The following is a 56,505-nucleotide window of genomic DNA, read 5'->3' as shown; positions in this document are numbered from 1 at the left end:
TTTATGACTGGATAAAACATGAAGATGGTGAAGCTTACATTATTGATGATAAAGGCAATAAAACCAGTTTGATCCCCGCTGTTTGCCCCGAGGGTAACAAATATGTTAAAACTGTTTACGACGAATCGAAACCCGACTACCTGCTGGGCCTGCCGGAATGTGCCTGAAAAGTTGCTACCAGTTTTTAAAAGGATGAGTGCTTAACCTGGCATTGTAATACCGATCATCGCCGGTTACCTCGGTTGTTACCCATGGCGGCAGTTCAAATTCTTCATCCTCACTACTAAGCTCAATCTCGGCCATCAGCAGACCCTGGTTATCGCCTAAAAATTCATCAACGTCCCAAAGTTTACCGGCATAGGTGATGCGGCAGCGGTATTTTTCCAGTTCGGAAGCAGCAAAGTTATCAAGCAACTGGATGCCATCGGCTGCCGGAATGGTATATTCAAATTCGCTCCGGCTAAAACCTCGGGTGCTGCCTTTTATAGTGATATATGCTTCGGTATCAGTAACCCGCACCCTGATGGTTTTCTTTTCATCGCTAAAAATGTACCCCTGCCTGAAATGAATTGCCTTTGGCTTTGCTATCTGCTGCCATTTCTGCTGATCTACTAAAAATTTACGTTCTATTTCAACTGCCATCAGATTATATCGGGTTTACTCTCAACCTGCAATTTTAGCATTATTTAACATTTGACTGTCGGTAAATATTATATATTTATAATATATCGAACCTATATGCTAATTGCTAAACCTGTTACAAAATTAACCTGCATTGTATTGACTTTGTTTTGCCTTGGCTGTAAACAACGCAACATTGTTAAACACAATGGCGAAAAAGACCTGATCTCCTTTAAGCCAGTTTTTGGCATCGGTTATACCGAAATAGCCCGGCGCTCGCAGAATGGGCTTTCATTCAACAGTTTCGGATACCAGATGGAGCCGCAATGGAAAATGAAATTTGTTTCCAACGATTCAGCAAGCATTTACAGCCCTACAAAAAAGCAATTCATTAATTTTCCGCTTACCCGTGGTTATGACTCTATTTTTAATACAGCCCGCACCTGGCTTAAAGTTAAAACTATGACTAAGGACAGCATGATCATCGAACTACTCAAAGCCTATGGTGATTCTGTTGATACGCGCGGTGCCAAGGTTTACATGGTTTTTTATGCTGATAATTTCATTAATAATGTACTTCATGGCGATATAAGCAAATGCAAAAGCCCGAGCAAAAAAGACAGCATGTACATACAATGGTTAACCGACGCCGCAAATAAAGACTTTACTAAAGCGTTTGCCGCCCGGCAGCCTGTTGAGCTTAAAAGCAAAAGCGCACGAATTACATTTAGCAAACGCCATGCAGAGCCGACCATGCTTAATAACTTCGATACTTCTTACGATTATATGAACCCCGAGTTTGATATTACCATCGATAAAGCCTACAGCAATTTTTACTATTCATTTTCGATATTTGTTGACCCGGACGGCCAAATGCACTACGGCAAACCGCTTACCGCATTTTTGGAGGAAAGCCGTAAAGCTGTTTATATTCATCTTTCAAAAGCGGTAATGGATAGTTATCTTAAATATTACCTGAACTTTATTCCAGGAAGAACACTTGGTATAGTGCATACCAGCGAGATAGCCGTGCATGTTAAAGGGAACAGAGGTGTGCGGATTTAAGTCATGAGATCGCTTAAACGGCTCATTTAGCGTTAATAATAAGTCATATATTTAACAAATGCCTATATGATAACCAACAAACCTATAGCAAGATCAACCTGCATTGTATTGGCTTTGCTTTGCATGGGCTGCAAACAACGTAACATCGTTAAACATAATGGCGAAAAAGACCTGATCTCGTTTAAGCCTGTATCGGGTATCAGCTATACGGAAATAGCACGCAGATCAGCTAATGGACTGTCATTTAATAACTCCGGTTATCAATTAGAGCCGCAATGGAAAATGCAATTCGTTTCCAATGATTCGGCCAGTATTTACAGTCCGACTAAAAAACAATTCATCAATTTTCCGCTTACCCGCGGATATGATTCCATTTTTAATACCGCCCGCACCTGGTTAAAAGTTAAAACCATGACTAAGGATAGCATGATCATCGAAATGCTTAAAGCCGATGGCGATTCGGTTGATACCCGCGGAGCGAAGGTTTTTATGGTTTTTTATGCCGATAATTACATTAACGATGTACTTCATGGCAATTTAAGCAAATACAAAAGCCCCAGCCGTAAAGACAGTCTGTACATAAAATCATTAACCGATATTGCCAATAAAGATTATAATGAAGCATTTGCCGCCCGGCAACCCGTTGAGCTTAAAAGCAGAAGCGCGTTAGTTACGGTTACCAGGCGCCATTCTGAACCAACCATGCTTAATAAATTTAACACCTCTGATGATTATATGCGCCCCGAGTTTGACATCACAGTTAACAAGGCTTATACCTATTTTAATTATTCGTTTTCGATAATTGTTGACACAGCCGGACAACTACATTATGGCAAGCCAATTATCTTTTTTTTAGAAAAAGAACGTATACCAGCGTATAACCATTATTCAACAGCGGTGATGAACAGCTACCTTAGATATTACCTGAACTTTATTCCTGGCAAAACGCTTGGTATTGCGCATAGCAGCGAGATAGCAGTTCATGTTAAAGGGAGAACCGGGGTGTAGGTTTAAATTAAGAAATTATATAAATTCCATTACAAAGCAGCCATTTTTTAGCCGTTTATTGAATTATCTATATCTTTAGCGGCAATGCTATTCATCAATCTAAAAACATTAAAAACAGCAGCATTCGGGCTGCTCATCATCATATCTGCCATTATTTCAGGTTGCGGCAGCGGCCCTTCGGGCAAAAAGAAAAGAGAGTTGATCTCCTTTAAACCTTACAATGGCATCAACTACTCCGAAGTATCCCGGCGTCAAAAAAACGGTCTGTCGTTTAACGAATATGGTTATCAACTGGAGCCGCAATGGAAGCTAAAATTTGTCTCAGACGATTCGGTAAGTATTTTCAGTCCTACTAAAAACGCGTTTATTAATTTCCCGCTTACGCGCGGATACGATTCTATATTTAATGCCGCCCGTTCATGGTTAAAAATCAGGAAGATCAATAAAGATAGCATCACCATGGAGATCCTGATTCAAAAAGGAGACTCACTTGATGTTAAAGGCACCAAAGTATTCATGCGGTTCTTTGCTGATAACTATATTAAAAACGTTTTACACACTGATACAACTACACTAAGAAGGCCAAGCCGTGCCGATACGCTGTTCATTCGTTCATTAGCCGTAAAAGCAAAGGCAGATTACACCAAGGCTTTTGCAGCGAGGCAGCCGGCCGATATAAGCAGCAAAAGCCCGCTGGTAACAGTATCGCGCCGCACTACTAAACCCGATATTCTCAACAATTTCGATAACTCTGATGATTACCTTGACCCTACTTATGACATCGTGATCAAAAACGCATACAAAGATTTTTACTATTCCTTCACTATGTATATTGACGATAAAGGCCGGTTGTTTTATGGGATTCCCCTTGTTGGATTCAATGGAGAAAAAGAAATTGAAGCCGACTACATTCACGCTTCAAAAGCAGTTATGGAAAGCTACTTTAATTTTTACCTTAACGTAAAACCGGGTACAACATTGGGCATAATCCACTCGAGCATGGTGTCGGTACATGTTGAAGGCAAGGCAAAAGCTAAAACTGCAGCTAAGTAACAATTGTGATATTTTGTATAAGTGTATAGCTTTTGGCGTTTAACTTTCACCGATTGGCCAAAGCGGCATTTGTAAAAAAGTGTTAAATAAACCGCCGCTAAAAATGCAATACGGCTAAATGTTTATATTAGCCCCTGTTACTTCTATAATTTATATTGATGATCATACGTCGATTTTTACTCCTATTATGCCTGTTACCTGCCTTTGGCGCATCTGTTTTTGCCCAGCAGGATAGCATCCCCTTAACTACCATAATTGAAAAAACCAGCAAGTTTAACAGCAGCTACCCTATTGAAAAAGTTTACCTGCATACAGATAAACCTTACTATGCTGTTGGCGATACCATTTGGTTTAAGGCTTATGTAACCATTGAAAAGCATCAGCCATCGGCATTGAGCCGCATCGTTTATGTCGACCTGATCAACAACCGGGATTCGGTGGTTGAAAGCCAGCGTATTGCGGTTACCAATGGCTTTGCAAGCGGTAATATTGTGCTTAACGGCGATACCTACAAACAAGGAGCTTACCGCCTGCGCAGCTACACCAACTGGATGCGTAATTTTGACCCGGATTATTTTTATGACCATACTTTTAATGTTGGCAACGCCATTGATAACCAGGTGCGCACCAACATCACCTATAAAAGCTCAAGCAAAAGAACAGGCGTTAAAGTTGATGCTACTATCCTTTACAAAGGATCGGATAACAGTCCGTATGCCAACAAAAAAGTAAGCTGGCAGCTTATGAAAAACGGCGACCCTGTAAGCAAAGGCCATGGTACTACAGACGATAAAGGCGTATTGCAGGTTGACCTGCCCGAGAGCCAGGCCGATGTAATTACCGGCGGTATCCTGGTTACTTCCATCGACGTTGGCGACCGTAAAACCATCAGCAGCAGCTTTTCCATGCGTACTGCAGTTAAAGGTTATGATGTGCAATTTTTTCCTGAAGGCGGGCAGTTAACCAATGGGGTCCGTACCAAAATTGCTTTTAAGGCTATAGCCTCAAGCGGACTGGGCGTAGATATCAAAGGAACTATTGTTGATGATAAAGGCGCAGAAGTTGCCCAGATCAGCAGTGCACATTTAGGGATGGGGATCTTCGCAATTGCTCCTGATATCGAAAGATCATACAAAGCAAACATTACTTTTCCGGATGGTTCACAGGCTTCTTATAACCTGCCGCGCGTACAATCAATGGGAATAAATATTGCCGTTTACAACAATGACCCTGCTAATCTTACTGTAAAAATATCGGCTAACGATTTATTTTTTCAGCGTAAACAAAACAAAAGCTTTTACCTGGTAGCGCAAAGCGGCGGTGTTATTTATTATGCCGCGCAAACTGTACTACAAAGCACGGTTTATTCGGCCAATATTCCTAAAAGCAAATTCCCAACGGGTATAGTGCAGGTAACGCTGTTTTCATCGGGCGGATATGCTTTATGCGAGCGGATAGTGTTTATTCAGCATAACGACCAGATGAACCTGGCCCTTAAAACGGACAAACCATCGTACAGTACAAGGGGGAATGTTAAGATTACCATATCGGCAAAAAACAATACAACCCCGGCCGAAGGCAGCTTTTCGGTAGCTGTTGTTGATGATGGCACGGTACCATCAAATGAAGATGCAGAATCAACCATATTAAGTAATATGCTGCTAACGTCTGATTTGAAAGGCTATATTGAAAAACCGAACTATTACTTCAACAAACCCGATGATGAAAAACTGGCCAACCTGGATATTTTGATGCTTACCCAGGGATATCGTCGTTTTGATTATGAAGATATATTGGCTGATAAAAACCCGCCTGTTTACCTGTTACCGGAACAAGGCATTGATGTAACAGGAACCTTGAGGACCAATACAGGCCTCCCGGTAGCCAAAGGCAGCTTAAGGTTGCTAATCCCTGATAAAAACTTTTCGGCCGAAACAATTACCGATATGTCGGGCAATTTTAAATTCTCAAACGTGAATGTGCCGGATACATCAAAAATTACCCTGAGCGCCCGTAACAACCCTAACGGACGCAACCTTGTAATATCCATTAATGGCGAAGCTTATCAAAAATTGAGTAAAAACAATAACATCCCCGATGAGATCCTGAACATCGACAGTACTTTTCGTCCTTATTTACAAAACAGCTATAAGCAATATCAAAGTTCACGTACCATAAAGGAAGTTGTTGTAAAATCAACCAAGATCGTAAAAAAAGCCAGCCACGCCGATTATGGCACTTTCTCAGGTTTACCTATGCAGGCCGACCATGAAGTATCGGCACAGCAATTACAGGGCTGCCCTTTGCTTTTAAACTGCTTATCAACCATGGCAATGGGCCTTACCTATATTGACAACAATTTTTACGTTACCCGCGATTACAATGCCGGCGGCCGCACCCCGGTACAGGTATATGTGGGCAGCCTGCCTGTTGATGCCAACTTTTTATCAAGCATACAGTCAAGCGAGGTTGAATCTGTGGAGATCTTTTTAAATGATGGCGTAAGCGGCATTAACCGTAATACCCAAACCAAGGGTGTACTGGTGATTAACAAAAAGGTTGTTAAAAAACAAAAGATAACGCTTGCACAATTGCAGGAACTTATCCCCAAGCAAAATGTGATCACGTTTGCAGTACAAGGCTATACCAAAGCCAAAGAGTTTTACTCGCCTAAATATGATGTAACCAAAGCAGGCACGCTTGGCGGCGACTTGCGCAATACCATTTACTGGAAACCTAACGTAATTACCGATAAAGCAACCGGCACTGCAACTATCAGCTTTTTTAACAGCGATCAGCGCGGCTCATACCGTGCTATAATTGAGGGAATTGACGCCGAAGGCAATATAGGCCGCAGTGTGATCCACTACAATGTAAAATAGTATAAAGCAAATTCATTACTAAATAAAAAGCCCTGATTGCTGTTAAAGTAACCGGGGCTTTTTTATTCCCCACTGCCCTATCTGTACTAATTAAAAGCGTCGCAACTGTACAGCGCCTGTTAATCGGTTTTCCATAAAGCTTTGAGTTTTGTGCATTCGGCTTTTAGCTTTTATTAATTATATTAGTACAACCAATTTAATTTAAACATTATCATCATGAATTTTCAACTCATCAACTGGCTGGCCGTTGTGGTTGCAGCATTATCTGCGTTTTTAGTTGGCGGTATCTGGTACTCACCTGCCCTGTTTGCTAATGCCTGGATGGCGGATAATAAACTGAGCAGTGCCGAGCTTCAGGCATCCAGTAAAGGGAGGGCCTTTGGCTTTACAGCTTTCTTTTCTATTATTATGGCGGTAAACCTCGCCATGTTTTTAGCTGATGCCAAAACAGATCTTGCCTGGGGGGCAACGGCAGGTTTCCTTGCCGGCATCTGGACATTCTGCGCGATAGCTATTCACAGCCTGTTTGAGCTCAAAAGCTGGCGGCTGATATTTATAAACGGTGGTTACAGCGTGGTATCCCTAACCCTGATGGGCTTGATATTGGGCGCCTGGAGATAAGATAATTAATTAGGCACTAACAGCAAACGAATTTATGCGAATTACACGAATAGCCATCGCGCTTTAATTCGTGTAATTCGTGCACATCCCTTAGTGCGATTAGTGTAGATTCAAAATGACATTTGTGTTATACATTCCATAAACAATCGTGATGTTTTTTAGTTGAACTTTACAGGAGTTAACACAAAATACATTACCATGGCAAGCACAACAAGTTCAATTGAAAAAACATTCACCATTGGTGGCGACATTACTATTAATCGTTTGGGTTATGGTGCAATGCGTATTACCGGTACCGGGATCTGGGGACCGCCAAAAGATAAAGAAGAAAGCATCCGTGTGTTAAAACGCGCTGTTGAGCTGGGCGTTAACTTTATTGATACAGCCGATAGTTACGGGCCAAGTGTATCAGAAGAGTTAATTGCCAAAGCCTTGCACCCATACCCTACCGACCTCCTGATAGGTACCAAAGGCGGCTTGTTACGTACCGGCCCCAATGAATGGCCCGTAGATGCTTCGCCGGAGCATTTGAAGGAAGCTCTTGAAGGTAGCCTGAAACGCCTCCAGGTTGATCGTATAGATCTGTACCAGCTACACCGCATTGACCCTAAAGTTCCTGCCGAAAAATCATTTGAGTTTTTGCAAAAAGCACAGCAGGAGGGTAAAATCAGGCATATAGGCTTATCTGAAGTGAGCGTTGAGGATATCAAACTTGCCCAGCAATACTTTGAGGTGGTATCGGTACAAAACATGTACAGCGTTGACAACCGCAAATGGGAAGCCGAGCTGGAATACACCCGCGACCATAACATCGCATTCATTCCATGGTTCCCGCTTGGTGGCGGCAATGTACAGGGCGAAGACATATTGAGCCGTATTGCCGCCAAACATGATGCTACCATTCACCAGGTGGCGTTAAGCTGGTTATTGCATCATTCGCCAAACATCCTGCTTATCCCGGGCACATCAAGTGTTAAACATTTGGAGGAAAATATGAGAACCGCCGATATTCAGCTGTCAGACGATGATATAGATGTGTTGAACAGCCTGTCTGAAGCGTAAATAAAACGTTTGATAGCTTAAAATTAAAAGGATGTCATTAATTTGGCATCCTTTTAATTTTGAATCAAATTGTAAGGATGAATATCGGCAGATATTAAGAAACATTAATCCTGAATGAAAAGTAAAGAAGAAATACTAAACAGCTATAACACTACAGGCAAGGACGGCCTGCCGGAAATATCGGCCGAAGACCTGCTCAACGCCATGGAAGCCTACAAACAACAATGGGCCGAAGCAGCTTTTAACGCAGCAAGAAAACAGCGTAATGAAGCTTACGAGTTTGAAACATTTAATGATTTTGTGGAGAGCACCCAGGCTAAGGAACAGGTGCAGGATGACTTTGGCGCCACGATAACCGCAGTAGCTGATAATGTAGTCGCTAATTTTTTGCCAGATGACAGTTCGATAAACCAGTTTGATTTTAATTTTACGATGCAGGGCAAGGGTTATACTGCTTTTTATGCTAAAGATGCCCGGGGATACTGGCAAATGAGCAGGTGGGCGGAGCAGTAGAGCAGTGGTAGGTTTTGAGTTAGCAGTTTGCAGTGAACATCTCTTTGACATTCTGTAATATTCGCTGTCCGAAGTCTCTTACTTCGGATGAATATGCCTGTAGTCTCCGGACTACAGTAAAGCTTACATTTCCAGTACTTCTTGTATGCCCGTAGTTACAAACTACAGGCATATCATATTCGAAGTCAGAGACTTCGAACAGCGGAGAATTCCCCCTCTCAAGCAAAGTGAAAACTAAAAACTGCAAACCGGCTTAAACGTCTGCAACTTTAAAGGGCTTTACATCAACACTTTCCCATACTTTTTGGGTAATGTACGGATCGTTTTGCTTCCAGGCTTCCATCTCTTCGTCGGTTTCAAACTGTACTATCATGGTTGAGCCTATCATCTTGCCTTCTTCATTCAGTATAGCTCCTCCTAACACAAAATTACCATTGGCTTTTAATGCCCTGGCACCGTCAAGATGATGAGGACGGGCGCCTAAACGGCGTTGTAATGCTTCAGCATCGGTATAATCATAGGCGGTAACGAGGTATTGTTTCATGTGTATCTATTTTAATTGGTATTTAAATAACATGCCGTGGCTTTTTGTGCCTGCACGTTTTATCGAGCCCGAATATCTGCAAAACTATCTCATTAAAATAAATTAAAAATTAAATTAAATTTATAACTGTAAAGTTGACAATTTTTACAATATTTGTTTCCCGAAAAACCAACCTGAATAATGAAGAATAATTTGCACCAGGAATTTATTAAGATCTTTAACAAAGAAGCAGACAACGCGTACTTTTCGCCCGGTCGTGTAAACCTTATTGGCGAACATATTGATTATAACGGAGGTTTGGTTATGCCATGCGCCATTACTTTTGGTACTTATTTACTAACCTCTCCTAATGAGGATGGCGTTTTCCGCTTCAGGAGTTTAAATTTTAGTGAGCAAAAAGATATCCCGCTGCAACTTCATTATGAAAAAACCGGCGAAAACTGGTTTAACTTTCCAATTGGTGTTATTGACCGTTTTATTAAGGATGGGCATCCGTTAAAAGGCCTGGATATGTTGTTTTACGGCGATATCCCAATTGGCTCGGGCTTGTCATCATCAGCTTCTATCGAGGTGGTTACTTCATATGCGCTTAACGACTTGTTTAACAGCGGCTACAGCAAGCTCGACCTGGTTAAACTGTCAAAACATGTAGAAAACAATTTCATTGGCGTTAACTGCGGTATCATGGACCAGTTTGCAGTTGCCTTTGGCGAAAAGAACAAAGCCCTGATGCTTAACTGCGATACCCTGGATTACCAGGCGGTTGACAGCAATCTTGGCGAATATGTACTTGCCATAATCAACACTAATAAACCCCGCAAACTGGCCGAATCGAAATACAACGAACGTGTAGAGGAGTGCCAGGCGGCCTTGATGGCCTTGCAACAGCAACTGGATATTAAACATCTTTGCGAGATCAATAGCACTACTTTTGAGCAATACAAACACCTGATAACCGATCCTGTTGTTTTGAAACGCGCCAAACACGTAATTGAAGAGAACGACCGTGTAAAACTGGCCGCAACAGCCCTTGCAAATAACAACCTGGCCGAATTTGGCAGGCTGATGTACGCCTCACATGATTCCCTGCGCGATTTATACGAGGTAAGCGGTGTTGAACTGGACGCTGTTGTCGAGTACAGCAAAACCAATCCTGACGTTGCGGGTGCCCGTATGACGGGGGCAGGTTTTGGCGGTTGTGCCATTGCCCTGGTAAAAGGTGATGCGTTTGATAATTTCAGCAAAGAGATAACCGAATACTACACGCAAAAAATAGGATACGCTCCCTCTGTTTACAGCTCGCTAATTGGCGACGGTGTAGGTGTACTGGCCTCAGTGCTTAACTAACGGCTTTTTTTAATATTTTTGCATTTGGTTCATAGTTGATAGTTCATGGTTCATAGTCTGTTATCAAACACATATTGGCTATGAACTATGGTCTGTGAACCGTGAACTAAAGAGTATGCGCAAATTAAAATTGGATGAGCTGAACCGGGCTACGGTTGATGAATTTAAAGCACAGGATAAATTGCCGGTAGCCGTGGTGCTTGATAATGTGCGGAGCATGCACAACATCGGCTCTATTTTCCGCACTTCGGATGGGTTTGCCGTTGAACAGATCTGCCTTTGCGGCATCACCGCCCAGCCCCCCCATCGCGAAATTGAAAAAACAGCCCTCGGCGCAACCCAATCCATTAACTGGACCTATTACGAAACCCCCTTACAAGCTGTTGAGCAATTAAGAAAAGATGGTTACCAGATCATAGCCATTGAGCAGGCCGAAAACAGCACCATGCTGCACGAGTTTAAACCTACCGAAGACGGCAAATATGCGTTCATTTTTGGCAACGAGGTAAACGGCGTGAGCGATGAGGTGATGCAGGTTACTGATGCCTGCATCGAAATCCCCCAGTTTGGCACCAAGCATTCGTTCAATATTGTAGTATCGGCAGGGATCGTGCTTTGGGACTTTTTTGCTAAGATGGCGATATAACCTCTTCCAAACCCTCTCCAAAGGAGAGGGCTTAAAAATAGTTTCTTAAAGTCTCCCCTTCGGGGGGAGATTTAGAGGGGGCTCCTTCCTCAACACATAAAATGACATTTCCTTCCTGGTTACAAAACCAATCTTCTCATACACTTTAATAGCCCTTTCATTTTCGGATTTTACATGCAAAAAGGGAATCTCCCCGGCTTCTTTAATTCGCTTTACCTGGTTCAGCAATAGCTTACCTGCATAACCACGACCAAGATAATCAGGATGAGTGCAAACAGCACTGACCTCTGCGTAAGGTGTAGGGTTTAAGCGCTGACCGGCCATGGCAACCAGTTTATCGCCATCAAAAACACCCCGATAATGTCCAAACTCAATAGTTCGCTCTATAAACGGGCCAGGATTGGTTAGTTTAGTAAGTTCAAGCATTTGTGGTACCTGTTGCTCAGTAAGCAACACCAGATCTTCGTCCGAAACATCAGCAGGCACTTCTCCCTCAAAAACCATTTGCAGGCATTTCAGGTAATGCACTATTCTCCACTGTTCAGGAATTTCAATATCGTGTGGGGCAATAAAAATAAAATGACTTTCAAAAGGAATAATATTGTAAAGCAGGTTAAAATTATCTGTCGATAGTTCAGCTGTAGCAACAAAGGGAGAAACCTCCTTCGGGAAATATTTTGCTATATCATTACCTCCTGAAAACGCCTCATTACCGGTAATAAGCGCGTTCCAGGCAGGGTTATCAAGTATATGTTTCATTAAAATTTGGTGATGGTGGTAACGGCAAAGCTATTAAAAATACCCCGCTGTGAGGATCCCGGCTTGTCATTCAATTTTAATTTAATGCTTACATTAGCTTTATCCATTATCAAAAGTTTACAATGAACGCTCTTGCTAAAAAATTACTGATCAAACCCAATTCGCGCTGGCTGCTGCAAAATGCGCCCGCAAATTATTTAGAGAGCCTTAGTCCACTGCCCGACGGTGCGGAGGCTATTTTTAATACCGATGGCGGGTTTGATGGCATCCAGCTATTTGTAACCAACAGTACAGAACTGGCATCGGAGCTTAAGGTGATCACACCTATGCTTAAAGCCGATACCATTTTCTGGATCATTTACCCCAAAAAGAGTTCGGGCATCCAAACCGACCTGGAGATGATGAGCACTTGGGATGCTCCCGCGCAATATGGGTTGCGCCCGGTAGCCTCTGCGGCGGTTAACGAGGTATGGACGGCCTTGCGTTTCCGCCCTATTGAAGCTGTAAAGGTTTCAGCAGGGCGTAATGAGGCTGTACGGAATAATGAATACGGCGATTATATCGACGTAGATAATAAGATAGTAATTCTTCCTGATTACGTAAAAGAAACATTGGAGCAACACCCGGGAGCGCTTGACTATTTTCAATCACTTGCTTACAGCCATAAAAAAGAATATGTGCTTTGGATCCTCACGGCCAAGCAGGAAAAAACCCGGCATGACCGTTTAACTAAAATGGTAGAAATGCTGCAAAATAAAAAGAAAAACCCTTCGGAAAAATAAAAGTATAGAGAATTATGGGTTACGGATTTTATGATATTACGCTTTACCATCACTCTGAAAACAGTAACAGTAAAGATTTGACTATTCGAAACAATCTGATCTCCGACTTATACATTGACTTCCTTAACGGTTACAAACCGACAGGCACTACAAGAATTTCCGTTGACATTGGAAATGAAGATTACATAAGAGGACATTTTGGAAGTATACTACACGTTGAAGCTATTTTTAACGAAAAGGAATATTGGCTAAGCTCACCCGAAAATCAGAATAAGATTATTCTGGACACCATACATAGGATAGCTATTTTCTGTGCTGAAAAATACGCATGGGATAAAGTTATTTTTGAACAGGCTTATAAGAAAGTCAAAGAAAGCGGATTTATTTATAAAAAGGAACTAAGGAAAAAGCTTTCACAAGACAAAAAGCATCAAGCTTGTTTACTGCTGGAAAAAAACGGCAATTTCACTACAATTTCAGTCAATTTTTATACCCCGAACGGAGACTTTTTAAAATCGATAGGATTGCTTAAATGTTTTCGCGATCCTATGTTAGATCGGCAAATAACAACTAATAATAAATGGTTTAATGCTCTCGAATTTGGAATCTATCTCAAAAACCATGAAACTGTTATTAAAGCATCTCTTGAAAAACCGGATTCTGAAACGGTGATAAGCCCTGTCACCAATTCGTTTGAAGAGCTGGAAGGTTATTTAAGACGAATAACTTACCGGGAATTTGCTGATAAACCTGATTTTGTTAAATGGGCAAATCAATAATCACTTTGCATTCCGTTACCAAACAAAAGCGCCCTGCATTTTCAACAAATACAGGGCATTTTTATGTTTAATTCTATTTACCAGCCAGAGCCTTTTTTAGCATTACCATTTTTGATATGCTCTTCGGCAGTTGCTTTGCCCATGATGGCAGCCATCTTGTTACCTTCACTGTCAGTTCCTGTTGCAATGTATCTGCCCGATTTTACGTCGATAACGGGATTGATCATCGGTACATTTTTAGTTTTTGTTTTCACTGAATAAGCGGTGATACCACTTCCTTTTTCTGTTGCCATGATAAGTTTCTTTTGTTTTTTAATGTTAACCCCATTTAAACTGAATTGTTTTCAGCACAGGTATAATTGGTTTCTATGCGTAAACATGCATCATTTTTTTTTAATTAAAAATAGCTGGCATAAATAATTTGTTAACAGATTTAAGTTTGTGTTAATAACGAATAAACCATCGTATCCTCAAAACGACCGTTATACAAATGATCTTCCTTAAAATATGCCTCCTGAACAAAATTATTTTTGAGCAATAATTTAATTGAAGCGAAATTTCCCGGACTTACATAGGCCCCTATAGAGTGCAGTTTGATCACATTAAAACCATAGTCGATAGCGGCTGTTATTGCCTCCTGCATGAGCCCCTGCCCCTGGTATACCGGGTTTAAAAGATACCCGATCTCCGCACGGTGACTATCTTTCTCTATCCGCCAAAAACCTATGCTCCCAATATATTTATCATTGTTTTTCAGGCAGATACACCAGGTAATACCATCATTTTTGCCAAGCAGGTCTTCTATCACATCTATCAGCGCAACGGCGTCGTCAATGGTTTTATTGATTGGCCGGTGAATGTACTGCATTACGGTTTGGTTTGATCGCATTTCAAACAGACTGGCAGCGTCATCACGGGTAAAACGCCTTAATATAAGGCGCTCAGTTATTAAAACAGGGAACGGATTAAAGTTGGGGCTAAGCATAAATAAACAATGTTGATAAGCGGATGCAACAGCGGCATTTTAAATAAAACTGTCTGCCTCGCGATATGCTTTAATTAATGCAAGTTCACCTTCTTTTCCTGTTCCGGCAGTACCATGCTCCATACCCATTACGCCTTTATAGCCTTTGCTATAAATGTGCTTGAATATGTTTTTATAGTTTACCTCGCCTGTACCGGGTTCTTTACGGCCCGGGTTATCCCCTATCTGGTAATAGCCTATCTCATCGTATACCCAGTCAAGGGTTGGAATAATATTACCCTGGTTACGCTGAACATGGTACATATCATACAGAATTTTGCATGAGGGGCTCCCTACGGCCTTGCAAATGGCATACGCCTGGTCGGGCGTACGCAGAAACAGGTCCGGATTATCGCTTAGCGGTTCAAGCACCATAATAATGCCGTGCGGCTCCAGTATAGCAGTCCCCTTTTTAATGGCTTCAATAACATTGCCTGTTTGCACACCGATAGGCAGCTTACGTGCAAAATCGCCGGGGACAACAGTAACCAGCTTGCTGCCTATGCGTTTGGCTACTTCAACCGCCTGCTTGCAGGAAGCTATAAACTTTTCTACCTGGTCGGCATTGCCGGTCGCCAGCATGTTACTGTCATTACCCAGGCCCGGCTGCACAAAAACGCCCATGGCCATACCCAGCTTTGCCAATGTATCACCTATCTTTTTTTGCTGCTCAACCGGTCGGCCGCTCATCCCGTTGTCCTCAATAGCACGAAAACCTTTATCGTAAGCAAATTTTATCTGGTCGATAAAATCATCGCCTGCATGGTTTTTAAACATGCCGTCGTGAATGCCATAGTTAAGGTTAAAAGGCTTATCGCCGGCTACAGCGGCTGCTTCACCTGCGGGTTCAGTACAGCCGGTAAGTGTGGAGGCTTTTAAAACACCTGTAGTAAATAACGAGGCCCCGGCCAGCACCGAGCTTTGAACAAAGTTTCTGCGTTTCATGAGGGTTGTTGATTGGTTTGCGGGCTAAATATAACACCTACACCCCGTTTAAAACATGGGCAACACTGTTTTATCAGGATTTTTTCAACCATTCATGACGGCCCGGCGGCAGAAAGGGGTTGAAAATTCAGCTATTTTTGTTATCTTTGTGTATAAACGGCAAATTTTAAAGCTATTCCAGCTCACAGCGCCCAGCTATTTTGATGCTGATCTGTTTTATTCCCCGCTGATACCGTTGCTGCCCGGAACTTAACTTAAAGATCATTTTAACGCTCACTAAAACAGGTAATTATTACCTGGCCCGGCCTTTTTTATTGCTACATGGAATAGCTATTGTTTAACTTAATTGATCTTAATTATGGCTAAATCGCAAGCAACATTTATGAAAAAACAACTGGAAAAAAATCGCCAGAAAAAAAAGGAAGATAAAGAACAACGCAAACAGGAACGCAAACAAAACGCAGGCAGCAGCGACCTGGAAAGCATGCTGGCTTATGTAAATGAATTTGGCGAAATTGTATCAACTCCGCCCGAAAAGAAACAGGCATAACCGGGCACAAATGGTATTGATCAGTACATTGTAACTATTTCGTGGCTGTAGCAATTAGTGATTGAACCTTTTACTATTTTAATTGTCATAACAAAAAAATCAACCATAGTTATGAAATTTCAATTAGGCTTTGTTTCCCTTATCGCAATGACGGTTGCCTCTTGCTCGGGCAATCATTCAACAAATGATGCCGATACGGTAATTAAAAAGGAAGACACCGCCATGGCCCACGCACCTGATGCGCCGGCTGTAAATATGGAATATTGCTTTTATACTACCGAAGGCACTGCCAGCCAGGATACTACCAAAGTTAACCTGCATATTAACGGCAATAAAGTTACCGGCGATATGGACTGGCTGCCCAAAGAAAAAGATGCTCGCAAAGGCAGCCTGATGGGCAATTTAAACGGCAATGTTATAAAAGCATTGTGGACTTATGGACAGGAAGGCCGCACGGATACACTGAGCGTTGAATTTCAGCTAAGAGGCAATCAGCTTGCCCAAAAGCCTTACAGGTATGATGCAAAAACCGGTAAGCAACAAACCAACAGCACAGCCGATTATACAGTAATTTACAGCATGAAAAATTGCCGTTAATTTAAACGCTATTTATAAATTAGCTAAAAATAAAAGGTCAAAAAATGGAAAAGCGCGAAACCAGCATACTATACCTTGTTTTAGGTTTATATACTTTAATGATAAGCTGGTACTATAACCACAGTATAATTTTACTCATCATTCATTACATATTTTGGCCGGTTTACCTCATATATGAATTGCTGATAGGCCACCTTGCCCATGGCATGTGGAAAACTATCCCGCTTTCGTACTTTAAATAAGTCAAAGCTGCACTATATAAAACAGAAACCACCCCGAAATTATACCAGGGTGGTTTTTCTGTTTCTATTAAACTTTTTCAACCACAACGGCGGTACCGTAAGCAAGCACTTCTGTAACGCCCTGCATTACTTCATTGGCATCATAACGCATGTTAATAATGGCATTGGCGCCAATAGCCTGCGCGTGCTGGATCAAAAGCTGGTAAGCTTCTTCACGCGCGTTTTCGCACAGCTCAACATAAATTGAAAGCCTGCCGCCAAACAGCGACTGAAAACCGCCTGCAATATTGCCCAGTGCGCTCCGGCTCCGCACCGTAATGCCGCGTACAACGCCCAAATGCCTGGTAACCTTGTAGCCCTCTAAGGCTGTACTGGTAGTAATAAGTGATGTATCCATTTTAGTTTATTTATTGTTCATCAATGTTTATCGGTATTTTTTTATTTAGATGCAGTATGGGTAACGATATTACGCAATTGAGTGTTTTTATTTTTTTTCGATTAGTTGACAGGATCATGCTTGGCTTGTGGTTGACAGCACATAGACTACTTGAGGCGCGTGAGGATTAATAATAGATAAGAGGGCAATTAATTGAAACTGTATTTGCATTAGGGATCGCAGCGGATACCGGCCAATGTGGTTAAGGCCGGTGCAGTATGAGCGTAGAGCCCGGGCCGGAGGTAATGCCATAATTATTTATAGCATTTAACGACCAGTTCTTTAAGACTATAGCTAAATTCAAAAACCAGGATTTATAGGATTAACGGATTCATCAGATTGATTGATTCACTTATTGATTCACTTATCTTTTTACCACCACTACTATAAAGCCATCTCATAAACCATTATATTCCACTACCAATCACCAATCGTTAACCACAATCGATGAACTATCAACCATGAACTAAAATTCCGTACCTTCGCCGAAAAATTTAAAATAGATGCCTGATAAAATTAAAGCTGTTTTTTTAGATCGTGATGGTGTGCTGAACCAGGAAATGGGCGATTATGTACGCCGTTTTGAGGATTTCCATGTACTTGATAATTTTGATGCCCTTAAAACCCTGCAGGATCGCGGCTATATGCTGCTTGTTGCTACCAACCAGGGTGGCCTGGCAAAAGGATGGTACACTGAAGAGGAACTGGCAAAAATGCACACTCACCTCAAACAGGTTTATCATGAACACGGAGTTGAACTTACCGACTTTTTTTACTGCCCGCATCACCCCAACTTTACCGGCGACTGCGATTGCCGCAAACCCAAACCGGGACTGCTGCTGCAAGGCATAGCCAAATATAATATCGACCCGTCAAAATCATATTTCATAGGCGACCGCGAGCGCGACGTTGAAGCAGGAACTGCAGCAGGTGTAAAAGGCATCCTGATTGATAGCGATCAGCCGATTAGTACGGTGCTTGATTTGATTGATTAAGGCAGCCCTACAACCCCCTCTAAATCTCCCCCGGAAGGGGAGACTTTTGAAGCCCTCCCTACCGGGGAAGGTTTGGGTGGGGCTGGTTCTTTTCATTTTCCTTAAAACATTTTCTTCTCTCCTGCTTTTTACCAATATTCATATTATCCTATGCAAAAAAGCCGCTACTTAAAAAACCTTGATGCTGTAATAGCCGCCCTTATCGGCTGGTTTATATTAAGCTTGTTTTTCAGGTATAGCGGTGTAGGAGTTTCGCCGGATAGTATCATGTATACCAGCGCGGCCAGGAGCTTTAAAGACCATGGCACCCTGTTAACATTCAACCATGTACCTATTGTTGACTTTCCGGTTTTTTACCCCATCTACCTTGGTATAATTTCAGTTATCACCCAGATAGATCCTGTTAAGTTTGGTGCGGTAATGAACGGGATCATGTTCGCTACCCTCATCTTCACCAGCGGCTGGATTATGGAGCATTTTGTGCCGGCATCAAGGATTTATAAATGGCTAATGCTGGCAGCCATTATCCTGAGCCCGCCGCTATTACAGGTTTATTCTTATCTCTGGTCCGAGACCTTGTTTATCCTCGAGATCCTTTTCTTTCTCGTGGCCTTTAGGGAATATCTTTTAAAACACACGCTTAAAGCGCTTATTGTAGCGGCTATTATAGCAGCCATAAGTTGTATAACCAGGTACGCGGCCGTAACCATTGTTGGCACCGGAGGTTTACTTTTATTGCTCGACAGGGTGTTGCCGCTTAAAAAGAAGATAGTCCATATCATTGTTTATGGTTTTATCTGCATCTCGTTGCTCGTAAGCAATCTGGTTTACAATGCGTTCATGTCGGGCACAACAACCGGTCCGCGGGAGCCTTCCATTACGCCTTTCAGCCAAAACCTGTACTACTTTGGCACCGTTATTTGCGATTGGATGGGCCTTACCCCTAACCAATACTGGCTGGCCACACCAATTGCCATTGTCATCTTTGTTGGCTTTATAGCCGCTTTGGCATTTAACTACTACAGGCGCAGGCTGGATAGCTTCGAGAACCTTGCTATCACCTTCGCGCTGGTTTACGGGGCGTTTATCGTGATCTCATCAACCTTTTCAAGGTATGAGCGCATCAACCACCGCCTGTTATCGCCCTTATACATTACCGCTTTATGGGGTTACACCAGTTGGGCATTACTCCTGCTGAAAAAAATAAGCAATATCACTACCCGGCGCATTGTTGGCGCTGTAATGGTTATGCTGATGCTGGGTTTTATCAGCAGCGAATTTTTGATAGATAAAGCCCGTTATGCCGATCAGGTAGCCGATGAATATGGCAACCCCGGCTATACCGACGAAAGCTGGATCGACTCTGAATTTGCAGCCTACCTCAGAGGCACAGACCATAGCCTGTTTAAACCCGGCATCAAGATTTATACCGACGCGCACGAAGCCGTTTACTTTTTCTCAGGAATGTCATCATACCTGGTACCGCACCGTTTCTTCACTAAGGATATTGATAAGTTTTATAAGGTAAAACACTATTACCTCATTTGGTTTAACGTACTCGAAAACCCTGAGCTTATTAACCTAAAGGACATTCAGAAAGTTAAAAATCTCAAAAAGATCAAGGATTTTGGTGAAGAGGGCGCGATTTATGAGTATGAGTCTCAACCGTGATTTATAGGATTTTAAGATTACCTTGAATTGAATAAACACGATTTGTATTGGAAGCTCCGACGTTGTTGGCGATAACAAGCTGGCTACAAGCTGAGTATTTTAACAAATCTTTTGGCGTAACCCCTTATTTAATTCAAGTAATTGACAGTCAGTAACTTAATTCCGAATATTTGAATTTATGTTAACCCTGTTAACCCCCTTTCATTACACTTTGCGGTCGGTGTTGTCGCCAACGGATGCAAAGGTTAACAAAATTAAATTCTAAAAGCTCGTCTTATTAGTCTCGAAACTTCCTGAAAATTTCATGCACCGGCACACTTTTTTACATTAAATTTTGATTTAAAAAACATCTGTCTATATTTGCACCGCTAATCTATAGTTTTACTATATAAAAAATGAACGGTATCGCACTACATCATCTTCATCTGCATCACCACCATGTGGTGATCAGCTAATATGTATGTTTCTACGCGAAATAACAACCTCCGTTTATATTCTTTTTTATCATAGTCTCTTAAATTCAATCTTTTGAAAACACTTAAAATAGCTATCCAAAAATCGGGTAGGCTCAACGAAAAATCTGTTGAATTGCTAAAAAATTGCGGCTTAAACTTTGAAAACTACAAAAGCTCGCTTATTTCTCCGGTATCCAATTTCCCTTTAGAGATCCTTTTTCTTCGTGATGACGATATTCCTGAATATGTGCAGGATGGTATTGCCGATCTGGGTATTGTTGGTGAAAACGTGATCCAGGAAACTGAAGTTGAGGTAAGCTACCTGCAGCGCCTTGGTTTTGGCAAATGCTCGCTCAAAATAGCTGTACCTAACAACAGCGATATCAATTCACTTGCCGACCTGCACGGCAAAGCAATTGCAACTACCTACCCTGCCATTTTAGGCAAGTTTTTAAAAGGCCAAAATATTACTTCAGATATCCGCACCATTTCAGGTTCGGTTGAAATTTCACCGGGCTTGGGTTTGAGCGACGCCATTTGCGACCTGGTTTCAACCGGTGGTACACTGAAAAGTAACGGGTTGAAACCATTTGCCGATGTAATGTCGTCGGAAGCGGTATTGATTGGCAGCAAAGCCATTGCCGAAAGCGACCTTGTATTAGAGCTGATCCAGCGCATTCAATCTGTTTTGCGTGCCAAAGAGACTAAATATGTGGTACTTAACGTTGAAAAAAAGAACCTTGAGGCTGTTATTGCTTTACTGCCCGGGGTAAAAAGCCCGTCGGTAGTACCATTGGCCGAAGAAGGCTGGGTAGCAGTACACACAGTAATCCCCGAACGTGATTTCTGGGATCGCATAAGCCAGCTCAAACAAGCCGGCGCACAGGGCATTGTGGTAATGCCTATTGAGAAGATCATTTTATAGACAAGCCCCACCCAAACCCTCCCCGGAAGGGAGGGCTTATCAAAGGCTGTTAAAAACAATAAAATCAAAAGTCTCCCCTACCGGGGGAGATTTAGAGGGGGCTCTGCAAATGAAGACATACAACTATTCAGAACTTACCGCATCCGATATTCAGAAACTGGTTCAACGGAATATTGACCCGGCCAACGAGATCAGGACTATTGTTGAGGATGTGATTGCCAACGTGCAACAGCATGGCGACAGTGCCTTACTTGATTATGCTTTAAAGTTTGACAAGGTGGAGCTGAACAAGCTTTACCTTGATAAAGCCGAACTGGAAGAAATTGCCAAAGCCATATCTGCCGATCAGAAAGCAGCTCTGGAAACAGCGTACAACAACATTTACAAGTTTCACCAAACGCAGCTAAAAGCCGAGGACAAGGTTGAAACCATGCCCGGCGTAACCTGCTGGCGCGAACTAAGGCCGATTGAAAAAGTTGGCCTTTATATCCCCGGCGGTTCGGCGGTATTGCCAAGTACGTTTTTGATGCTGGGGATTCCGGCACGTATTGCCGGTTGCCATGAAATAGTAGTTTGCTCCCCTCCACAAAAAAATGGTAAGGTAAATGCCTTTATAGCTTATGTGGCACTGATGCTGGGGATCGATAAGATCTATCTGGCAGGTGGTTCGCAGGCTGTGGCGGCCATGGCGTACGGAACAGAAACAGTTACTAAAGTTGATAAGATTTTTGGGCCGGGTAACCAGTTTGTAACCAAGGCTAAAACCATTATTCAGTCAACCACCACAACGGCGATTGATATGCCTGCAGGGCCGTCGGAAGTATTGGTTATTGCAGATGAAACCGCCATTCCGGCATACATAGCAGCCGATCTGCTGGCCCAGGCCGAGCACGGCATCGACAGCCAGGCTGTATTGGTTTGTACCTCTGCTGATGTTGCCCAAAAAGCCATAGCCGAAGTTGAAAAACAACTGCCTGTTTTGCCCCGTGGAGAAATAGCCAAAATGGCTATCGATAATTCATATGTGGTGATTACCGATAGCCTGAGCGAAGCCATGAGTTTCAGTAATCAATATGCTCCTGAGCACCTGATCCTGGCAACCGGTAGCTGGGAACAGATCACCGGAAGTATCATCAACGCGGGTTCGGTATTTTTAGGAAACCTGACCCCCGAAAGTGCCGGTGACTATGCATCAGGCACCAACCATACCCTGCCAACCAGCAGTTATGCCAGGGCTTATTCGGGCGTATCGGTTGATTCGTTTGTGAAAAAGATTACGTTCCAGCACATCACCCGCGAGGGCATCAACAATATCGGCCCAACAGTTGAAGTATTAGCAGAGTTGGAGGGTTTACATGCGCACAGAAACGCGGTAAGCATCAGAAACAATAGTTAATCATGAAAAAGCTTGGATATTTATTGATTTTGTTTGCTCTTGCAGCATGTAATCACCAGGAAAAACAGAGTTCATCAACTGCCTCCGGTTCCGGAAATAACGACAACTCATTTAAGCCATACCAGCTTAATAAAGCCTATACTATAGTAGACACTGGTTTTGTTGATGCCGAGGTAATGGAATGTACGTATGCCGTAATAACCAGGGATAATAAACTTGCCGACACCATAGATAAAGATTATGGTATTCAAAAAATTGGCGATGATAGTTATTTATACCTAACATTGACAGATACCAAGCCAATTAACAATACCTCGACAAAAGGCGAGGGAAGGAAAAAATCAATAAGCGGATCGTTAGGCAAATATGTTGTTACTGTGAATGGCAATAAACAACTGCTATCAACATTAGTACCTGATTTTAACGATTATTTTTCTTCGCCCTCGGTAATAAACGGTAATATTTTTTACTGGCAAATAAAGCAGAAAGACACTACCGGCAATAATCGCGTTTCGGCAGCAAAATTTAATCCGGTTACTAAAAAAACGAATGCCTATTATTTGGTGGATGATTACATTGAAACAGACGACGCCAACTATTTTGCAGCGCCTTATTTAAAAAATGATACCATTTATTTTAATGGTGAGAATAACAAATTAAGAAAATTCACAAAGGATCTTAAGCCTTACAATTAAAATGTTCGATATAAATAATATACTCAGAGAAAATATAAAACGTCTTGTACCTTATTCATCGGCACGTGACGAGTACCAGGGCGAGGCAAGCGTTTTCCTGGATGCCAATGAAAATGCTTTTGGCTCCCCTTTAGATCAGCAGTTTAACCGCTACCCTGATCCTTTGCAGTACGATCTAAAAAAACGCATCACCGAAATTAAAGGCGTACCGCCCCGCAATATTTTTGTGGGTAATGGCAGCGATGAAGCTATCGATATCCTGTTCCGCAGCTTTTGCAATCCAGGTGTTGACAACGTGATCCTGGTACCGCCTACTTACGGCATGTACGAGGTATCGGCCAACATCAACGATATCCAGGCCCGCAAAGTAAACCTTACGGAAGATTATCAGCTAAATTTAGAAGGCATTGCCGAAGCTATCGACAAAAACACTAAACTGATCTTTATCTGCTCGCCGAACAACCCTACCGGCAACTCTATTAACCGCGACGATATCCAAACCTTACTGGCTAATTTTAGCGGCATTGTAGTAGTTGATGAGGCTTATATCAACTTTAGCAGGCAAAAATCGTTTATCCAGGAATTGACCGAATGTGCTAACCTTGTAGTGATGCAAACCCTTTCCAAAGCCTGGGGGCTGGCCGGTTTACGCGTGGGCATGGCCTTCGCCAGCGAAGAGATCATTGAGGTGATGAATAAGGTAAAACCACCTTATAATGTTAACGAATCCTCGCAGCAACTGGCTTTGGCAGCTTTGGCAAACGTTGGCCAGGTTAACGAATGGATCAAAGAAACCCTTGCCCAGCGCGACAGGTTGGTTTTGCAACTGAAAGATTTTGATTTTGTGGTAGATATTTACCCGTCAGATGCCAATTTCATCCTCGTTAAAACCACCAACGCCAACGGCATTTATGATTACCTCGTTAAACAGGGCATCATAGTACGCAACCGCTCCAAAGTTGAGCTTTGCGAAGGTTGCCTCCGCATCACCGTTGGTACTCCCGACGAAAACACTGTTTTACTGGACACGCTACAAAACTTCAAATAAAGCAGTAAAGGATGAAATCACTAATTCAAAAATCAATAATTATATTTGGATGAGCTTACAGAAAATATTATTCGTTGACCGCGACGGCACCCTGATCAAAGAGCCTGCTGATGAGCAGATCGATTCATTTGCCAAGCTGGAGTTTTATCCAGGTGCGTTAACCTATCTGCCCAAAATAGCCAAAGAGCTTGATTTTGAACTGGTGATGGTTACCAACCAGGATGGCTTGGGAACTTCTGTTTATCCTGAAGATACATTTTGGCCTGTACACAATTTCCTCCTTCAAACCTTTGAAGGTGAAGGCGTAAAATTTGCCAATCAGATCATCGACCGTACTTTTGCCCGCGACAATGCTCCTACCCGCAAACCCGGCACTGCCTTATTAACTCAGTACCTGGATGCGGAGAAATACGACCTGAAAAATTCATTCACCATCGGCGATCGTAAAAACGATGTATTGCTGGCGAAAAACCTGGGTGCAAAAGCCATCTGGCTTAACAACAACAGCAATCTGGGTGGAAGCGAATTTAGCGAAGCCGATCATATCGGCGATGTGATTGCTTTGGAAACTACCGACTGGCAAAAGATTTATGAGTTTTTAAAACTCGGTCAGCGGGTATTTGAACACCGCCGTGCCACTAAGGAAACCGATATCTACATCAAAATAAACCTTGATGGTAAGGGTGATGCCAAAATATCAACGGGCCTGCATTTTTTTGACCACATGCTGGATCAGATTGCCCGTCACGGCAGTATCGACCTGGAAATTACAGCCAAAGGAGATCTGCATATTGACGAGCACCACACCATTGAAGATACCGGCATTGCCTTAGGCGAAGTATTTGCCGCCGCGTTAGGTAACAAAATGGGTATTGAACGCTATGGTTTCTGCCTGCCGATGGATGATTGCCTGGCACAAGCAGCTATCGACTTTGGCGGCCGTAACTGGATAGTTTGGGACGCCGATTTTAAACGCGAAAAAGTGGGCGATGTACCAACCGAAATGTTTTACCATTTCTTCAAATCGTTCAGTGATGCCTCAAAAAGCAATTTGAACATAAAAGCCGAAGGCCAGAACGAACATCACAAAATTGAAGCTATATTTAAAGCCTTTGCCAAAGCAATAAAAGTAGCCGTAAAACGTGATGTAGATAAGATGGTTTTACCAAGCACGAAGGGGCTTTTGTAAATGCCCCCGGCCCCCTAAAGGGGGAGTAAAAAGCACAAAATGGATACACCAGATCAAAACATACAAAAAGTAGACAAGGAAAGCCTCGCAGAGGCACCCCCTTTAGGGGGCGGGGGGGGTATCGGCATCATTCTATACGGAGCCGGAAACATATTTTCCCTTACTGCCGCTTTAGAGCGCTTAGGGATATCCTATGGCTTTATTAATAGTGAAGAGGATTTTGATAAGTATGACCGTTACATTATTCCGGGTGTTGGCCATGCCGGCGCTGCTATGAATAAGCTCGTTGCTACCGGATTGGTGCCATCCATTAAAGCGTTAAAAAAACCTACCCTGGGTATTTGTGTAGGTATGCAATTGCTTACCTCCCACTCTGAAGAGGGCGACTCTAACCTATTGGATATCATCCCGGTTAAAACTTTAAGGTTTAAAGATAGTGCTGATCATAAAGTGCCGCACACGGGCTGGAACAGGGTTTACCCTGAAAAGGACAACCCCCTATTTGAAAATATACCGTCAGGTTCACATTTTTACTTTGTACATTCATACTTTATTGAGTATGATAAAGCATACACTTTATTGGCCACCGATTACGGAAACGAATTTTCGGCATCAATTTGGCTTGATAATTTTTATGGCGTACAATTTCACCCCGAAAAATCGGGCGTGTTTGGCGAAACATTGTTAACTAATTTCTCAAAAATATAAAGGATATGTACATTATTCCTGCCATTGACATTTTGAACAAGAAGGTAGTCCGTCTTCGTGAAGGCGACTACAAACAGGTAACCGAATACGATGTTACCCTTGAAGAAATGATTGAGCGCTACCAGAGCAACGGCACCAACTTCATTCACATCATTGACCTTAACGGCGCAAAAAACGATTTCAGCAACCAGCAATACCTGTTTGATGTGATCCGAAAAACTGATATGAAGGTACAATACGGCGGGGGGATCCGCAGCATCGAAAAAGTGAAAGAGCTGATAGATGCAGGCGTTCACCGCGTAATTGTGGGCACACAGGCCCTAACCAATCCCAGCTTCCTGCCCGAACTAAGTAAAGAAATTTGCGGTAAAGACAAATGCTCCGACCAGGTTGTTGTAGCCATCGACGTGCTTGACGAGGTGATCAAATACTCCGGCTGGATGGAAAGCTCGCCAATTAAATTGATGGACTATGTTGACAAATGTCTGAGCCTGGGTTTCTTCCGTTTCCTGTGCACTGACATCAACAAAGATGGCAAACTTGGCGGTGCTGGCATTGAGCTGTACGAAAAACTGCTCGACCATTCTCCATTCATCAAACTGATCGCATCAGGCGGCGTTAGCTCTATGGGTGATATCGAAAAACTTAACCGCTTAAAAGTTGAATCGGTAGTAGTTGGAAAAGCGATATATGAGGGCCATATCACCATTGAAGACGTGAAACACTGGAATTTGGATGCGCTGATATCGATATAAGTCGCCCCCCGGCCCCCTAAAGGGGGAGAAATAGTTCAACAATGAAAAGAAAAATGTTTTTGGGAGCCGATAAGTTAGTCTTTCAAAATGCTGAATCTCTTCGTTATAGAATGACTGCCGCGGAGGAACTACTTTGGCAACATCTGAAAGGCAAACAGTTAGGTGTAAAATCCAGAAGACAACATCCTTTAGGGATTTATATCGCCGATTTTTATTGTCATCAGCATAAGTTAATTGTCGAGTTAGACGGTGATATACATTTACGACCAGACATCGCGCTTAACGATATAATCAGGCAAACCAACTTAGAACTCGACGGATTAAAAGTATTACGTTTTACCAACGAACAGGTAGTTAATCATTTAGAAAAAGTATTGGAAAATATAAATACGCAAATCAAAGGCTCCCCCTTTAGGGGGCGGGGGGGGCTTGCCAAGCGAATTATCCCCTGCCTTGACGTTAAAGATGGGCGTACAGTCAAAGGTGTAAACTTTGTTGACTTGCGCGATGCCGGCGACCCGGTAGAGCTGGCCTGGAATTACTCAAACCAGGGGGCCGACGAACTGGTGTTTTTGGACATCACCGCCACTGTTGAACGTCGCAAAACTATGGTTGAGCTGGTAAAGGCCGTAGCCAGGCAAATCAATATTCCTTTCACCATTGGAGGCGGCATTAATGAAATTGCCGATGCCGATGCGCTGCTGAATGCAGGCGCAGATAAAATTTCCATTAACTCGGCAGCAGTGCGTAACCCTAAACTGATAGACGAACTGGCTGCTGCCTTCGGTGTTCAGTTTGTGGTAATAGCTGTTGATACCCGCAGCATTGGTGATAAAAACGTAGTACACCTCAATGGCGGCAGGCTGCCAACGGAGCGCCAAACATTGGAGTGGATCCTGGAGGCTGAAAGCCGTGGCGCAGGCGAAATCCTGCTCACTTCTATGGATCATGACGGCACCAAAGGCGGTTTTGATAATGGTTTGCTTAAAACTGTTAATGATGCCGTGCATATTCCGGTAATAGCTTCGGGCGGTGCCGGCAAAGTGGAACACTTTGTTGATGTTTTTGAAAAAACCAATGTTGATGCCGCGCTGGCTGCTTCGGTATTTCATTATGGAGAGATACTGATACCGGATTTGAAGAGGATACTACAAGATAATAAGATAGAAGTTAGAATTTGAGATAAAAGCGGCGGCTTGTGCGATTCCCCTCTTGAGAGAGGTGGAGGGCTGTGTTTCTCTTCAAGCGACGAACACACCCCTCCCGGCACACACCCTCCGCTCCCCCTCTCGAGAGGGGAACAAAAACAGTTGCAATGAACATAGATTTTGAAAAAACCGACGGGCTTGTCCCCGTAATCATACAGGACGAGCAAACTTTAGAGGTGCTGATGCTCGGTTACATGAACCAGGAAGCATACGATAAAACCGTACAGGAAAATATCGTTACTTTTTACTCACGCTCAAAAAACCGCTTGTGGACCAAAGGTGAAACCAGCAGCAACTTTCTGCATGTAAAAAGTATTAGCATTGATTGCGATAACGACACGTTGCTGATCAAAGTGAAAGCCGATGGGCCTACCTGCCATACTGGCTCACGCAGCTGCTTCAATACCGAATTTAATCAAAACTTTATCCTGGAGCTGGAAAATATCATTGCCGACAGGTATGCTAACCCGGTAGAGGGTTCATATGTAAACAAACTCCGCAATAAAGGCCTTAACAAAATAGCCCAGAAAGTTGGCGAAGAAGGTGTTGAAACCGTAATTGCCGCCCTTTCCGAAACCGAAACCGACCTGATCAATGAATCATCAGATCTTGTTTTTCATTTGCTGGTCCTGCTTCGCGAAAAAGGGCTGACACTGGAAACAATTGCTAAAAATTTAGAATCAAGGCATAAGTAATATTTGTTCATGGTTCATAGATCATGGTTCATGGCTAAATTTGCTTTAACCTGTTAATTTTGCTATGATCTATGAACCATTAACTATGAACTAAAGTATGATCACCGTACAAAAAACAGCCGAGCTTACAGGCCATGCCAACCCGATATTCACACTTGAACTATCGCAAAAGCCGGGGATATTGTTTACAGGCGGCAATGATAAGGGACTGGTTGAGTGGAGCCTGAATGATTTCTCGTTTATTAAGGTGATGTTCCCGGTTAATGCATCCATTTATGCCATTCATTGTCCGGAGGGATACCCGCTAATGTTTGCCGGTTTACGCAGCGGCGAGGTTCTGGTGTTTGATTTTATTCAGCAGAAATTACTCAAACCTTTAAGGCATCACCACAAAGCTATTTTTGACGTCAAATCATCGGTTAAAAAAGATGAGTTATTAATAGCATCAGAAGATGGTACTGTATCTGTATGGAGCCTTAAAACACTTGAAATGGTGCACAGCATAACGGTATCCAGGGATACAGTTCGTTGTATTGCCGTTTCGCCCGATCAAAAACGGGTGGCATTCGGTTGCCGCGATAATCATATCGCCGTTTACGACCTGGAAGATTATACTATTATTAAAGCGCTTCATGGCCATACTATGGCAGTTTTTTCACTTGCTTACAGCCCCGATGGAAGTTACATCGCTTCCGGCTCAAGAGATGCCCAGGTAAAGATTTGGGATAGCAGCAGTTATCATGAAATAAAAAACATCCCCGCCCATCTGTTTGCAGTGAACCATATTGTATTCCATCCTACCCTGCCTTATTTTGCTACTGCCAGCATGGATAAAAGTATCAAGATCTGGGGATCGGACGATTTTAAACTCTACAAAAATATCAGCAGGGAAAAAGGATATCCAGGCCATGTGCTATCTATCAATAAATTAGCATGGGGAACGTCCAACCAGCTCCTTTCGGTAAGTGACGATAAAAAGATCATTTCCTGGGAGGTTAAATTTAGCTGACCCGCCTCGTTTTCTTTTCCAAAAACTTATCTTACTAAATTAAACCACTTTCCTTCTCTTATCTCTTTTACTATTTGGTTAAATAAGCACAGGCTAATTAAAAAAAACGCCTGATACCACACAGATTATGCGTATGTTTTCTTTGCTCAAGCGAGTATATTCCATCCTCATTAATGGAATCAATTTTAACTTTACCGGATGCATGAATGATGTGCTCATTATTGAGCATGATGCCCACATGAGTTACCCGGCCTTCGGCATTATCAAAAAAAGCCAGGTCCCCCAGCCTTGCATCCTTTATTGAATCGATTTTACTGCCTTGTTTTGCCTGCATACTGGCATCACGTTTAATCCTGAGGCCTTTTAGTTTATAAACTACCTGTGTAAAACCAGAGCAATCAATACCAAAATGTGTTCGCCCCCCCCACAAATATGGCGAATTCAGGAATGATTTAGCGGTAGTTGCAATATCTTCAGGCTCGCCAACCTTGCCAATTATTTCAAAGCGCTCGTTACCAACGCGGCATGAAGTGCCCTCCAAAAAAGCAAGAGAGCTGCCAGCCGGTAAATAAACAACGCTGTTATCGCTTATTTTCCAGGCCTGTGTAACGGCATGATAAGTAAGCTTTGGAGGGTGGTTCTTAATATTTTTATACGCTATATGACCAAGCATAACAAATTGCAGGCGACCTATCCACCCAACATATCCATCATTCTCAGCAATGATCTTAACCCAGTTGTTTTGCCACTCGGTAATTTCAAACGCTTCGCCAAATAATAATTGCGATACCTGCTCGCTCCGCTCGTTAGGTTCGGCCCTCAGCGGGATTACGGCCAGGTTACATATCCCGTATTCCATAGTTTCTGTAAATATCAAATAAACAAAAATCCCACACGTATTTTAAACTAATACATGGTTAACATCTTAATATGATATTATTTATATAACTGGTATCTGTAGTTTTGGGGATAAAACTATACGATAATACAAATATTTTCAGACTTTTTAATCAAATGCGCGATACGTTGACAAGTTCTTGAAATTCAATTTATCGCTAAACAAAAAGGGACATGCACAGCATCTCCCTTTCAATATCATTTAAAAAGTATATCTATTCGTTCATGTGCAGCCAGTCTTTTTTGGCAAGCAGCTCTTCTTCGCTCTCGCGGATATCTTCGTCATCAACGCAGCAATCAACCGGACAAACGGCTGCACATTGAGGCTCGTCATGAAAACCTACACATTCGGTACACTTATCGGGTACTATATAATATATATCGTCAGATAATGCAGCTTGTGTTTCTTCGGCATTCAGGGTGTTACCATCGCCAAAATCAATTATCCCTCTAAGGCCAGTCCCATCGCTGAAACGCCAGGCCGCTCCTGCATCATAAATAGCATTATTAGGGCATTCCGGTTCGCAGGCCCCGCAGTTTATGCATTCGTCGGTGATTTTAATCGCCATATTTCTAAATATCTAATAATCTCAATTAACTTTGCCTGCAAATTGCAAGCGCACAAATATAACAAAAAAAGGCTTTAAGGGTTTAATCCCCTAACATATATATGTCAAAAATTAATCCAAAAAACTCAATAAAATCATTTTCGGAGCTGGGGAGGCAAATCTTATCGCCCGATGCAGCATTAAGCACCCTTATTGAAAATGAACAATATCATAACGCATGGTTTACACCGGCAAGCGTTTCAGGAGCGGTAACCGCCATCGGCAACATGCTTAACAAGGCCGACCTAACCTCCTGGCTTTCAAAATATGATCCCCAAACGGGCAAACCTGCAAAAAATATTGGACTGATACTGGCCGGCAACATTCCGCTGGTAGGTTTTCATGATGTACTTTGTGTTATTGCTTCCGGTAACAAGGCGCTTATTAAAGCCTCATCACAAGATGCACGGCTCATCAAAGCTGTATTGGAAAAACTGGTAGCCATTGATGCTGATTTTGCAGGTAGTTTTAGCTTTGTTGACAGGCTGGAAGGTTTTGATGCTATCATAGCTACCGGCAGCAACAACAGTTCGCGCTATTTTGATTATTATTTTGGCAAGGTGCCTAATATCATCCGCAAAAACCGGAACAGCATTGCTGTATTAAGTGGTAAGGAAACTGCCGGAGATCTTTTCAATCTGGGGCATGATATTTTAGATTATTATGGGCTTGGCTGTCGTAACGTATCCAAAATACTGGTACCTGAGGGCTATGATTTTACTTTCTTTTTTGAATCGATAGAAGATCATAAAGCCATCATCAATCACCATAAATACAACAATAATTACGATTATAACAAATCCATTTACCTGGTTAACGGGGATAAACATTTTGATAACGGATTTTTGATGGTTAAAGAAGATGAAAGGCTGACATCTCCGCTGTCAGTATTGTTTTTTAACTACTACCGCGACATGGCAGAGGTGGAAAACATGATCGACCAGAATGCCGAAAATATCCAGTGCATAGTAAGCACACTACCACTACAGGTTACAAGCCAGGTAGTGGGTTTTGGCCAAAGCCAGCAGCCCAAACTATGGGATTATGCCGATGGCGTGGACACGATGGAATTTTTGTCAAGTCTTTAAATAAATAATACCTTTGGAATGTGAGGTCATTGTGTCATTAGATCATTAAGTCATTGAAAAGTTCGATAGGCTAATGACTTAATGACTTAATGCCCCAATGACACAAAAAGATGTATATCATAAAAGTTAAAGGCGTTGCCAAAATACCCGATTATGTACAGTTGCGGGATGACAAGTTTACACTGCTTGCTTATTTCAGGGTTGACAGGCCGGATAAATCGCTTGACAAGGTTGGGTTGGGCGATAAGGCCGATCAGATCATGAATATTATCAAAGACCTCCCTTTTGGGCAGATCTTAAAATTAGAACTATAAAAACGATGATAGGAAATTCTATAATAAAACTAAACAACGTTGATATTTTTCAACAGGCGCACCTGGTACTTTCAAACGTAGATTTACATGTTGATAAAGGCGATTTTGTGTGGCTGATTGGCCAGACAGGATCAGGCAAAAGCAGCCTGCTGAAAGTAATTTACGGCGATTTAGGGATTAAAGCCGGTACCGGTCATGCCTGTGGCTATGAATTAAGCAAGCTGCCCAGCCGCGACATTCCATACCTGCGCCGTAAACTGGGTATAGTTTTTCAGGATTTCCAGTTGCTTACCGACCGCACCATTGAGCAAAACCTGAACTTCGTAATGCGCGCCACCGGCTGGAACGATAAAAAGCTGATTGCTGATAAAGCTCTTGACGTGCTTGAAAAAGTTGGCCTCCGCTCAAAATTAAAGAAAATGCCTCATGAACTTTCGGGCGGCGAGCAGCAGCGTGTAGTAATTGCACGTGCCCTGCTTAATGATCCGGAAATAATCCTGGCCGATGAACCTACGGGCAACCTCGATCCCGAAACATCTGAAGAAATAGTACTCCTGCTTAAACAGATCAGCCAATCGGGCACTGCCGTACTGGTAGCCACGCACGATTATCACATAATCCGCGCTTTCCCGTCGCGCATTATCAAATGCGAAAATGGTAAGGTTTTGGAAGATGTGGAGATATAAACCCAACCATGATTTTTAGGATTTAAGGATGTCCCTGATGTATAAAACTCAAGGCCATCCTTAAATCAGGCGAATCATGGTTCTGGTTTGCCCATTTGACGGTTCACCTGTCACCCTTACTTAAAATTACTTCATGCCACTGACAGCTTGACCGCTTTGCGGTTATGGCAAGATACTTGATTGGCACTACTCGCTATGAAATTTAACGATATGTTGAAGAAAAAGAAGAAAGAAAATACGGATAATACTGAAAATATAAACGAAGTGAATAAAGAGCAATTACAAGATGAAGGGCAGGAACAAGCCCCGGTAACAGAGGCTACAGAACCCCAACAGGAAACTGCTGCTCCAACAGCCGAAGAAAAGCTGAAAGATGAGCTGGCACAGGCTAATGACAAGTACTTGCGTTTATATGCCGAATTTGATAACTTTAGAAGGCGTACCATTAAAGAACGCGAGGAAGCCCGCAAAACCGAAGGCAAAGATGTAATTGTGGCTTTACTACCTGTACTTGACGACTTTGAACGCGCACAACGTGCCATGGATAAGGCTACCGAAGTTGCCCCTGTTAAAGAGGGCGTTACTTTGATCCAAAACAAGCTGAGAAATATACTGGGCCAAAAAGGCCTGAAAGAAATGACATCAATAGGCAATGCCTTTGACGCCGATCTGCATGAAGCTATCACCAACATTCCGGCACCTACTGATGACCTTAAAGGCAAGGTAATGGACGAAATGGAAAAAGGCTACACGCTGAATGACAAAGTGATCCGCTTTGCTAAGGTGGTAGTGGGAGCGTAAATTAATTATTGAATGATTGATTTAGTGAATTAGTGATTTAATCGCTTTTTTACCCCATCAATCATTCTGCATTACTAACAAAATCATGAGTTTGGATTATTGGTTGGGACGCCGCATATAATTCGCTAACTCACTAACTCATTAATTCGACATTAAATAACATGGCTAAGAGAGATTATTACGATGTGCTTGGGGTTGCGAAAGGCGCAAGTGCTGATGACATAAAAAAAGCATATCGTAAAATGGCTATTAAATATCATCCCGATAAAAATCAGGGTGATAAAGAGGCAGAAGAAAAGTTTAAGGAAGCTGCCGAAGCTTACGAAGTACTAAGCACTCCTGAAAAACGTCAGCGTTATGACCAGTTTGGTCATGCGGCCAACGCGTCATCGCCAAATGGCGGCGGTTATGGGGGCGGTGGCATGAATATGGACGACATATTTAGCCAGTTTGGTGATATTTTTGGCGGTGGCAGTCCGTTTGAAGGCTTCTTTGGCGGTGGTGGCCGTCAAAGTGGTGGTGGTGGCAGGCGCGTAGCCCGTGGCAGCAACCTGCGCATTAAAGTGCGTTTAACCCTGGAAGAAATTGCTAACGGTGCCGAAAAGAAGATCAAGGTTAACAAACAGATCATCTGTAAAACCTGCGACGGCAGTGGCGCAAAAGATAAATCATCTTTCCAAACCTGTAAAACCTGCGGTGGCTCCGGAGCTGTGCGCAGGGTAACCAATACTATTTTGGGCCAGATGCAAACTACCAGCACCTGCCCTACCTGTAACGGCGAAGGTTCAACCATACTGTCAAAATGTACTGTTTGTCATGGTGATGGCGTTGTAAGAGGTGAAGAACTGATCACCATACAGGTACCTGCCGGTGTTAGCGAAGGCATGCAATTGAGCATGAGCGGCAAAGGTAACGCTGCCCCACGTGGCGGTGTGCCCGGCGACCTGATCATTCTGATTGAGGAAGTGCCTCATGAAACATTAAAACGTGATGGTAATAACGTAATTTATGACCTGCATGTAAATTTTGTTGATGCTACTTTGGGCACATCTATTGAAGTACCTACCATTGATGGCAAAGCCAAGATAAAAATTGATCCAGGAACACAGGGTGGCAAGATCCTGCGCCTGAAAGGCAAAGGTTTACCGGAAGTAAATTCATACCACCGTGGCGACCAGTTAGTACATATCAACATCTGGACCCCAAAAGCATTAAGTCGCGAAGAACGTGAGATCCTGGAAAAACTGCAAAGCTCACCTAACTTTAAACCTAATCCGGGCAAAAACGAGAAAAGTTTCTTTGAACGGATGAAAGAATATTTTGAATAAGGCATAAAGCATACAAAAGCCCGGAGTTTTAACAACTTCGGGCTTTTTAATTTTCTCTCAGCAAGTTCAAGCGTCCACGCTTGAATGAACTTTTAATGTAAGCGTCCACGCTTACAAAAACAGACAAGCATTAAAAAGTAAGCGTGGACGCTTACTTTCTGGATAATTCAAGCGTGGACGCTTGAACTTGCATGTATTTTCAATAAATAACCTCTAAAGGACTCTCCGGATTTGCGCTACTATACCAATACTCATGGGCCGAACCTACAAAGCCTGCACGGACTGGATTATCATGAATGTAATCTATCTTTTGTTGAATAACATCATTCGAATACAGCAAAACAGGATGATTCCCATTCTGCCAAAACTGGTGATTTTTGTTTAAAGGATTTCTCCGGCCAGAAAATTCAAATGCATTAAGCAGCCATGAACGGCGGCTTTCAGACGGATTATTAATGATCAATTTAATTAACTCCTTTGATGTATATGTTTTAAAGTCACGAAGAACATCGCTCAACGAACCCTCTTCAACATTTGCTACCATATGCAAATGGTTAGTCATTAAAACATATGCGTAAATATTTAGCTTTTTATTTTGCTGGCAATATTTAAGATTTTGAATAATGAAGTCATTATAAATACGCCGCGTAAATACATCAACCCAGTCTGTAACTGTTAAGGTAACGAAATAAAGTTCATCCGTTGCTGCAGTACGACGCATTTGTATTTATGATTTAGGTTAACAAATATTGCACGTTCAAGCGTCCACGCTTGAATGATTTCCTAATGTAAGCGTCCACGCTTACTACACCATTAATAATCGTTTTCGTAAGCGTGGACGCTTGAACTTGCGCGCACATATTATATCACACCAGCCTTTTCCAGCTCCACCTGCATCTGCTGCTGCAAACTAAGCGCTTCGGCACGGGCGGCATCGGCAAAATCCTCACCGTTAGCTGCATATAATATAGAGCGCGATGAGTTTACAATAAGGCCGCAATCTTTAGTGATGCCGTATTTGCAAACCTCTTCCAGGCTTCCACCCTGTGCACCCACTCCGGGTACCAGTAAGAAATTATCGGGGGCATATACGCGGATGTTGGTGAACTCGGTACTTTTGGTTGCGCCTACCACATACATGATCCTATCGGCACCAGCCCAGGTATTGGCTTTTTTTATTACATTTTCATACAAATATCCATCCCCAGTTTGCAGATATTGAAAATCTTTACTGCCTACGGATGAGGTGAGAGCTAAAATGATAACCCATTTACCATCATAAGCAAGGTAAGGTGTAACGCTGTCATTGCCCATATAAGGCGTAATGGTAATGGCATCGAAGCTCATTCCGCCCGATTGTTCATCGAAAAAAGCTTTTGCATATTTATCGGATGTGTTACCAATATCGCCCCGTTTGGCATCGATGATGCTCAGGCAATCTTTTGGCAGGTATTTATAGGTGTCAATTAAGCTTTGCAGTCCTTTTATGCCATAAGCTTCATAAAAAGCGGCATTAGGTTTATAAGCGATACAGAGATCCTGCGTAGCATCAATGATGCGTTTATTAAATTCAAGTATAGGATCGGGATATGATCTTAAAAATTCGGGGATCTTGTTGATATCGGGATCAAGCCCAACACATAAAAACGATTTCTTTTTTTTGATCTGTTCAATTAACTCCTGGCGGGACATCATCAGCTGCTGAATAATATTTTAATTGTCAAAAAAACTAAAAATTTGGCTTATGTGTTCTGATATAAGTGATATTTATTTAATTAATTTGAAATTAAAGAATAATTGATTACACTTGCATCGTTTTCCATTGAATTTTTCTTGCACTAAAGAAACAATTTAAATCACCACGCTTTTTATTATCACTTATATATAATATTGCATGGGTTTGGATGTTTACTAAAACAAGGTTTCAAGATCAATTTCTTTCAATTATAGCCTCATATGTTTTTACATGTGGTCAAGCTCTAACACTTGCATAGAAATTTTTGCCGTTTGAAAACACATTACAATTAAAAAATCCCATTGAACTATAATTCATATCATGTCTGATAAAATTGAATTGAACGACAAACTCGTTTCAGAGTTGCGCGAAATTGCCAGAAATTTAGGTATTGCTGAGGCCGACGAACTACGTAAAGCTCAGCTTGTTGCCCGCATTATTGAACAACAACAGCTGATTGAAGCCGCCAGGGCCCAGCAAAATCTTGTTGAATCAAACTATACCCCAACTCCCGCTCCAGGTGAAGGACCTGCAGAAACCGCCGAAAAACCCCGCAAAAGGGCCCGCGTTATAAAAACTAAAGATTCATCAAAACCCCGTATTGAAGTTCCGTTGGATGATACCAATCTTTTTGATGCACAGGATGATGAGCCGTCACAGGAAGACCCGGAAACAGAAGTTCCTGCTGTAACGGCAGAAACAGAAGCTCCGCAAGCCGGTGAAGCAGTTACCCGTACAGAAGAAGTTGTTCCGGAAACCCGCCCGCAAAAATTTGAGCGCAGGGTTAACAGCAATAATCAAAATCAGCAAAAAGCACAGGAACCGCCAATCAATCTCGACTTTGATAATGTAATTGTAAATGAAGGTGTTTTGGAAATCATGCCTGATGGTTACGGTTTCCTTCGCTCATCTGATTATAACTACCTTACTTCTCCCGACGATATTTACGTATCACAATCGCAGATAAAATTATTTGGCCTTAAAACCGGGGATACTGTAAGGGGCAGCATCCGCCCTCCCAAAGAAGGCGAAAAATACTTCCCGCTGGTACGTGTTGAGGCTATTAACGGCCGCATCCCTGCCGAAGTGCGTGACCGCGTTCCTTTTGATCACTTAACACCGCTTTTCCCTTCTGAAAAGCTGAGCCTGTTCACCGATCCGAACAACTATTCAACCCGCATTATGGACCTGTTTTCGCCAATTGGTAAGGGGCAGCGTGGTTTGATCGTGGCACAGCCAAAAACTGGTAAAACTATGTTATTAAAGGATGTGGCCAATGCAATAGCCAAAAACCATCCTGAAGTATATCTTATTATATTACTGATAGACGAACGCCCGGAAGAGGTTACCGATATGGCCCGCAGCGTACGCGCCGAAGTTGTTTCATCCACTTTTGATGAGCCTGCTGAGCGCCACGTAAAAATTGCCAACATTGTGCTTGAAAAAGCAAAACGCATGGTAGAGTGCGGTCATGACGTAGTGATCCTGCTTGATTCTATCACCCGTTTAGCCCGTGCTTATAACACTGTTGCCCCAGCATCAGGTAAAATATTATCAGGTGGTGTTGATGCAAACGCCCTGCACAAGCCTAAACGCTTCTTTGGTGCCGCCCGTAACATTGAAGATGGCGGCTCATTAACCATCATTGCTACTGCACTTACCGAAACCGGTTCAAAAATGGACGAGGTTATCTTTGAAGAATTTAAAGGTACCGGTAACATGGAGCTGCAACTGGATCGTAAATTATCAAACAAACGCATCTTCCCGGCTATCGATATCACCGCTTCAAGTACCCGTCGTGACGACTTGCTGCTTGACCGTGAAACACTTCAGCGTATCTGGATCCTTCGCAACCACCTTGCTGATATGAATTCGCAGGAATCAATGGAGTTTTTACAGGCTCAAATAAGGGGCACAAAAACTAACGAAGAATTTCTGATTTCGATGAATTCGTAATATTTTAGCGATAATGAAGTTATAAGTAAGTAGAATATTATTTGTAACTTCATTATTACTTAATAAATTCCTGATAACTTCGATGGCGAAATGAAGAGACGCGTCAAAAAACACCTTCCAAATGCTATTACCTGCGCCAACCTTTTTAGCGGTTGCATAGGCATAGTTTTCGCTTTCCAGGGTAACCTCATAGTGGCTGCTTACGCCATTTTTCTTTCCTCAATATTTGATTTTTTTGACGGCCTTGCATCAAGGGTTTTAAATTCTTACTCATTTATAGGTAAAGATCTCGACTCACTGGCCGATATGGTAAGCTTTGGCGTATTGCCTTCGGTTATCATGTACGAGCTGTTTTTAAAAGCGCCACAAATAGATAGCGTAAGTCATCTGTTAAATTTCGTTGCATTTCTTTTACCGGTATTTTCGGCATTAAGGCTTGCCAAGTTCAATAATGACACACGGCAATCAGATAGCTTTATTGGCTTACCTACACCGGCAAATGCCATCCTCATAGCATCACTGCCTTTAATAGTACAACAGTACGATGCTTTGGCGCATTACATTTTAAATCCATACTTTCTTACCGTTTTGGTTTTAATAATGTGTACACTGCTGGTATCCGAAATACCGTTAATGTCGCTTAAATTCAAGAACCGCGATTTTAACAAAAACATTTTCCGTTATTTACTGCTCTTGTTTTCGGCAATACTCATACTATTTTTTAAATTTGTGGCCGTTCCGGTGGTTATATTTATTTATATCACCTTATCTCTAATTCAAACAAAACTCACAAATGACAAAGTTCCAGGCTGAAATCGACGTAATGCCAAAAAAAGAAATACTTGACCCACAAGGAAAAGCAGTAACCGGTAGCATGAAAAACCTTGGCTTAGCCGAAATTCACAACGTGCGCATTGGCAAACACATTACGCTTGAAATAGAAGCTGAAAATGCTGAAGCCGCCAGCGCCAAAGTTGACCAGGCCTGCAAAAACCTGCTGGCTAACCTGATTATGGAAAGCTATACTTTTAAAATAGAAGCTGTTTAAGGTAAAAGGCGTTTTTAGGTTAAAGGCCAAAGGTTTTTATCTGCATCAATAACTAAAACTTTATAAAATACAAAAGGCAAAAGGGAAACCTCTTGCCTTTATTTTTTATGTGCGAGCGGCGAAACCTTTCACCTTTCACCTTTCACCTTTCACCTTTCACCTTTCACCTTTCACCTTTCACCTTTCACCTTTCACCTTTCACCTTTCACCTTTCACCTTTCACCTTTCACCTTTCACATTATAAATTAGCTTCCTTCTCGGCTTTAATTTGCTTTAGGGTGATCAGGTTTGCTGATACCATGCTGTTTACCTGGTTAAATTTCTCAAATATTTCGGCTGGATTTTCACCACCTGCCTTGCAGGCCAGTTCAACTTCCTGTATGGTAGCCTGGCTTATGGGCATACCAAAAAAACCAAGGTTAGGCTTTAATTTATGAGCTGCCTGGGCTGCTAATGCCCAATCCCGGTTATTTAACGCGCTGCTGATCGTATTAAGTAAATCGGGCGATTGCTCAAGGAACATCCCTATCGAGTCAACAATAAAATCGTCGCTACCGTCGGCAATCTCGTATAAAAAAGAAAGATCAAGATCCTGTTCTGGTGAAATATCTGCCATTATAAAAGCTTTGTGTTTATTCAAAAATATGCTTTTTTACGATTAAGTTATCCTTTAGTTCGTCCTTTAACTGCAAAATATTTTTTTTGAACACCGGATGAATAAGATCAGGCGCTATCTCGGCCAGGGGGATCAGCGTAAAACTGCGTTTATACAATTCGGGATGGGGCACTACCAGGTTAAAATCATGGATCACTTCATCGCCATAAAACAAAATATCAATATCAATAATACGCGATCCCCATTTAACCTCCCGCTTACGTCCCATCTGCAGTTCGATACCCAATATTTTTTCCAACACATCCTGCGCCGAAAGATCAGTTTGGAGCATCAGCACCTGGTTTAAATAGTCGGGTTCATCAGTTTTACCCCACGACTGGGTTTCATAAACCGACGATATCAATTTAACCGGAGCAATTTGAGCCGAAATAGACTCAATAGCCTGCTGCAGAAACAATTCGCGGGTACCGAGGTTGCTCCCAAGTAATAAAAAAACATCAATCATGTTGTAACAAATATAATGGAAACCGCTCTTAGCATTATACGGCGCCTTATTACTAAGTTTGCATAGTTAAAAAGATTTATAACATTAATGAAACAATTCTTCAAATTCGTTCTGGCCACTATTTTAGGGGTAATTATTTCGGGTGTAATTATAGGTGTTGTAGGAGCGGTTCTTGTTATCGGCCTTATTGCATCGGCCGGCAGTGATAAAACTGTAGATGTTAGCCCAAACTCTATTTTATACATGTCGCTTAAAAATCAGATAACTGAGCGTACACCTAACAATCCCCTTGCCGGTCTGGATTTTTTAGGATTAAATGAAGATAAATCAATCGGCTTAAATGACATCCTGGCCGATATTAAAAAAGCCAAAACCGATGATAATATTAAAGGCATATACCTTGATGAAAGTTATATGACTGCCGGCCAGGCCACTACCGAAGAGATCCGCAACGCACTTATCGACTTTAAAAAATCAGGTAAATTTGTTGTAGCCTACGCCGAAGTATATACCCAGGGCTTTTATTACCTGGCATCGGTTGCCGATAAAGTTTATATTAACCCCAAAGGTATTTTTGAATTCCATGGCTTTAGCTCTCAAACCACTTTCCTGAAAGGTGCGTTGGATAAATTGGGCATTGAAGCACAGATCATTAAAGTTGGGACCTTTAAAAGTGCTGTTGAACCGTTGTTCCTCACTAAAATGAGCGATGCCAATAAACTACAGGTAACCTCCTATCTTGGTTCACTCTACAATCACTTTTTAACCGGCATCAGCAAAAGCCGCGGCCTTAACAAGGATTCATTATTCGCTTATGCCGATAACATGCGCATTCAATTTCCAGAAGACGCCTATAAATTTAAACTGGTTGACGGCCTAAAATATAAAGACGAGCTCCTGAACGATTTGAAAAGGCGGACCGGTACCGATTTAAAAGACGACTTGAAAAGTGTTGACCTAAGGGATTACGCCAAAAGCAAAAGTGATGATTCGGACGATAAGGACGATGATTCATCATCAAAAAACCGCATTGCCATTGTTTACGCGTCCGGTGATATTACAGGCGGCGATGGCGACGACAACAATATTGGTTCAGAAACTATCTCGAAAGCATTACGCAAAGCCCGTTTGGATGGTAAAGTTAAAGCCGTGGTATTGCGTGTAAATTCGCCGGGCGGCAGTTCGCTGGCATCAGATGTGATCTGGCGCGAAGTAAAACTCATCCACGAAAAGAAACCGATCATTGTTTCCATGGGCGATTACGCCGCATCTGGCGGCTATTATATATCCTGTGCTGCCGATTCTATCATTGCGCAACCCAATACCATCACAGGCTCTATCGGTATTTTTGCCGTACTGCCTAACATGCAAAAATTGTTTAACGATAAACTGGGTGTAACTTTTGATGGCGTAAAAACCGGTAAATATGCCGATTTGGGCGATATCAGTCGCCCGCTGAGCCCGGAAGAACGCCTGATATTACAAAACAGCGTAAACCGTGGATATGATGAATTTACCAAAGCCGTAGCCGAAGGTCGCGGTAAAACACAGGCTTATATTAACAGCATTGGGCAAGGGCGCGTATGGACTGGTGAACAAGCACTAAAAATTGGCCTTGTTGACCGTTTAGGAAATATAAACGATGCCATTGCTTCAGCAGCTAAAAAGGCTAAGATCAAAACCTATAACATCGTGAACTATCCTGAGCAAAAAAGCTTTTTCAATAAAGTAGAAGGCGGTTTAAGTGCCGAAGTACAAACCCGGATGGTTAAAAACGAGCTTGGCGAAAACTACCGTGTTTACCAGCAAATAAAAGGCATCACCCAAATGATGCGCACCCCGCAGGCCCGCCTGCCTTATGACCTGGTGATCAAATAAAATTTCATTAATACATTAATTTTGATTGTGAAAAGCTGCCCGGTTTGGGTGGCTTTTTTATTTATCCGGTAAGGCTTACGAAGTTTTCAAAACTTCGTAAGTCTGTTTGCTGAGAGACGCGTTCACTGGCGCAAGTATTGTGCGGCTGCCTGTGCAGAGATTACTTGTGCCTTCTGCAATTATAATAGCCTTACCCTCTCTTCAAATAAGCGTTCGGCACATTTTTCGGAACATAGTCAATTCCGTAAGCATGTTTTATAAGCAGGCTCACCACCTCCATAATCGTTTGCTCCTTACGGTGAAATTGCGGCAATGAACCCATCATGGCATAACTTATAGGGTTTACCGCAGGGATAAACGTTTCCCATTCGTATCCCCTGCCCCAAATCAATCCATTAACAGTAATATAAAGATCAACACCGTTTTGCAGTAGAAAGTGAAGCATATCAACAGAACTGTTCCCATTCTGATTCACCGTATGAAAAATAGGCGTATGCCCGCCGAAACCATGTTCGTCATAAGCGCCCCTGGCATTCACGTCGGCGCCATGTTCCAAAAGTAATTTGGCACAGGCAAGGCTGTTATACTCGGCACAAAAATGCATTAAAGTACCACCGGTAAGCGGGGTATAAGTGTTATTATACAAGGAATAAGTTTTATCAGTAACTGAAGCATCTGCCGCTATTGCTTCCTTCAATTTCTCCTCATCATGGGCCAAAACAGCCAGCAGTGCTTTATCTTCGTACTCAAGCCCGGCATCAATAAACGCCTGTACACAATCCTTAAACCGGGGACCACGCGCGTACATTTCAACCATCATGGTAAAAACCGGCATGCCATCATGGACTTCATTTGGGCTGCCACCATTGGCAAAATACGCTTTGATCTCATCAACAGAATGAGTTTCGGCAGCGTAAAGGATATCGGTGTAATTGGGCATGATCTTCTTTTTATTAAAGTTAAAGAATCAAAAGATTACTTATCAGATAATTTAAAATCTCGCAGAAATGTAAAACCACTAAGCATCCTTAAACTTTAATACAGCGTTATCTTGCCTTAACATCTCTTTACAAAAACAAACCCGCCGCATAAGCTGTCATTACAATGGCTTTTTGTATTTTTACCGCCTCATTGTAATTATGGAAAATAAACCCATAGCCCGTACGCTTCGTTTACTCTCGCAACTCATGGAACTCCATGAGGCTAATCCGTTCAAGATCAAATCGGTAGCCAATGCAGCTTTTAAGGTTGACAAACTCCCTTTCCCCGTCGCCGGTAAAAAACTGGATGAACTGGAAAAGATTGATGGCATAGGTAAAAGCATAGCCGGCAAAGTGGCCGAACTGCTTGAAACCGGTACCATGACCGAACTGCAGGACCTGCTTGATCAAACCCCTGCCGGTGTGGTTGAAATGATGGGCATTAAAGGCATCGGCCCAAAAAAGGTAGCTGTCATCTGGAAAGAACTTGGCATTGAAAACACTGGTGAGCTTTTTTATGCCTGCAATGAAAACCGCCTGATCGAGGCTAAAGGTTTCGGACTGAAAACACAGGAGGAAATTCGCAAGGCTATTGAGTTCAGGATGGCGAGCAACGGCAAATTTCTTTTTGCCCAAGTTGAAAAGGAAGCCAACGAACTGATGGACGAGGTAAAAGCCATTTTCCCTGATGCGCTGAAACATTTTGCCGGCGAATTCAGGCGTTTGAATGAAATCATTACTGAAATTGTGATTGTGGTAGGCAGTCTTAACCACGATGTGGCCTACGATGCGCTGGTAAATTCCACCATACTTTGTAACGTAAGCAAAAATAAAAATCATATCCAGGGCGAACTGCAAAATGGTTTGCTGGTTGATATTGTTTGTGTTGATAAGGCTGATTATTACAGGGAGCTATTCATTAATACCGGTACTGACGACCATGTACAGACCGTTTTCGACAGAATCAGTGTACCTGTCGAACAGCCCGAAACTGAAGAATTGATCTACACCAAAGCAGGTTTAAGCTGGATGCAACCCGAACTGCGCGAGGGTACCCTGTTTATTGAAAAAGCCGAAAAGAACGAGCTGCCAACATTAATCAACTGGCACGATCTTAAAGGCACACTCCACAACCACAGCACATGGAGCGACGGCGTAAACAGTATTGAAGAAATGGCCCTATACTGCCGGGATATCCTGAAACTGGAATACCTGGGCATGTGCGACCATAGCAAGAGCGCTTTTTATGCTAAAGGCCTAAGTATTGAACGGGTATTACAGCAGCACGAAGAGATAGATGCCCTGAACAAAAAGCTCGACGGTTTCCACATTTTTAAAGGTATCGAATCGGATATTTTGTATGATGGCTCGCTTGATTACCCGGAAGAGATCCTGCAAAAGTTTGATTTCATTGTGGCTTCGGTGCACTCTATCCTTAAAATGGATGAAGAAAAAGCTACTTCAAGGCTCATTACCGCCATTGAAAACCCTTATACAACTATATTAGGACACCCTACCGGCAGGCTTTTGCTGAGCCGCAGTGGTTACCCTATCAACTATAAAAAAGTGATAGATGCCTGCGCAGCCAACAACGTAGCTATCGAGATCAACGCCAACCCATTGCGGCTCGACCTCGACTGGCGCTGGCACCAATATGCTTTGGATAAAGGCGTGATGCTGTCCATAAACCCCGATGCCCACCGCATTGAGGGCTTTACAGATATGCATTACGGCATCCTTGCGGCCCGTAAAGGCGGCTTATATAAAGAAATGTGTATGAATGCCATGTCGCTGGCAGAAATCACGAAGGCGTTTGCGAAGAAAAGAGGTTAGTGATTAGAGATCAGAGGTTGGAGATCGGAAATTAGAAAAAAAGCTGCGATCAAATAATGACCTAATGACGCAATGAAATAATGACAAAATTAGATGAACCTAAAAGATAAAGTACAATCCATACATGCAGCGGCACACAAACCGGCTATACTGGTTATTGGCGACCTGATGGTTGATCATTATATATGGGGCAATGCTACCCGCCTTTCGCCCGAGGCCCCTGTACCTATTGTAAACGTTAAAAACGAAACCACTACATTAGGTGGTGCCGGTAATGTGGTTCAAAACCTGGTATCATTAGGTGCAAAAGTTATTGTTGCAGGCATAATTGGAAATGACCAGGCTGCGGGTGAACTGATCAAAATCCTGACCGACGAAGGTGTTGAAACGGATACCATCATTAAAGATAACAACCGCCCTACCACAGTAAAAACCCGCGTTGTTGTAGGCAGCCATCAACTGGTACGTGTTGACCGCGAAATTACCGACGAAGTATCAGATACTATTGCCAACGACCTCATCGGCAAGCTGAGCAGCTACATTGATGGTGCCGATATGGTACTTTTATCTGACTATAACAAAGGCCTGTTTTCGCCGTTCTTAACCCAAGGCATTATCAGGGCGGCAAATGCTAAAGGTAAAAAAGTAATTATCGACCCAAAAGGGCTCAATTACGAAAAATACAAAGGCGCTTTTATTATCAAACCCAACCGCAAAGAATTGTCTGAAGCTGCTAAAACGGAGAAGATCAACTCGATAGAAAGCCTGCAACAGGCCGGTAAGGTAATTTTTGAACAAACCGGGACCCGATATATAGTAGTTACCTTATCCGAAGAGGGCATGGTAATACTAAGCGAAGAGGGTTATCAAAGTTTACCGGTAAAGGCAACCGAAGTATTTGATGTAACAGGTGCCGGCGATACTGTGCTGGCTACTATGGCATACTTTATGGCAGGGGGCTTGAATATTGAGGATGCATGCGAACTGGCTAATCATGCCGCTGCTATAGTGATTCGCCGCGTGGGCAGCGCAACAACTACCGTAGATGAAATAATTGAAGACATATTAAAAGGCGAAAGGTAGATCTGTAGGTTAAAGGCGAAAGGTAAAAGGCAAAAGGTTAGAAGCCTCCTTATCCATCATCCTGACCAATGAACAAATGAACCAGTGAACGAATGAACGAAAAGATATTAAACGAACTAAAAGATCACCAGGATACGCTGCAAAAGGTAATTGATACGCTTGGTGGTGATATTGAGATAGCCTGTGATATGATCACATCAACCATAAAGAACGGTAATAAAGTGCTACTGGCTGGTAATGGCGGCAGCGCTGCTGATGCGCAGCACATTGCTGCGGAGCTTACAGGTCGTTATGTAAAAGATCGTAAGCCTTTGCCGGGCATCGCTTTAACAGTTGATACTTCTGCGCTTACTTCTATCGCTAACGATTATGGCTATGAGCATGTGTTTTCGCGCCAGCTGGAGGCATTTGCCAGGCCGGGCGACTTGTTTATCGGTATTTCAACCAGTGGAAACAGTCCGGGGATATTGGCTGCCTTTGAGTCGGCTAAAAAATTGGAGGTTAAAACTTTAGGACTTTCGGGCAGGGATGGCGGTAAAATGAACGGACTTTGCGAGCTGAACATCATCGTGCCATCAAACATTACCGCGCGCATCCAGGAAATGCATATTCTTATCGGGCATATCCTGTGTACCGCCGTTGATGGGCTGTTTGATTAAATAATACCGTATAGACGCATCACATGCGTCTTTCTAAATAAAATACAGAGACGCATGTGATGCGTCTATACAGAAAAAATAAATGAGAACCGGCTTCGAAAAAACCCTTCTTGATAAAATAACCGACCTGCAATCACTGCAAATACAGATCAAAAGCTGGCAGGCCGAAGATAAAAAGGTGGTGTTCACCAATGGCGTTTTTGACCTGCTGCACATAGGCCATCTCACCTACCTGGCCAAAGCGGCCGAGCTTGGTGATAAGCTGGTGATTGGCCTTAATGCCGATAGCTCGGTAAGACGTATCAAAGGCCCAACGCGCCCGGTGAATGATCAAAACAGTCGCGCAGCCCTGTTGGCGGCGTTGTTTTTTGTAGACGCCATTGTTGTTTTTGAAGAAGATACCCCACTTAATCTGATCAGCGCCCTTCTGCCCGATATCCTGGTAAAAGGTGCCGATTACGCAGTTGAAAACATTGTGGGCGCTAAAGAAGTGATAGCAAACGGAGGCGAGGTTAAAACCATTAATTTTGTTGAAGGGTACTCATCCACCTCAATAATTGAAAAAATCAGGAACCAGATTTCCTGAGCACCGATAATGGCATGAAGATATTAGTGATCCGCTTTAGTTCGATGGGTGATATAATTTATACCACACCTGTTGTTCGCTGCCTCAAAAAGCAGGTCCCCAATGCCGAGGTTCACTTTTTAACCAAACCGGCCTTTAAATATATTTACGATAACAACCCTTATGTTGATAAGTTGCTGTTACTAAAACCCTCCTTAACAGACACAATTAACGACATCAAGGACGAAAAGTATGATCAGATCATCGATCTGCATAACAATCTCCGCACAGGCATCATCAAGCTTTGTACAGGCATTAAAGCATCAACCTATAAAAAGCAGCCGATTTTGAAATGGCTGAGTTTAAAGTTGAAACGCAACCTGGTAAGTAAAGAACACCTGGTTGACAGGTATTTAAAAGCCGTTAAATTTTTAGGTGTGGTTAATGACGACAAGCCTATTGACTATTATATCAAAGCCGAACATGATTTAACCAAATTGCTTCCAGTTAGCCATCAACATGGCTACATTGCATTTGTGATAGGTGCCACCCATTTTACCAAACGAATGCCCAATTACAAGATCATCAGCATTTGCAGGCAGCTTAATTTACCTGTTTTGTTATTGGGCGGTAACGATGTAAAAGCAAATGGCGATGAAATAGCTGCGGCAGTTGGTGCTTCAGTTTACAATGCCTGCGGAGTAACATCGCTTGATGAGTCGGTTTTCCTGGTGTCAAAGGCGCAAAGCCTCATTGGTTTTGATACCGGCCTCACCCATATTGCCGAAGCGTTTAATGTGCCTATAGCCTCGGTTTGGGGTGGCACCACACCCGATCTGCTGGGGGTTTGGCCTTATAAAGTAAAAGAAGTGCTGGTTGCAGGTATTGATCTCACTTGTCGTCCCTGTTCAAAATTCGGGCTTGAAAAATGTCCGCTTGGGCATTTTAAATGTATGAATGATATGCCGGAAGCAGGTATCGTAAATTTCTCCAATCGATAATTTCGACCATAAACATTTAATTGCCCCGGTAAAAAATGAAGAGGACTTTTGTCCGTCTTTTATTATAAGGACAAGCTGTTGCTTCTCCTTATTTATTTAGTATTATTGGAAACTTATTAGAAATGTTTCACGTTATATTCACAAAACCATAACACTATAAACCGATCGCTAACCCGTTTAAAATCATGAAAAAGTTATTATTAATACGTCACGCAAAAGCTACCCATGAAAGCGGTTATGTTGATTTTGACCGGCCTTTAAAACAATCGGGCTTGCAGGATGCGGTTTTAATGGCCACCCTTTTAAAAGGACAATTACAAATACCTCAAATTATAATAACCAGTCCGGCGCTTCGTACCAAAACTACGGCCGAAATTTTTGCCAATCAGTTTAAATTACAGGCTCCGGGGGAAGACAAAAGAATTTACGAAGCCAGCGAAAACACGTGGGTTAAAGTAGTTAATGGCCTGCCCGATAAATATGATTATATAGGCGTAGTTGGTCATAACCCGGGCATTAGCCAAATACTATATTACCTCACCAGCCAGTTAAAAGAAATGCCTACCTGCGCCGTAGCCATCATTACTTTTGAAAACGATACATGGCAATCCATCAGCGAAGAGGATGGGAAGCTGACGCATTTTGATTCACCGAAGGGGTAGTTGGAGGAAGTCAGAAAGTCAGCGAAGTCGGCAAGTCCGGAAGTAAGGATTATCAGACCATAAGTTGACGACGGCTTTAATTTTCAACTTTTTGAATTTTCACCTTCAATCTTCCTGACTTCCCAGGCATTTGGGCTTCTGTCTTTCGGACTTCCCGACATTCGGATTTTCAGACTTCTTACAACCTTCAATCTTTCGGACTTCCCAACATTCGGACTTTCCGACTTATTACAAGCTTCAATTTACCCGATACATTTTCCCCGGCAGTGAGCTGATATATCCCTGCATTTCCATATTAAGCAGGTTCATGGCCAGTTGGCTCATAGGCATATTAGCCCTTAAAGTAAGGTCATCTATGGCAAGCGGCGTTTTATTTTGCTGCAGGATCTCCATGATCAGCCGTTCATCTGCCGACAGATCAAAAGGCAGCATAAATTGTTCAACAGGTTTATTGGCATCGTTCTTTTCCCAGCCAAGACTAAAAGCCAGATCGGCAGTACAGGTTAGCAAACTTGCTTTATTATTGCGGATCAGGAAGTTACATCCTTCAGAAAATTCATCACCCAATCTGCCTGGAAAAGCAAAAACATCCCGGTTATAGGAATTGGCAATTTCGGCCGTGATGAGCGCACCTCCTTTTATACTGGCTTCAATCACCACTATTGCATCGGCAATACCGGCAACTATACGGTTTCGCTGCGGAAAATTTTCCCTGTCGGGATTGGTGCCCGAAGGATATTCGGATAATAAGCCGCCGTTTTCGAGCATTTTATCGGCAGTGGCGCGGTTTTGAGCAGGATAGAGCCTGTCGAGCCCGTGGCCAAGTACACCAATGGTTGGCAAGTTTAGCTTTACGCATTCTTTATGTGCTGCTACATCAATACCATGTGCCAAACCACTTACTATTAATACATTATATTGCTGTAATTCCTCAACCAGCTGGCGGCATAATTGCCTGCCGTAATCGGTAGCATTCCGGGTGCCCACTATACTAACAATGTGGGGCGGGTTCAGATCCATTTTCCCTTTTGCATAAAGCAACACCGGCGAATCGTGACAGTTTTTTAAGCGTTTGGGATAACGGGCATCTGTGTAAAAAATAACATCGATATTGTGATCGCCTACAAACTTCAGCTCCTTTTCGGCCTGCTTCAAAGCATCGTCAAAGTCCCATTTTACAGCGCGCTTTTCACCTATCCCCGGGATCCTGGTCATTTTTTCGGGCGATGCGTTAAACACTTCTTCCACGCTGCCGAGATATGCGATCAGGGACTTAGCCGCTACGGGCCCGAGGTTTTTAACAAAAGATAAAGCTACTTTATGGAGTAATGACATTGGGTTTAGACCTGCAGATTATAGCCTTGCAAATTATAAATATTCGGGCGATTTTCAAGCAGAACCTAACGTTTTATGCACACTATATCATCGAACTAAGCACCACATTCAAAGTAACCGAACACACCCCCCTTTATCTATCTGCACATTGGGCCTATCATCTGCAGACCGAATAAAAAACTACAAAAATAGTTTGCAAACTATAAAAATAGTTCTACCTTTATCTAACTATAAAAATAGTTTACCATGCATATCAAAGAACTAACCAAAGCCGAAGAGCAGGTAATGCAAATACTTTGGCAGCTGAAGGAAGCCATTGTTAAAGATATTATTGAGGAAATGCCGGAGCCCAAGCCCGCTTACAACACGGTATCAACCGTAGTAAGGGTACTGGAAGGCAAGGGTTTTATCGACCATAAAGCGTACGGCAATTCGCATGTTTACTTCCCCCTTATCAGCGATGCCGAGTATAAAAAATTCACCTTTGATAAGATGATGAAAAACTATTTCAGCAATTCGTATCAAAGCCTGGTATCTTTTATTGTAGATGAAAAGAAGATCAGCGTAAAAGAGCTGGACGAATTGACTTCATTAATTGACAAACTAAAAAACGAAAAACAATGAACTGGCTGCATTACCTCCTCGAGGCAAATTTGTACCTGTGTGTATTTTATGCCGGATACTGCCTGTTTTTAAATAAAGAGACACACTACACCTTAAACCGTGTATACCTATTGCTAAGCTGCGTGGTTTCATTTGTTTTGCCCGTAATGCAAATTGGCTGGTTAAAACCGGTTGAAGCTACAACAAAAACAATTGTTATCATTCCGCAAACGGGCTACCAAACAACAGCGCAAAAGCTTGCAGTGCATCCGGCGTTAACCTTTAACGATGTTTTGATTTATGCCTATATCCTCGGTATGATAGCACTTACCATGGTGCTCTTTGTCAGGCTTTATCAATTGGCCAAATTGACAAAGGCTACTAAAACCCTGGTTGATGATAAGTATAAGCTAATTAACATAGAGGGATCAAACACTGCCTTTTCCTTTTTTAACTACCTTTTCGTCGGCACAAAAACAGAGGCCAATAATATCATTATCAGGCATGAACTGGTGCACATCCGGCAAAAACATTCGGCTGATATTGTTTTCCTGGAGCTGATCAAAATCATTAACTGGTTTAATCCTTTCATTTATTTACTGCAGATAAGCCTGAAAACCTTACATGAATATATAGCCGATGAGCAAACGGCTGCGCATGAAAGTGATGCCCTTACCTATTCATCATTTTTGGTAAGCAATGCTTACGGACTTAACGGTTCGCCCCTGGCGCATTCATTTTTCAATTATAACTTATTAAAAAAGAGGATAATTATGTTAAATCAAAAACGTTCGGGGAAATTAGCCAGGCTAAAATACCTCATGGCCGTACCCATATGCGCCGGCCTGCTTTGCGCATCAACCCTGGTATTCAGTAAAACTTACGGCTTTATCGATCTGATGCCTCAACAGGAAGTTGCTAATAAAAAACTGGCCAGTACGCATACAGCCCCCGCTGACACTGTAAAAGTAGATCCAGTCCGAATAAAAAAAGCAGATGTTACCGCCAAAGGTTATAAGTACGAGGAAACCGGGTATCTTGTTAACAAAAAAACCGATTTCAGGGTGATCATTACCGAAAAGAACGGGGAGCAAAAAGAATATTATAAAAGCAAAGTTACCCCGGAAGAACTGGCTACACTGAAAACTAAATACGGCTATACATTTCCTAAAATGTTAATTTACCCAAAACTTCCGCCACCGCCACCTGCTCCACCTGCTAATGGCAAAAAACCAAAAGTTACTAACGTAAAGCTCCCTCCACCGCCCCCACCGGCTAATCCGGAAAAAATAAAAAAGGCACCAAAAGTGGTAAAAGTTCAGGAGGCTGTACCTGTAGGTAACCCTGTAGCCCCGGTGCAGCCTTCGGCTTCAGTGCAATTACCTCCTCCACCGCCCCCTGCCGATCCAATGAACCCGCTTTACAAATACATAGCCAAACATGTAAGGTACCCAGCTGCAGCACGCAATAATCGTATTACAGGCCAGGTAACTGTGGGTTTTAAGCTAAACAACGGAAAAATAAACGGGGTTAAAGTACTCAAAACTGTTGACCCGCAAATAGATAAAGAGGTAGCAAAGGTAGTGAGTGATTTTGATGAAAAGCTCGACGGCTTAAACCAGGGCGATTATACCCTTACCGTAGCTCTTAAGCTGATAGATTCGCACGATAAATATATAGCTAACAATATTGATAAAGAAAAAAGCCAGGTTGTTGTGGTTGGATATGTAGAATAAACTATTCTTCTATCTTTTTCAACTAAATTCATTGCCGATCGGCCTAAAACCGTCCCGGCAATTTTCTGCGTAAAGTAAACTCCTCGTTTTTAAAATATACTTTTTTTCAAATAGTTAAATATTTTTTAGTATATCCAAAAGTTTGTAACTTAGTAATATATCCAATAAAATTTTAACCAAACAAGGCAAACCTATCCAAATACGCTTTGTTTAATTTATACCAATTACACTTCCTGAACCTTACCGTTAACCTGATTTTGTTCATTTTTAAACTTTATAATATGAAAAAGTTCGGTATCATTTTAGCAATTGTAGGCATTGTGGTGCTCATTGCCGGCAACTTCTTTTATCACCATACTATCAACGCTGTGGATAGTTCCGGCAGTTCAATTATCACCTTAGGAGTAAACGGCGGATGGACTTTTAAACTGCCTGTTTTTGCGGGCGGTGTCATGTTTTTCCTGGGATTTGTTTTCTGGGCAGCATCACGTACCGACAACCAGCATCATGATCATTTGATATAGAAGTTAAACTGCATTTTATAAATGATTTCTCGTAAGGCGCGAAGGCGTAAAGTGATTTACTTTAACGCATTTGCGTCTTTATGTACATATTATAACCAGAAAAGGTGAAGTAAAAATGGATTACTCCTTCACATATATCACTTGTTTTGTTTCGAAAAACTCTTCTTTAAAGTAATCTTTCAGATGATATTGGGCAACTTTTAAACCCGATTCTTTGATCTCCTGCTCCAAATCGCCGCCCTTTAAATACAGGATGCCATTGAGTAATTTGTTGTTCGATTGCTTATTGAATTTACCCCTTACCCAGGGATAAAAATCCTTTAACTGGGTAACAGCGCGTGATACTACAAAGTCAAATCTATCCGTAATTTGTTCGGCCCGCAGGTGTGATGCTTTTACATTTTTTAGGCCCAAGGCAGCGGCTACCTCGGTAACAACTTTGATTTTTTTGCCTATCGAATCAACCAAATGAAACTGTGTTTGGGGGAATAAAATAGCCAGCGGAATACCCGGGAAGCCGCCACCGGTACCCACATCAAGCACACTTTCGCCTGGTAAAAAAGCCATAACTTTGGCAATCCCAAGCGAGTGGAGCACGTGACGTTCAAATAAAAGATCAATATCTTTGCGGGAAATTACGTTGATCTGGCTGTTCCAGTGTTCATATAAGGCGGGCAATTTTTCAAATTGCTCACGCTGTCCGGCACTTAAATCAGGAAAATATTGTAGAATTATTTCAGATGTCATCCCTGTTAAAACGGTTAATAATATTGCCAAGCAGGTACCTCGCCCTAAACAATTGAGCCTTTACCGTCCCTAACGGGAGATCGAGCTGCTGGGCTATTTCTTCGTACGAAAGCTCATCAAAATAGCGTAAAGTGATCAGGTTCCTGTAACGCGTGGGGAGGCTTTCAATTAATGATTTCAGCTCCTGCGTTTGTTGTTTTTTGATAGATGTTTCTTCAGGATTGAGGATATCTGCTTTAATTTGCAGCGGTTTTTCATCCCCTTCATCGTCCATCATACCATGAATTGACATGGTACTCAGCTTCTTCTTCCGGATAAAATCAATGCAATTATTAGTTGCTACCCTGAAAAGCCAGGTGCTAAAAGCAAAATCAGGCTGGTATTTTTCAAGCTTTTCAAATGCCTTGGCAAACGTTTCAACCGTTAGGTCCATCGCATCTTCTTTGTTGTTTACCATCTTTAGCACCATGAAGTAAATTGAATCTTTATAACGGTGCATCAAATCGGCATAGGCTTTTTGATCTCCTTGCCTGGCCTTCACTACCAGGTGAAAATCATTCTTTGCGTTCTCGGTAAAGTTGGCGTTTATTTCCATTGAGTAGTTTTTAAAAAGGTACCGATCAATCCAAAAACATTTAAATACGTATAATATAATAGGTCAAAAAAGGGGAGATACCACCAAAGGTCTTTACCATTAAGCTTTTTAAATATACGATTATAAATGGCCATTTGTAATATCAACCTAAAAATGCACAAACCTAATGCCAGTAACGGCTCATATCTCAAAATAAGGAATAATATTAATAAAATATAGAATATAAACCCACTAACTGCATCAAAACTAAGCATACGCCTGTGCTGGTTTTTATACAGTTTACCCACTCCCATATGTCGTTTTTTTTGTTTAAACCACGATTTAAAAGTTGTTTTAGCCTCTGTAAAAATAAACGACTCAGGGTTCAATTCAATAACGGTATTATCCTCAGTAGCATGCTGATTAACAAACAGGTCATCATCTCCGGATATCACATGCATATGTGATGCAAAACCTTTGGCGCTAAAAAATAATGCTTTTGTATAAGCCAGGTTACG

Annotated in this window: 63 protein-coding genes and 1 pseudogene (2 of these 64 running past the window's edge); 46 read left to right on the top strand and 18 right to left on the bottom strand. The window is 42.3% G+C overall.

All coding sequences use genetic code 11. The annotated features are described in order from the left end of the window. Positions 1 to 167, top strand: partial view of a hypothetical protein gene (locus tag SNE26_RS04685; RefSeq protein WP_321558206.1) — the 3' portion only. Its footprint begins 127 nt before the window's first position; 167 of the gene's 294 nt are visible here — the last part of the coding sequence; the start codon falls outside the window, past its left edge; it ends in the stop codon at positions 165 to 167. A gap of 7 nt (positions 168 to 174) precedes the next feature. Here the strand turns inward: SNE26_RS04685 and SNE26_RS04680 are convergent, their stop codons facing one another. After that, positions 175 to 642 (bottom strand): CYTH domain-containing protein, encoded by a 468-nt coding sequence (locus tag SNE26_RS04680; protein WP_321558205.1) that lies wholly within the window; start codon positions 640 to 642, stop codon positions 175 to 177. Positions 643 to 738: 96 nt separating this feature from the next. Here SNE26_RS04680 and SNE26_RS04675 point away from each other — a divergent pair, with 96 nt between their 5' ends. From SNE26_RS04675 to SNE26_RS04645, 7 genes are all read left to right on the top strand, one after another. Next, the gene (locus tag SNE26_RS04675) at positions 739 to 1,686 is read left to right on the top strand and encodes a hypothetical protein (protein WP_321558204.1); all 948 of its coding nucleotides are present in this window, start codon (positions 739 to 741) and stop codon (positions 1,684 to 1,686) included. A 66-nt stretch (positions 1,687 to 1,752) separates the two neighbouring features. Beyond that, entirely contained in the window at positions 1,753 to 2,694 is a 942-nt protein-coding gene (locus tag SNE26_RS04670) for a hypothetical protein (protein WP_321558203.1), read from the top strand. An 84-nt stretch (positions 2,695 to 2,778) separates the two neighbouring features. Further along, a complete protein-coding gene (locus tag SNE26_RS04665) occupies positions 2,779 to 3,747 on the top strand; it encodes a hypothetical protein (RefSeq protein WP_321558202.1) in 969 nt (322 codons plus the stop codon). Positions 3,748 to 3,905: 158 nt separating this feature from the next. Beyond that, entirely contained in the window at positions 3,906 to 6,629 is a 2,724-nt protein-coding gene (locus SNE26_RS04660; protein WP_321558201.1) for a carboxypeptidase regulatory-like domain-containing protein, read from the top strand. Between the two features lie 216 nt (positions 6,630 to 6,845). Then, on the top strand, positions 6,846 to 7,250 hold the full coding sequence (locus SNE26_RS04655) for a DUF1761 domain-containing protein (RefSeq protein WP_321558200.1): 405 nt from the start codon (positions 6,846 to 6,848) through the stop codon (positions 7,248 to 7,250). Positions 7,251 to 7,448: 198 nt separating this feature from the next. Then, positions 7,449 to 8,312 carry an aldo/keto reductase gene (locus tag SNE26_RS04650; protein WP_321558199.1) on the top strand — a complete coding sequence of 288 codons (864 nt, stop codon included), beginning with the start codon at positions 7,449 to 7,451 and terminating at the stop codon, positions 8,310 to 8,312. A gap of 114 nt (positions 8,313 to 8,426) precedes the next feature. Next, positions 8,427 to 8,825 (top strand): hypothetical protein, encoded by a 399-nt coding sequence (locus SNE26_RS04645; RefSeq protein WP_321558198.1) that lies wholly within the window; start codon positions 8,427 to 8,429, stop codon positions 8,823 to 8,825. A gap of 253 nt (positions 8,826 to 9,078) precedes the next feature. Here the strand turns inward: SNE26_RS04645 and SNE26_RS04640 are convergent, their stop codons facing one another. Next, entirely contained in the window at positions 9,079 to 9,369 is a 291-nt protein-coding gene (locus SNE26_RS04640) for a YciI family protein (protein ID WP_321558197.1), read from the bottom strand. A gap of 180 nt (positions 9,370 to 9,549) precedes the next feature. On the opposite strand from SNE26_RS04640, the gene SNE26_RS04635 reads away from it, so the two are divergent. Together SNE26_RS04635 and SNE26_RS04630 are read left to right on the top strand one after the other, a co-directional pair. Further along, a complete protein-coding gene (locus SNE26_RS04635; protein WP_321558196.1) occupies positions 9,550 to 10,716 on the top strand; it encodes a galactokinase in 1,167 nt (388 codons plus the stop codon). A gap of 115 nt (positions 10,717 to 10,831) precedes the next feature. Further along, entirely contained in the window at positions 10,832 to 11,362 is a 531-nt protein-coding gene (locus SNE26_RS04630; RefSeq protein WP_321558195.1) for an RNA methyltransferase, read from the top strand. Positions 11,363 to 11,407: 45 nt separating this feature from the next. Here the strand turns inward: SNE26_RS04630 and SNE26_RS04625 are convergent, their stop codons facing one another. Next, positions 11,408 to 12,121 carry a GNAT family N-acetyltransferase gene (locus SNE26_RS04625; protein WP_321558194.1) on the bottom strand — a complete coding sequence of 238 codons (714 nt, stop codon included), beginning with the start codon at positions 12,119 to 12,121 and terminating at the stop codon, positions 11,408 to 11,410. Positions 12,122 to 12,243: 122 nt separating this feature from the next. On the opposite strand from SNE26_RS04625, the gene SNE26_RS04620 reads away from it, so the two are divergent. Next, positions 12,244 to 12,903 carry a YdeI/OmpD-associated family protein gene (locus SNE26_RS04620; RefSeq protein WP_321558193.1) on the top strand — a complete coding sequence of 220 codons (660 nt, stop codon included), beginning with the start codon at positions 12,244 to 12,246 and terminating at the stop codon, positions 12,901 to 12,903. Positions 12,904 to 12,917: 14 nt separating this feature from the next. Further along, positions 12,918 to 13,682, top strand: a complete 765-nt coding sequence (locus SNE26_RS04615; RefSeq protein WP_321558192.1) for a hypothetical protein — start codon at positions 12,918 to 12,920, stop codon at positions 13,680 to 13,682. Positions 13,683 to 13,759: 77 nt separating this feature from the next. Here the strand turns inward: SNE26_RS04615 and SNE26_RS04610 are convergent, their stop codons facing one another. The 3 genes from SNE26_RS04610 to SNE26_RS04600 form a co-directional block, all read right to left on the bottom strand. Further along, complete coding sequence (locus SNE26_RS04610; RefSeq protein WP_090526601.1) at positions 13,760 to 13,975, bottom strand: hypothetical protein; 216 nt, start codon at positions 13,973 to 13,975, stop codon at positions 13,760 to 13,762. A gap of 140 nt (positions 13,976 to 14,115) precedes the next feature. Then, a complete protein-coding gene (locus SNE26_RS04605) occupies positions 14,116 to 14,667 on the bottom strand; it encodes a GNAT family protein (protein WP_321558191.1) in 552 nt (183 codons plus the stop codon). Positions 14,668 to 14,706: 39 nt separating this feature from the next. After that, complete coding sequence (locus SNE26_RS04600; RefSeq protein WP_321558190.1) at positions 14,707 to 15,651, bottom strand: TIM barrel protein; 945 nt, start codon at positions 15,649 to 15,651, stop codon at positions 14,707 to 14,709. A 382-nt stretch (positions 15,652 to 16,033) separates the two neighbouring features. Between SNE26_RS04600 and SNE26_RS04595 the strand changes: the two genes are divergently transcribed. The 3 genes from SNE26_RS04595 to SNE26_RS04585 all read left to right on the top strand — a co-directional run bounded on the left by SNE26_RS04595 (position 16,034) and on the right by SNE26_RS04585 (position 17,040). Continuing rightward, positions 16,034 to 16,201: a hypothetical protein gene (locus SNE26_RS04595; RefSeq protein ID WP_321558189.1), complete on the top strand. Its 168-nt coding sequence runs from the start codon at positions 16,034 to 16,036 to the stop codon at positions 16,199 to 16,201. Positions 16,202 to 16,312: 111 nt separating this feature from the next. Next, positions 16,313 to 16,798, top strand: coding sequence for a hypothetical protein (locus SNE26_RS04590; RefSeq protein ID WP_321558188.1), 486 nt, complete (start codon positions 16,313 to 16,315; stop codon positions 16,796 to 16,798). Positions 16,799 to 16,842: 44 nt separating this feature from the next. Continuing rightward, a complete protein-coding gene (locus SNE26_RS04585; protein ID WP_091210644.1) occupies positions 16,843 to 17,040 on the top strand; it encodes a hypothetical protein in 198 nt (65 codons plus the stop codon). A gap of 67 nt (positions 17,041 to 17,107) precedes the next feature. On the opposite strand, the gene SNE26_RS04580 is transcribed toward SNE26_RS04585, so the two are convergent. Continuing rightward, entirely contained in the window at positions 17,108 to 17,437 is a 330-nt protein-coding gene (locus SNE26_RS04580) for a YbjQ family protein (protein WP_321558187.1), read from the bottom strand. Positions 17,438 to 17,979: 542 nt separating this feature from the next. Between SNE26_RS04580 and SNE26_RS04575 the strand changes: the two genes are divergently transcribed. The 13 genes and pseudogenes from SNE26_RS04575 (at position 17,980) to SNE26_RS04515 (ending at position 30,225) form a co-directional block, all read left to right on the top strand. After that, the gene (locus tag SNE26_RS04575; RefSeq protein WP_321558186.1) at positions 17,980 to 18,471 is read left to right on the top strand and encodes an HAD family hydrolase; all 492 of its coding nucleotides are present in this window, start codon (positions 17,980 to 17,982) and stop codon (positions 18,469 to 18,471) included. Between the two features lie 150 nt (positions 18,472 to 18,621). After that, positions 18,622 to 20,142, top strand: a complete 1,521-nt coding sequence (locus SNE26_RS04570; protein WP_321558185.1) for a hypothetical protein — start codon at positions 18,622 to 18,624, stop codon at positions 20,140 to 20,142. A gap of 528 nt (positions 20,143 to 20,670) precedes the next feature. Next, on the top strand, positions 20,671 to 21,522 hold the full coding sequence (gene hisG / locus SNE26_RS04565; protein WP_321558184.1) for an ATP phosphoribosyltransferase: 852 nt from the start codon (positions 20,671 to 20,673) through the stop codon (positions 21,520 to 21,522). A gap of 109 nt (positions 21,523 to 21,631) precedes the next feature. Further along, positions 21,632 to 22,918, top strand: coding sequence for a histidinol dehydrogenase (gene hisD, locus SNE26_RS04560; protein WP_321558183.1), 1,287 nt, complete (start codon positions 21,632 to 21,634; stop codon positions 22,916 to 22,918). A 2-nt stretch (positions 22,919 to 22,920) separates the two neighbouring features. Further along, a complete protein-coding gene (locus SNE26_RS04555) occupies positions 22,921 to 23,613 on the top strand; it encodes a hypothetical protein (protein WP_321558182.1) in 693 nt (230 codons plus the stop codon). 1 nt (position 23,614) lies between these two features. After that, on the top strand, positions 23,615 to 24,661 hold the full coding sequence (gene hisC, locus SNE26_RS04550; protein ID WP_321558181.1) for a histidinol-phosphate transaminase: 1,047 nt from the start codon (positions 23,615 to 23,617) through the stop codon (positions 24,659 to 24,661). A 49-nt stretch (positions 24,662 to 24,710) separates the two neighbouring features. Next, positions 24,711 to 25,850: a bifunctional histidinol-phosphatase/imidazoleglycerol-phosphate dehydratase HisB gene (hisB, locus tag SNE26_RS04545; RefSeq protein ID WP_321558180.1), complete on the top strand. Its 1,140-nt coding sequence runs from the start codon at positions 24,711 to 24,713 to the stop codon at positions 25,848 to 25,850. 39 nt (positions 25,851 to 25,889) lie between these two features. Beyond that, positions 25,890 to 26,558 carry an imidazole glycerol phosphate synthase subunit HisH gene (gene hisH, locus SNE26_RS04540; RefSeq protein WP_321558179.1) on the top strand — a complete coding sequence of 223 codons (669 nt, stop codon included), beginning with the start codon at positions 25,890 to 25,892 and terminating at the stop codon, positions 26,556 to 26,558. Positions 26,559 to 26,563: 5 nt separating this feature from the next. After that, positions 26,564 to 27,313: a 1-(5-phosphoribosyl)-5-[(5-phosphoribosylamino)methylideneamino] imidazole-4-carboxamide isomerase gene (locus SNE26_RS04535; protein ID WP_321558178.1), complete on the top strand. Its 750-nt coding sequence runs from the start codon at positions 26,564 to 26,566 to the stop codon at positions 27,311 to 27,313. Between the two features lie 41 nt (positions 27,314 to 27,354). Then, positions 27,355 to 27,699, top strand: a pseudogene (locus SNE26_RS04530) (endonuclease domain-containing protein); the annotation flags it as partial. Positions 27,700 to 27,708: 9 nt separating this feature from the next. Continuing rightward, positions 27,709 to 28,494, top strand: coding sequence for an imidazole glycerol phosphate synthase subunit HisF (gene hisF, locus SNE26_RS04525; protein WP_321560022.1), 786 nt, complete (start codon positions 27,709 to 27,711; stop codon positions 28,492 to 28,494). Positions 28,495 to 28,544: 50 nt separating this feature from the next. Further along, positions 28,545 to 29,216, top strand: coding sequence for a bifunctional phosphoribosyl-AMP cyclohydrolase/phosphoribosyl-ATP diphosphatase HisIE (gene hisIE, locus SNE26_RS04520; protein WP_373695590.1), 672 nt, complete (start codon positions 28,545 to 28,547; stop codon positions 29,214 to 29,216). Positions 29,217 to 29,313: 97 nt separating this feature from the next. Next, positions 29,314 to 30,225, top strand: coding sequence for a WD40 repeat domain-containing protein (locus SNE26_RS04515; protein ID WP_321558177.1), 912 nt, complete (start codon positions 29,314 to 29,316; stop codon positions 30,223 to 30,225). A gap of 97 nt (positions 30,226 to 30,322) precedes the next feature. On the opposite strand, the gene SNE26_RS04510 is transcribed toward SNE26_RS04515, so the two are convergent. Together SNE26_RS04510 and SNE26_RS04505 are read right to left on the bottom strand one after the other, a co-directional pair. Beyond that, entirely contained in the window at positions 30,323 to 31,084 is a 762-nt protein-coding gene (locus tag SNE26_RS04510; protein ID WP_321558176.1) for a C40 family peptidase, read from the bottom strand. Between the two features lie 253 nt (positions 31,085 to 31,337). Then, positions 31,338 to 31,691 (bottom strand): 4Fe-4S dicluster domain-containing protein, encoded by a 354-nt coding sequence (locus SNE26_RS04505; RefSeq protein ID WP_274987803.1) that lies wholly within the window; start codon positions 31,689 to 31,691, stop codon positions 31,338 to 31,340. 101 nt (positions 31,692 to 31,792) lie between these two features. Between SNE26_RS04505 and SNE26_RS04500 the strand changes: the two genes are divergently transcribed. The 5 genes from SNE26_RS04500 to dnaJ all read left to right on the top strand — a co-directional run bounded on the left by SNE26_RS04500 (position 31,793) and on the right by dnaJ (position 35,947). Beyond that, positions 31,793 to 32,818, top strand: a complete 1,026-nt coding sequence (locus SNE26_RS04500; RefSeq protein WP_321558175.1) for an acyl-CoA reductase — start codon at positions 31,793 to 31,795, stop codon at positions 32,816 to 32,818. A 110-nt stretch (positions 32,819 to 32,928) separates the two neighbouring features. Then, positions 32,929 to 33,132: a fructose-6-phosphate aldolase gene (locus SNE26_RS04495; RefSeq protein WP_321558174.1), complete on the top strand. Its 204-nt coding sequence runs from the start codon at positions 32,929 to 32,931 to the stop codon at positions 33,130 to 33,132. Positions 33,133 to 33,137: 5 nt separating this feature from the next. Next, the gene (locus tag SNE26_RS04490; protein WP_321558173.1) at positions 33,138 to 33,818 is read left to right on the top strand and encodes an ATP-binding cassette domain-containing protein; all 681 of its coding nucleotides are present in this window, start codon (positions 33,138 to 33,140) and stop codon (positions 33,816 to 33,818) included. A 195-nt stretch (positions 33,819 to 34,013) separates the two neighbouring features. Next, the gene (locus SNE26_RS04485; protein ID WP_321558172.1) at positions 34,014 to 34,619 is read left to right on the top strand and encodes a nucleotide exchange factor GrpE; all 606 of its coding nucleotides are present in this window, start codon (positions 34,014 to 34,016) and stop codon (positions 34,617 to 34,619) included. 161 nt (positions 34,620 to 34,780) lie between these two features. Next, positions 34,781 to 35,947 carry a molecular chaperone DnaJ gene (gene dnaJ, locus SNE26_RS04480; RefSeq protein WP_321558171.1) on the top strand — a complete coding sequence of 389 codons (1,167 nt, stop codon included), beginning with the start codon at positions 34,781 to 34,783 and terminating at the stop codon, positions 35,945 to 35,947. Positions 35,948 to 36,146: 199 nt separating this feature from the next. Here dnaJ and SNE26_RS04475 read toward each other — a convergent pair whose 3' ends face one another. Then, positions 36,147 to 36,668 (bottom strand): transposase, encoded by a 522-nt coding sequence (locus SNE26_RS04475; RefSeq protein WP_321558170.1) that lies wholly within the window; start codon positions 36,666 to 36,668, stop codon positions 36,147 to 36,149. A 140-nt stretch (positions 36,669 to 36,808) separates the two neighbouring features. After that, complete coding sequence (gene pyrF / locus SNE26_RS04470) at positions 36,809 to 37,639, bottom strand: orotidine-5'-phosphate decarboxylase (RefSeq protein WP_321560021.1); 831 nt, start codon at positions 37,637 to 37,639, stop codon at positions 36,809 to 36,811. 364 nt (positions 37,640 to 38,003) lie between these two features. Between pyrF and rho the strand changes: the two genes are divergently transcribed. The 3 genes from rho to purS all read left to right on the top strand — a co-directional run bounded on the left by rho (position 38,004) and on the right by purS (position 40,686). Beyond that, positions 38,004 to 39,638 (top strand): transcription termination factor Rho, encoded by a 1,635-nt coding sequence (gene rho, locus SNE26_RS04465; protein WP_321558169.1) that lies wholly within the window; start codon positions 38,004 to 38,006, stop codon positions 39,636 to 39,638. A gap of 90 nt (positions 39,639 to 39,728) precedes the next feature. After that, the gene (gene pssA / locus SNE26_RS04460; RefSeq protein WP_321558168.1) at positions 39,729 to 40,451 is read left to right on the top strand and encodes a CDP-diacylglycerol--serine O-phosphatidyltransferase; all 723 of its coding nucleotides are present in this window, start codon (positions 39,729 to 39,731) and stop codon (positions 40,449 to 40,451) included. After that, on the top strand, positions 40,432 to 40,686 hold the full coding sequence (gene purS / locus SNE26_RS04455; protein ID WP_321558167.1) for a phosphoribosylformylglycinamidine synthase subunit PurS: 255 nt from the start codon (positions 40,432 to 40,434) through the stop codon (positions 40,684 to 40,686). Before pssA ends, purS begins: the two co-directional genes overlap by 20 nt. Before the next feature lie 238 nt (positions 40,687 to 40,924). Here the strand turns inward: purS and SNE26_RS04450 are convergent, their stop codons facing one another. After that, on the bottom strand, positions 40,925 to 41,302 hold the full coding sequence (locus SNE26_RS04450; protein ID WP_321558166.1) for an Hpt domain-containing protein: 378 nt from the start codon (positions 41,300 to 41,302) through the stop codon (positions 40,925 to 40,927). A 16-nt stretch (positions 41,303 to 41,318) separates the two neighbouring features. After that, positions 41,319 to 41,807 (bottom strand): 2-amino-4-hydroxy-6-hydroxymethyldihydropteridine diphosphokinase, encoded by a 489-nt coding sequence (gene folK, locus SNE26_RS04445; protein WP_188832724.1) that lies wholly within the window; start codon positions 41,805 to 41,807, stop codon positions 41,319 to 41,321. 87 nt (positions 41,808 to 41,894) lie between these two features. Between folK and sppA the strand changes: the two genes are divergently transcribed. Beyond that, entirely contained in the window at positions 41,895 to 43,685 is a 1,791-nt protein-coding gene (sppA, locus tag SNE26_RS04440) for a signal peptide peptidase SppA (protein ID WP_321558165.1), read from the top strand. A gap of 190 nt (positions 43,686 to 43,875) precedes the next feature. Here the strand turns inward: sppA and SNE26_RS04435 are convergent, their stop codons facing one another. Then, positions 43,876 to 44,625, bottom strand: coding sequence for an ankyrin repeat domain-containing protein (locus tag SNE26_RS04435; protein WP_321558164.1), 750 nt, complete (start codon positions 44,623 to 44,625; stop codon positions 43,876 to 43,878). A gap of 199 nt (positions 44,626 to 44,824) precedes the next feature. Here SNE26_RS04435 and SNE26_RS04430 point away from each other — a divergent pair, with 199 nt between their 5' ends. The 6 genes from SNE26_RS04430 (at position 44,825) to SNE26_RS04405 (ending at position 50,468) form a co-directional block, all read left to right on the top strand. Next, the gene (locus SNE26_RS04430) at positions 44,825 to 46,498 is read left to right on the top strand and encodes a helix-hairpin-helix domain-containing protein (RefSeq protein WP_321558163.1); all 1,674 of its coding nucleotides are present in this window, start codon (positions 44,825 to 44,827) and stop codon (positions 46,496 to 46,498) included. A 93-nt stretch (positions 46,499 to 46,591) separates the two neighbouring features. Further along, entirely contained in the window at positions 46,592 to 47,581 is a 990-nt protein-coding gene (gene rfaE1, locus SNE26_RS04425; RefSeq protein WP_321558162.1) for a D-glycero-beta-D-manno-heptose-7-phosphate kinase, read from the top strand. Positions 47,582 to 47,673: 92 nt separating this feature from the next. Beyond that, complete coding sequence (locus tag SNE26_RS04420) at positions 47,674 to 48,240, top strand: D-sedoheptulose 7-phosphate isomerase (protein ID WP_321558161.1); 567 nt, start codon at positions 47,674 to 47,676, stop codon at positions 48,238 to 48,240. An 82-nt stretch (positions 48,241 to 48,322) separates the two neighbouring features. Then, the gene (gene rfaE2 / locus SNE26_RS04415) at positions 48,323 to 48,826 is read left to right on the top strand and encodes a D-glycero-beta-D-manno-heptose 1-phosphate adenylyltransferase (RefSeq protein ID WP_321558160.1); all 504 of its coding nucleotides are present in this window, start codon (positions 48,323 to 48,325) and stop codon (positions 48,824 to 48,826) included. Positions 48,827 to 48,840: 14 nt separating this feature from the next. Continuing rightward, positions 48,841 to 49,806, top strand: a complete 966-nt coding sequence (locus SNE26_RS04410) for a glycosyltransferase family 9 protein (protein WP_321558159.1) — start codon at positions 48,841 to 48,843, stop codon at positions 49,804 to 49,806. A 185-nt stretch (positions 49,807 to 49,991) separates the two neighbouring features. Beyond that, positions 49,992 to 50,468 (top strand): histidine phosphatase family protein, encoded by a 477-nt coding sequence (locus tag SNE26_RS04405; RefSeq protein ID WP_321558158.1) that lies wholly within the window; start codon positions 49,992 to 49,994, stop codon positions 50,466 to 50,468. A 237-nt stretch (positions 50,469 to 50,705) separates the two neighbouring features. Here SNE26_RS04405 and dprA read toward each other — a convergent pair whose 3' ends face one another. Further along, positions 50,706 to 51,803 (bottom strand): DNA-processing protein DprA, encoded by a 1,098-nt coding sequence (dprA, locus tag SNE26_RS04400; protein ID WP_321558157.1) that lies wholly within the window; start codon positions 51,801 to 51,803, stop codon positions 50,706 to 50,708. 246 nt (positions 51,804 to 52,049) lie between these two features. Here dprA and SNE26_RS04395 point away from each other — a divergent pair, with 246 nt between their 5' ends. The 3 genes from SNE26_RS04395 (at position 52,050) to SNE26_RS04385 (ending at position 54,666) form a co-directional block, all read left to right on the top strand. Then, positions 52,050 to 52,427: a BlaI/MecI/CopY family transcriptional regulator gene (locus SNE26_RS04395; protein WP_091210684.1), complete on the top strand. Its 378-nt coding sequence runs from the start codon at positions 52,050 to 52,052 to the stop codon at positions 52,425 to 52,427. After that, positions 52,424 to 54,142: a M56 family metallopeptidase gene (locus SNE26_RS04390; protein WP_321558156.1), complete on the top strand. Its 1,719-nt coding sequence runs from the start codon at positions 52,424 to 52,426 to the stop codon at positions 54,140 to 54,142. Before SNE26_RS04395 ends, SNE26_RS04390 begins: the two co-directional genes overlap by 4 nt. A 281-nt stretch (positions 54,143 to 54,423) precedes the next feature. Next, positions 54,424 to 54,666: a hypothetical protein gene (locus SNE26_RS04385; RefSeq protein ID WP_321558155.1), complete on the top strand. Its 243-nt coding sequence runs from the start codon at positions 54,424 to 54,426 to the stop codon at positions 54,664 to 54,666. Between the two features lie 120 nt (positions 54,667 to 54,786). Here SNE26_RS04385 and rsmG read toward each other — a convergent pair whose 3' ends face one another. The 3 genes in view from rsmG to SNE26_RS04370 are tightly spaced (each overlapping or abutting the next) and all read right to left on the bottom strand, a layout consistent with a single transcriptional unit that may run on beyond the window. Then, positions 54,787 to 55,413 carry a 16S rRNA (guanine(527)-N(7))-methyltransferase RsmG gene (gene rsmG, locus SNE26_RS04380; protein ID WP_321558154.1) on the bottom strand — a complete coding sequence of 209 codons (627 nt, stop codon included), beginning with the start codon at positions 55,411 to 55,413 and terminating at the stop codon, positions 54,787 to 54,789. Beyond that, positions 55,403 to 56,008: a sigma-70 family RNA polymerase sigma factor gene (locus SNE26_RS04375; RefSeq protein ID WP_321558153.1), complete on the bottom strand. Its 606-nt coding sequence runs from the start codon at positions 56,006 to 56,008 to the stop codon at positions 55,403 to 55,405. Before SNE26_RS04375 ends, rsmG begins: the two co-directional genes overlap by 11 nt. Then, a protein-coding gene (locus SNE26_RS04370; RefSeq protein WP_321558152.1) for a glycosyltransferase crosses the window boundary here: on the bottom strand, positions 55,999 to 56,505 show its 3' end. Its footprint extends 615 nt past the window's final position; only the last 507 of its 1,122 coding nucleotides appear in the window; its start codon lies off the right edge, out of view; the stop codon is at positions 55,999 to 56,001. Before SNE26_RS04370 ends, SNE26_RS04375 begins: the two co-directional genes overlap by 10 nt.

The sequence above is a fragment of the Mucilaginibacter sp. cycad4 genome (genome assembly GCF_034263275.1).
Classification (GTDB): domain Bacteria; phylum Bacteroidota; class Bacteroidia; order Sphingobacteriales; family Sphingobacteriaceae; genus Mucilaginibacter.
Note: the sequence above shows the minus strand (reverse complement) of the source record. Positions and strands in the feature narration are given on the sequence as shown.

Coding starts and splice junctions, on each gene's coding strand:
- hisH (WP_321558179.1), top strand. CDS start 25,890: ATGGATACACCAGATCAAAACATACAAAAAGTAGACAAGGAAAGCCTC.
- SNE26_RS04515 (WP_321558177.1), top strand. CDS start 29,314: ATGATCACCGTACAAAAAACAGCCGAGCTTACAGGCCATGCCAACCCG.
- SNE26_RS04435 (WP_321558164.1), bottom strand. CDS start 44,625: ATGCCCAATTACACCGATATCCTTTACGCTGCCGAAACTCATTCTGTT.
- SNE26_RS04620 (WP_321558193.1), top strand. CDS start 12,244: ATGAACGCTCTTGCTAAAAAATTACTGATCAAACCCAATTCGCGCTGG.
- SNE26_RS04485 (WP_321558172.1), top strand. CDS start 34,014: ATGAAATTTAACGATATGTTGAAGAAAAAGAAGAAAGAAAATACGGAT.
- SNE26_RS04680 (WP_321558205.1), bottom strand. CDS start 642: ATGGCAGTTGAAATAGAACGTAAATTTTTAGTAGATCAGCAGAAATGG.
- folK (WP_188832724.1), bottom strand. CDS start 41,807: ATGATTGATGTTTTTTTATTACTTGGGAGCAACCTCGGTACCCGCGAA.
- SNE26_RS04510 (WP_321558176.1), bottom strand. CDS start 31,084: ATGGAATACGGGATATGTAACCTGGCCGTAATCCCGCTGAGGGCCGAA.
- sppA (WP_321558165.1), top strand. CDS start 41,895: ATGAAACAATTCTTCAAATTCGTTCTGGCCACTATTTTAGGGGTAATT.
- rfaE2 (WP_321558160.1), top strand. CDS start 48,323: ATGAGAACCGGCTTCGAAAAAACCCTTCTTGATAAAATAACCGACCTG.
- SNE26_RS04650 (WP_321558199.1), top strand. CDS start 7,449: ATGGCAAGCACAACAAGTTCAATTGAAAAAACATTCACCATTGGTGGC.
- rsmG (WP_321558154.1), bottom strand. CDS start 55,413: ATGACATCTGAAATAATTCTACAATATTTTCCTGATTTAAGTGCCGGA.
- SNE26_RS04500 (WP_321558175.1), top strand. CDS start 31,793: ATGTCAAAAATTAATCCAAAAAACTCAATAAAATCATTTTCGGAGCTG.
- dprA (WP_321558157.1), bottom strand. CDS start 51,803: ATGTCATTACTCCATAAAGTAGCTTTATCTTTTGTTAAAAACCTCGGG.
- SNE26_RS04585 (WP_091210644.1), top strand. CDS start 16,843: ATGGAAAAGCGCGAAACCAGCATACTATACCTTGTTTTAGGTTTATAT.
- SNE26_RS04615 (WP_321558192.1), top strand. CDS start 12,918: ATGGGTTACGGATTTTATGATATTACGCTTTACCATCACTCTGAAAAC.
- SNE26_RS04385 (WP_321558155.1), top strand. CDS start 54,424: ATGAAAAAGTTCGGTATCATTTTAGCAATTGTAGGCATTGTGGTGCTC.
- SNE26_RS04555 (WP_321558182.1), top strand. CDS start 22,921: ATGAAAAAGCTTGGATATTTATTGATTTTGTTTGCTCTTGCAGCATGT.
- rho (WP_321558169.1), top strand. CDS start 38,004: ATGTCTGATAAAATTGAATTGAACGACAAACTCGTTTCAGAGTTGCGC.
- SNE26_RS04450 (WP_321558166.1), bottom strand. CDS start 41,302: ATGGCAGATATTTCACCAGAACAGGATCTTGATCTTTCTTTTTTATAC.
- SNE26_RS04405 (WP_321558158.1), top strand. CDS start 49,992: ATGAAAAAGTTATTATTAATACGTCACGCAAAAGCTACCCATGAAAGC.
- purS (WP_321558167.1), top strand. CDS start 40,432: ATGACAAAGTTCCAGGCTGAAATCGACGTAATGCCAAAAAAAGAAATA.
- SNE26_RS04670 (WP_321558203.1), top strand. CDS start 1,753: ATGATAACCAACAAACCTATAGCAAGATCAACCTGCATTGTATTGGCT.
- SNE26_RS04625 (WP_321558194.1), bottom strand. CDS start 12,121: ATGAAACATATACTTGATAACCCTGCCTGGAACGCGCTTATTACCGGT.
- SNE26_RS04595 (WP_321558189.1), top strand. CDS start 16,034: ATGAAAAAACAACTGGAAAAAAATCGCCAGAAAAAAAAGGAAGATAAA.
- SNE26_RS04675 (WP_321558204.1), top strand. CDS start 739: ATGCTAATTGCTAAACCTGTTACAAAATTAACCTGCATTGTATTGACT.
- SNE26_RS04630 (WP_321558195.1), top strand. CDS start 10,832: ATGCGCAAATTAAAATTGGATGAGCTGAACCGGGCTACGGTTGATGAA.
- SNE26_RS04420 (WP_321558161.1), top strand. CDS start 47,674: ATGAACGAAAAGATATTAAACGAACTAAAAGATCACCAGGATACGCTG.
- hisB (WP_321558180.1), top strand. CDS start 24,711: ATGAGCTTACAGAAAATATTATTCGTTGACCGCGACGGCACCCTGATC.
- SNE26_RS04660 (WP_321558201.1), top strand. CDS start 3,906: ATGATCATACGTCGATTTTTACTCCTATTATGCCTGTTACCTGCCTTT.
- SNE26_RS04495 (WP_321558174.1), top strand. CDS start 32,929: ATGTATATCATAAAAGTTAAAGGCGTTGCCAAAATACCCGATTATGTA.
- SNE26_RS04395 (WP_091210684.1), top strand. CDS start 52,050: ATGCATATCAAAGAACTAACCAAAGCCGAAGAGCAGGTAATGCAAATA.
- SNE26_RS04410 (WP_321558159.1), top strand. CDS start 48,841: ATGAAGATATTAGTGATCCGCTTTAGTTCGATGGGTGATATAATTTAT.
- SNE26_RS04390 (WP_321558156.1), top strand. CDS start 52,424: ATGAACTGGCTGCATTACCTCCTCGAGGCAAATTTGTACCTGTGTGTA.
- SNE26_RS04505 (WP_274987803.1), bottom strand. CDS start 31,691: ATGGCGATTAAAATCACCGACGAATGCATAAACTGCGGGGCCTGCGAA.
- pssA (WP_321558168.1), top strand. CDS start 39,729: ATGAAGAGACGCGTCAAAAAACACCTTCCAAATGCTATTACCTGCGCC.
- SNE26_RS04640 (WP_321558197.1), bottom strand. CDS start 9,369: ATGAAACAATACCTCGTTACCGCCTATGATTATACCGATGCTGAAGCA.
- SNE26_RS04575 (WP_321558186.1), top strand. CDS start 17,980: ATGCCTGATAAAATTAAAGCTGTTTTTTTAGATCGTGATGGTGTGCTG.
- SNE26_RS04580 (WP_321558187.1), bottom strand. CDS start 17,437: ATGGATACATCACTTATTACTACCAGTACAGCCTTAGAGGGCTACAAG.
- hisC (WP_321558181.1), top strand. CDS start 23,615: ATGTTCGATATAAATAATATACTCAGAGAAAATATAAAACGTCTTGTA.
- SNE26_RS04535 (WP_321558178.1), top strand. CDS start 26,564: ATGTACATTATTCCTGCCATTGACATTTTGAACAAGAAGGTAGTCCGT.
- SNE26_RS04570 (WP_321558185.1), top strand. CDS start 18,622: ATGCAAAAAAGCCGCTACTTAAAAAACCTTGATGCTGTAATAGCCGCC.
- rfaE1 (WP_321558162.1), top strand. CDS start 46,592: ATGAACCTAAAAGATAAAGTACAATCCATACATGCAGCGGCACACAAA.
- SNE26_RS04590 (WP_321558188.1), top strand. CDS start 16,313: ATGAAATTTCAATTAGGCTTTGTTTCCCTTATCGCAATGACGGTTGCC.
- SNE26_RS04490 (WP_321558173.1), top strand. CDS start 33,138: ATGATAGGAAATTCTATAATAAAACTAAACAACGTTGATATTTTTCAA.
- SNE26_RS04610 (WP_090526601.1), bottom strand. CDS start 13,975: ATGGCAACAGAAAAAGGAAGTGGTATCACCGCTTATTCAGTGAAAACA.
- SNE26_RS04655 (WP_321558200.1), top strand. CDS start 6,846: ATGAATTTTCAACTCATCAACTGGCTGGCCGTTGTGGTTGCAGCATTA.
- SNE26_RS04665 (WP_321558202.1), top strand. CDS start 2,779: ATGCTATTCATCAATCTAAAAACATTAAAAACAGCAGCATTCGGGCTG.
- dnaJ (WP_321558171.1), top strand. CDS start 34,781: ATGGCTAAGAGAGATTATTACGATGTGCTTGGGGTTGCGAAAGGCGCA.
- pyrF (WP_321560021.1), bottom strand. CDS start 37,639: ATGTCCCGCCAGGAGTTAATTGAACAGATCAAAAAAAAGAAATCGTTT.
- SNE26_RS04645 (WP_321558198.1), top strand. CDS start 8,427: ATGAAAAGTAAAGAAGAAATACTAAACAGCTATAACACTACAGGCAAG.
- SNE26_RS04600 (WP_321558190.1), bottom strand. CDS start 15,651: ATGAAACGCAGAAACTTTGTTCAAAGCTCGGTGCTGGCCGGGGCCTCG.
- SNE26_RS04475 (WP_321558170.1), bottom strand. CDS start 36,668: ATGCGTCGTACTGCAGCAACGGATGAACTTTATTTCGTTACCTTAACA.
- SNE26_RS04605 (WP_321558191.1), bottom strand. CDS start 14,667: ATGCTTAGCCCCAACTTTAATCCGTTCCCTGTTTTAATAACTGAGCGC.
- SNE26_RS04430 (WP_321558163.1), top strand. CDS start 44,825: ATGGAAAATAAACCCATAGCCCGTACGCTTCGTTTACTCTCGCAACTC.
- hisD (WP_321558183.1), top strand. CDS start 21,632: ATGAAGACATACAACTATTCAGAACTTACCGCATCCGATATTCAGAAA.
- SNE26_RS04635 (WP_321558196.1), top strand. CDS start 9,550: ATGAAGAATAATTTGCACCAGGAATTTATTAAGATCTTTAACAAAGAA.
- SNE26_RS04375 (WP_321558153.1), bottom strand. CDS start 56,008: ATGGAAATAAACGCCAACTTTACCGAGAACGCAAAGAATGATTTTCAC.